Source organism: Stenotrophomonas sp. C9D9, from assembly GCF_056491205.1.
Genome location: NZ_JBSZIF010000006.1, coordinates 1 through 57,671, shown reverse-complemented (window position 1 = coordinate 57,671; position 57,671 = coordinate 1). Strand labels below are relative to the sequence as shown.

The window sequence follows — 57,671 nt, the reverse complement described above, 5'->3', positions numbered from 1 at the left end:
GCCCCTACATGACCGTCAATGGCCTGTCCAAGGCCATCGAGCAGCGCGACACCGCTCGCCTGGAGCGCTACGTCGATTTCCCGCGCGTGCGCAGCAGCCTGCGTGCGCAACTCAATGACTACCTGGTGCGCCAGGCCGGCCCCGACGTGGCAGCCAGCCCGTTCGGCGCCCTGCTCTATGGGCTGGGCGACCAGCTTGGCGGTGCCGCGGTGGAGACCATGGTGACCCCGACCGGGATCGGCGCGATTTTGCAGGGCCACGTGCTGTGGAAGCGTGGCCGCAATGAGCTGCAGGGCGGCGATGCCTTCGGTGCGACCGAACCGGCGCGGCCGCTGAAGCATGCCGAGCACCATTTCGAGGCAATGGACCGCTTCGTGATCGATGTCGATCGCGGCCCCGGCCAGCCGCCGCTGAAGGTGGTGCTGGAACCGCAGGGCCTGCGCTGGAAGGTGGTGGACCTGCAGCTGGGGATGTCCGGCAGCCCGTGACGGGAGCGGCGCTCTCGTAGGTGCCCACCTTGGTGGGCACGGATGCATGGCAGTGCCAACCAACGGTTGGCACCCACCCGTCGTAGCCTCAGCTCTCGTTTGCGACACCATGTGGTACGTGGCCGGCAGCCACATGCTCGCGGGCACTGTCGATGTTGTGCTGCGAATCATCGAAGAAGATGTCGGCGCCGAACGCCTGCAGGAACGGTCCCTTGTGGCGGCCGCCGAGGAACAGCGCCTCGTCCAGGCGCACGCCCCACTCGCGCAGGGTGCGGATCACCCGCTCATGCGCCGGTGCCGATCGCGCGGTGACCAGTGCGGTGCGGATCGGCGCACTCTCGCCGGCCGGGAACACTTCCTGCAATGTATGCAGCGCCGACAGGAAACCCCGGAACGGACCGCCGCTGAGCGGCTCGCGGGCGCGTTCGCGCTCGTGGCGACCAAAGGCTTCCACGCCCTGCTCGCGCGAAATGCGCTCGCTCTCGTCACCGAAGATCACGGCGTCACCGTCGAAGGCGATGCGCAGCTGGCCGGCCGGGCGACCGGTATCGATCTGGTCGGCCGCCGCAGCGGCGGTCTCGCCAGGCGGCTTGGGCAGGATGGTCGCCGCCGCAATGCCATGGCGCAGCGCGCTGCGCACCGATTCCGGGTTGGCCGACAGGAACAGGTCGGTGCCGAACGGCTTCACGTACGGCCAGGTCGGCTCGCCGGCGGTGAACGTCGCACGGATGATGCCCAGGCCGTAGTGCTGGATCGAGTTGAAGATGCGCAGGCCGGTATCGGCCGAGTTGCGCGACAGCAGGATCACCTCGACGCGCGGGTTCTCCGGGCTGGCGCCCTGGTTCAGCGCCAGCAGCTTGCGCACCACCGGGAAGGCCACGCCGGGGCCGAGGATGTCGTCCTCGTGCTGGCGCTGGAATTCGGCATAGGCCGCCACGCCATCACTCTCGAACAGCGCATGGCTTTCCTCGAGGTCGAACAGGGCGCGCGAGGTCACCGCGACGGTCAGCAAACGGGGGGAGTTGTCGCCCATCGGTGGGGGTCCTTCAAGCGGTCGGCGGGGCCGGCCGCCCATTGTCCTCAAAAAACGAACTGTTCGCTCAGGATCCGGTCTTCCAGGTTGTGCTCCGGGTCGAACAGCAGGGTCACGCGGCGGTCCTTCGACTCGCGGATGGTCACCTCGACCACGTCGCGGGTCTCGTGCGAATCCGCCGTGACGCTGACCGGCCGCTTGTAGGGATCGAGCACGCGGAAGCGCACCTCGGTGTCGGCCTTGAGGATCGCCCCGCGCCAACGACGCGGCCGGTACGGGGCCAAGGGCGTCAGCGCGATGGTATGCGAACCCAGCGGCAACACCGGACCGTGCGCGGAATAGTTGTAGGCGGTGCTGCCGGCCGGGGTGGCCACCAGCACGCCGTCGCCGATCAGCTCCGCCACGCGTTCCTGGCCGTTGAGGTCGATGCCGATATGCGCGGCCTGCCGGGTCTGGCGCAGCAGCGACACATCGTTGTAGGCCAGCGAACCGGTACTGGTGCCCGACTCGGTCAGCGCCACCATTTCCAGCGGGCGCAGGTTGGCCGGTTCGGCACGGGCAATGCGGGCCTGCACGTCGTCGTCGCCACGGTACTGGTTCATCAGGAAGCCGACCGTGCCCAGTTTCATGCCGAATACCGGCTTGCCCAGGTGCCCATGCCGGTGCAGGGTCTGCAGCATGAAGCCATCGCCGCCCAGTGGGCACAGCACGTCGGCCTGTTCCGGCGCGTGGTCGCCATAGCGCGAGACCATCGCCGCGCGGGCCATCTGCGCGGGCTCGGTGGTGCTGGCCAGGAAAGCGATGCGGGGGGTGTCGCTCATCAGCGCGGCAGATCCGGAAGGGCTGGGCAAAGCATACCTCGCCCCCCGGGCAGCGCAACCGCAGGCTGGATCGGGCACCTCATTCGATTCAATGAGGGTTTCAGCGGTGCGGCAGGATCCAGCCCTCCCCGGCGACAGCAACGACATCTCGATATCGTCCGATAGGCTTCTCATACCACTCTCATGACCATTGATGTGCCGATCAGGTTCGCCTGGCACACCCAGCGTTGGCGCAGGCCCGCAGGGCACGTCGCTGATCGGCCGCCTATCCAAGAGAGAGCCCATGAGAATCCACCACCTCGCAATCGCCCTGGCGGCGTTGCTGCCAGCAGGCAACAGCCTCGCGCAGTCCGGTAGCGCCCACCTGACACCCAGCAGGATCAACCACCAGGAGCAACTACCTGACACATACACCCATGTGGATTTCACAGTAAGCGCCATGGACTGGATGGAGCGGGCACGACTGCCTTCACATCAGTCCCAGCCAGGGGAAATGTCCTTCTTGATCTCCAACTCCGCTGGCAAAGACCAGAACTTCGAACTCATCGGAAAGTTCTCGCATCTGCCGCCGGATGCCAACCGCATGATCATCCCTGCCTCGAAATGGGTGGACCTGGACAAGCGCGAACAGGGATGGGAAGTCATCGGCGACGTACGGGAGTTGATCCCTCACAATACCGAGCGCTGGTGGGTGCCCACCATGGGCCGCAAATTCATCACCAAAGTCTCGCTGTACGACGGCCAGTGGGCCGGCGAGATCGGGTTGCCCAGCCAGCCCAATCTTCCCTATGACACGATTACTGTCACCAACCATGCGACGTGGCCTACCCGGATCATGGGCAACAACACGCTGTTCCCCGATGCGCAGATGAAGCTGGGGACGGGTGATGTGCATCACTTCGTGTTCGATCCGAACCATCGCAAATGGAAGCTTGATTACGCGACCCTTGTTCCGGTCAGCATCGCCAGGCATATGGACAAGCCCGACGCGCCCCGAACGGTAGTTGAGATTACACCGGAAGATTCGTACAGGTCATTGCGTCTCCCTGACGTGGCCAGCGATCGGGATCGTCGCACCGTCTCCGTGCATCCGGCGCTCGATCGCGCCATAGCGCTGGCCGCACCAAACCTCTTCGATCACGCCAACGCCTACTGGGTGATCGAGCCTGGCCAGTCGATGGAACTGATCTATCTCGACGACGGCGGCGTGGGCAGCGGGCAATGGCATCCGCTGCGCTATCCAGTCCAGCACTTCGACGCTGACGCGCTGCCAAATGGTCGCCTCGACAAGGCCCAGACGATGTTTACCTCGATTACCAGCAACGGCAGGAACGTGAGCTTCCCCACGAACTCAGGCCGGATGACGGAGCACGCGCGTATCGAAGTGGTAAACACCCACCCCAATGCAAGCATCACGGTCACCGGCAACAGGGTCGATACTCTCAAGCGCCGCGAGCGGGCATCTTTCCGCTTGACGAGGGTCAACGGCCGGTTCGACTGGGTCCGCGAAACCGCCACCATCGACGTCACTCTGGTGGGCCCTCCAGGCCCAGGCCGGCCGGATGAGGACATCCTCGTATTGATGCGCGAGAGCCTCAGGAAGACCAACGTGGCGCTGCAGCACTCCGGCGCAACGTTTCGCCTGCGTGAAGCAGCCGCAATGAATTACAGGGTCCCCGCAGGAATTTCTACCCATGCCATTCCGGAATGGCTGGCACAACAGCCCGACTTCAACTACGTGACCAGGCCCTCGGACGGCCTTTACTACGGCGGTTTCGCCGAGGGCTGCGGCGGCTCCCATCATTCCGCCGCCAACAAGCGCTTCGTGGTTGCGACCAATGTGCTGTGCTCGACCGACGTCCTGCGCGAAGAAGTCGGCAAGGCCCTGGGCATGAAGATCAACGGCAAGCAGCCGGTACCGGTCATCGGCTCGGGCAACGTACTGCCCATGTATCCAACCAGCACCCGCATCCTGGAAGACGGCAGCCGCGCCATTAATCACGGTCAGCGCGATGAGGTGCTGCACATGAATGGTGTTGCCGCAGATGTGGCCCGATACAACGAAAGCCTCAGGCCGTAACTCCAACACCCGGCATTGATCCAAGCGGCAGTGCCGGCCGGTGGCCGGCACCACCAGACTCAGGCATGCGCCGCAAAACAGAACGGCCCCGCTTTCGCGGGGCCGTTCCGTTTCACTCATGCCAGGCATGGCCTGGCACTACTTCACTTACGCACCATGTGCGGCCAGCTGGCCCAGGCGCTGGACCGCGACCGAGACGGTCGGGTAGTCCAGGGTCTTCTGCTCGGCCAGTTCGGCCAGCATCGCCAGGGTGAAGCGCAGGCTGTTGTCATCGCGGCCCATCCATGCGGCCACCTTGGCTTCGGCACTGCCCCCCTTGGTGCCCAGCACCTGGCCCGCCAGGTTGCGGTGGTTGGCGGCCAGCTCGTCACGCAGCACGCCACGTGCCACGGCGTGCCAACGGCCGTTGACCTCCAGCGCATCGACCTGCTCGAACAGCCACGGCAGCTGCAGGGCATCGCCCAGGCGGAAGTGGACCTTGGACACGTCCACCGGCTTCAGCTTGCGGGTACGGGCCAGTTCGATGATGTCGAACGCCGGCTCCAGGAAGTGCAGTTCGGCCAGCTGCTGCGCCAGCGCGGACGGCAGGCCCTTTTCCTTCCATTCGGCCACCAGGGCTTCATAGGTCGGACGCTGCGAATCCGGCAGCACACCCGAGGCAACGCGGATGTCGTTGAACGGACCCTGGTAGCGGTTGACCGCCTCAGTGATGCCCGGCATCGCGCCCGGGCGCGACAGCAGCCAGCGCACGAACGAGCGCTGCAGCTTCCAGATCACTTCCAGTGCGTCGATCTGCACCGATTCCGGCACCTTGCCGTCGAGGGCATCGATCTGCGCCCACAGCGCGCGTGCATCCAGCGTTTCACGGCTGATGGTGTAGGCCTTGGCGACCTCGGCGATGGAACGGCCGGTGTCTTCCTGCATGCGCATCAGGAAGGTGGCGCCCATGCGGTTGATGGTCTGGTTGGTCACGGCCGTGGCGATGATTTCGCGCTTCAGGCGGTGACGCTCCATTGCGTCGGCGTACTTCTTCTGCAGCGGGGTCGGGAAGTAGCGCTGCAGTTCCTTGGACAGGTACGGATCTTCCGGGATGTCCGAATCCAGCAACTGGGCGAACGCCACCAGCTTGGAGTACGACAGCAGCACCGACAGTTCCGGACGGGTCAGGCCCTGGCCGCGTGCCTTGCGCTGCGACAGCTCCGCATCGGACGGCAGGAACTCGATCTGGCGATCAAGCAGGCCCTGCTGTTCCAGGGTACGGATGAAGTGCTGCTTGGAACCCAGGCGCTTGACCGCCATCCGCTCCATCAGGCTCAGCGCCTGGTTCTGGCGGTAGTTGTCGTTGAGCACCAGCTCGGCGACTTCATCGGTCATCGAGGCCAGCAGCTTGTTGCGCTGCTCGACGGTCAGCTTCTTGGCCCGCACCACATCGTTGAGCAGGATCTTGATGTTGACTTCGTGGTCGGAGGTGTCGACACCGGCCGAGTTGTCGATGAAGTCGGTGTTGAGCAGCACGCCGGCCTGGGCGGCTTCGATGCGGCCCAGCTGGGTCATGCCCAGGTTGCCGCCCTCGCCCACCACCTTGCAGCGCAGCTCGCCACCGTTCACGCGCAGCGCGTTGTTGGCACGGTCGCCGACATCGCTGTGCTGCTCGCTGGCGGCCTTGACGTAGGTACCGATGCCGCCGTTCCACAGCAGGTCGACCGGCGCCTTCAGGATCGCGCTCATCAGGTCGTTCGGCGACAGCGCCTTGACGTTCTCGTCCAGGCCCAGCGCTTCACGCACCTGCGGGGTGATCTCGATCGACTTCAGGCTGCGCGGGTACACGCCGCCGCCCTTGCTGATCAGCTTGGCATCGTAGTCCGCCCAGCTCGAACGCGGCACGGTGAACAGGCGCTCACGTTCAACGAACGTGGTGGCCGCATCCGGGTTCGGGTCCAGGAAGATGTGGCGGTGATCGAACGCAGCGACCAGGCGGATGTGGCGCGACAGCAGCATGCCGTTGCCGAACACGTCGCCGGACATGTCGCCGACGCCGACCGCAGTGAAGTCCTGGCTCTGGCTGTCACGGCCCAGCGCACGGAAGTGGCGCTTGACCGACTCCCACGCACCGCGTGCGGTGATGCCCATGCCCTTGTGGTCGTAACCGACCGAACCACCGGAGGCGAACGCATCGCCCATCCAGAAGCCGTGCGCGATGGCCAGGCCGTTGGCGATGTCGGAGAAGGTCGCGGTGCCCTTGTCGGCGGCCACCACCAGGTACGGATCGTCCATGTCGTGGCGCACGACATCCACCGGCGGCACGATCTTGTTGTTGACGATGTTGTCGGTGATGTCCAGCAGGCCCTGGATGAACAGCTTGTAGCAGGCCACGCCGTTGGCGAAGATCGCATCACGGTCGCCGTTCACCGGCGGGGTCTTGGCGAAGAAGCCGCCCTTCGCGCCGACCGGCACGATGACGGTGTTCTTGACCATCTGTGCCTTGACCAGGCCCAGCACTTCGGTACGGAAGTCTTCACGACGGTCCGACCAGCGCAGGCCGCCACGGGCGACCGCGCCGAAGCGCAGGTGGGTGCCTTCCACGCGCGGGCCGTAGACGAAGATTTCGCGGTACGGGCGCGGCTTCGGCAGGTCCGGCACCAGCGCCGAATCGAACTTGAAGCTGATGACGTGGCCGTGCTGGCCGTTGGCATCGGTCTGGTAGTAGCTGGTGCGCAGGGTCGCGTCGATCACGCCCATGAACGAGCGCAGGATGCGGTCCTCGTCCAGGCTCGACACGCGGTCCATCAGCTTCAGCAGCGCATCGCGCGCGGCCTGCATCTGCGCGTCGCGGTCACCCTTGCGGGCGTCGACCACGGTCTTGAGCACCTTCAGGGTGGCGTCGTCGCCAGCAGCCAGCACGTCGAAGTGGGCCTTCAGCTGGGCCTGGCCAGCCGCGATGTCGTCCTTGCCTTCGTGGCCGGTGGCCGGATCGAAGCGGGCTTCGAACAGCTCGACCAGCAGGCGGGCCAGCAGCGGGTAGCGCGCGAAGGTGCCCTCCACGTAAGCCTGCGAGAACGGCACGCCGGTCTGCAGCAGGTACTTGCAGTAGCCACGCAGCATGGCGACCTGGCGCCAGTGCAGGCCCGCAGCCAGCACCAGGCGGTTGAAGCCGTCGTTCTCGGCATCGCCGTGCCAGACGCGGGCGAAGGTCTCACCGAAGGCTTCATCGACGCTGGCGGCATCGATCGCGCCGGCAGTCGACTCGACCTCGAAGTCCTGCACGTACACCGGGGCGTTGTCGACCGACAGGCGGTATGGACGCTCGGCGATCACGCGCAGGCCCATGTTTTCCATCATCGGCAGCGCGTCCGACAGCGGAATGTCGTCCAGCTGGCGATACAGCTTCAGGCGCAGGCCATCGCCGCTTTCGCGCGGCACGGCCTGCAGGCTCAGGCGCAGGTCGTCCGGGCCGGTCAGGGCGTCGAGCTGGCTGACATCGTTGGCGGCAACCGCGGTGCTGTTGTCTTCGATGTAGCCGGCCGGCAGCGCCTTGCCGATGCGGGCGGCGATGCGCAGGCCTTCGGTCTCGCCGTGGCGGGTCACCAGCGCTTCACGCAGGTCGTCCTGCCAGTTGCGCAGCACCTGGGCCAGCTTCTGCTCCAGTTCGGCGGTATCGACGTCGAGCATTTCGCCCGGCTTCGGGCGCACGATCAGGTGCACCTGGGCCAGCGGCGATTCGCCCAGCACCACCGAGCTGTCGACGTACTCGCCGTGCAGCGCTTCCTTCAGCATCGCTTCGATGCGCAGGCGCACGTCGGTGTTGAAGCGCTCACGCGGCAGGTAGACCAGCGCGGAGATGAAACGGCTGTACTTGTCGCGGCGCAGGAACAGGCGGCTGCGCACGCGCTCCTGCAGGCCCAGCACGCCCATCGCGGTGCGGAACAGCTCGTCCTCGCTGGACTGGAACAGTTCTTCGCGCGGCAGGGTTTCCAGGATGTGGCGCAGGGCCTTGCCACTGTGGCTGGCCGGGGCCAGGCCCGACTGCTTCATCACGTGCTCGTGGCGCTGGCGCACCAGCGGGATTTCCCACGGGCGACGGTTGTAGGCGCTGGAAGTGAACAGGCCGAGGAAGCGCTGCTCGCCGATGATCTTGCCCTTGGCGTCGAATTCCAGCACGCCGATGTAATCCATGTAGCCGGCGCGGTGCACGCGCGAACGGGCATTGGTCTTGGTCAGGATCAGCGCGTCCTTCAGACCGGACGTGGTGTTCAGGCCCTGCGCGGCCAGCGTCTTGACCGGACGGGCGGCGGACTTGTCCTTGCCGCGCATCAGGCCCAGGCCGGTGTCGTTCAGCGGCGCCAGCACTTCTTCCTTGCCCTGCTTCTCGACGCGGTACTCGCGGTAGCCGAAGAAGGTGAAGTGGTTGTCGGCGGCCCAGCGCAGGAACTCCTGTGCTTCCTTGCGCGACGCGTCGTCGACCGGCAGCTGGCGGCTCCCCAGGTCGTCGGCCAGCGCCAGCGCCTTGTCCTTCATCGGCTGCCAGTCGCGCACGATCGCACGCACTTCGTCCAGCGCCTTGTTGATGGCCTGCTCGATGGCAGCCATGGCTTCGGCCGGCTGGCGGTCGATTTCCAGCAGCATCACCGACTCGGTGTCACCTTCGCCGACCTTGACCAGCTTGCCGGCCTTGTCGCGGGTGAAGCGCAGCACCGGGTGGCCCAGCACGTGGACGCCCACGCCCTGCTCGGCCAGCGACATGGTGACGGTATCGACCAGGAACGGCATGTCGTCGTTGACGATCTGCAGCACGGTGTGCGGCGATTCCCAACCGTTGGCCTTCGCGGTCGGATTGAACACGCGGACGTTGGCCTTGCCGGCCTTGCGGGTCCGGGCGAATTCCAGCGTCTCAGCCGCGAGCGCGGCCCACTCTTCAGCGCTGTGGTGCGGGAACTCGTCCGACTCCATGCGCTTGTAGAAGTCAGTGGCGAAGGCCACCGCTTCGGCCTGTGCGGCCGCGGGGTAACGCTTGCGCAATGCCGTGTACACCGGCTCCAGGGAGAAACCAGCGGTCACTGCGACCTCCGACTCTGCTGGTTTGGTCTTGTTTTTCACGGTCTTGGCTGCGGTTTTTTGCGGTTTCATGGCAGAGCGATGCGCTTGCTCAGTTGGGAAAATGAAATTGTAGCCCTACCGCACGAAAAGGCCTTGCTGCAGGACGGAATAACCAGATTCGGGTTTGCTGCGGTTTAGACGCCTATTCAGTTCGCTCCGGTATGGAGCTGGCGCCTGCTTCAGCACTGCCGACAGGATCGGCAAAGCGTGTTACCGGAAGACACACGCGGCGACGCCGATTCGATTCCACAATCCTGAACTGGACGGTATAGTCCACCGCGTGAACCCGGCCTACCTCCCCGTTGCCCTCGACGCGCGCGATGAGCGCGTGTTCGATGCCGTGCGCGAACTGCTGGCCCAGCAGGGCATGCAGATGAGCATGGACGCGGTGGCCCAGCATGCCGGCTGCTCCAAGCAGACCCTGTACTCGCGCTACGGCAGCAAGCAGGAACTGCTGCGCCGGGTGATGCAGCGCCACGTCGGCCACGCCACCGGGGCCATGCTGCGTGCACTCCGCGGTGACGACCTGCGTGCCAGCCTGCTCCAGTTCGCCACCGACTTCCTGGAGCATTTCAACCAACCGCACGTAGGACAGGCCTGCCGGCTGATTGCAGCCGAGGCGGCCCAGTTTCCCGAAGAGGCGCGTACGCTGTACCGGCATGGTGCCGGCGCGCTGACGCTTCATCTTGCTGAATGGATTGAAACCGTTTGCATGCAAGGCCAGCTCCGGCATGACGACCCGCACTTCATGGCCGAACTGCTGCTGAGCATGATCGCCGGTCAGGATTTCGACAAACAGCGCTTCCATACCCCCCATCGTGATGACGCGCTCCTGCGTCGGCGCTGGGCAGAGTTCTCCGTCGACAGCTTCCTGCGCGCGTTCGCGCCACAGCCGTCGCCGGCCCCGTCTACAAACCAACCCCGGAGTTCCTCCTGATGACCGCCCCACTCCGCACCCTTGCCTTGACGTGCGCCGTTGCTGTCGCTCTGGCTGCCTGCAAGAAGCCGGAACAGCAGATGCCCCCGCCGCCGGAGGTGGGCGTGATCGACGCCAAGCCGCAGACCCTGCCGCTGCAGCGCGAGCTGGTCGGCCGCCTGTCGCCGTTCCGCAGCGCCGACGTCCGCGCACGCGTGCCCGGCGTGCTGCTCAAGCGCGTCTACCAGGAAGGCTCGCAGGTCAAGCAGGGCCAGACCCTGTTCCTGATCGACCCGGCGCCGCTGCGTGCCTCGCTCAACGCCTCCGAGGCGCAGCTCGCCTCGGCCCGCGCGACCTACGCCAACGCCAAGGTCGCCGCCGACCGCGCACGTTCGCTGGCCCCGCAGCAGTTCGTCTCCAAGGCCGACCTGGACAATGCCGAATCGGCCGAGCGCACCGCGCTGGCCGCGGTCAAGCAGGCCGAAGCATCGGTGACCTCCTCGCGCATCAGCCTGGGCTACACCGAAGTGACCGCACCGATCAGCGGCGTGGCCAACAAGCAGCAGGTCACCGAGGGCGCGCTGGTTGGCCAGGGCGATGTGACCCTGCTCACTACCGTCGACCAGCTCGACCCGCTGTACGTCAACTTCTCGCTGAGCGTGGATGAGCTGACCCAGCTGCGTGCGCAGCAGGCCAAGGGCGCGCTGGCGCTGTCCGGTGACGGCAAGGCTACGGTCAACGTCAAGCTGGCCGACGGCAGCACCTATGGTGAGCCCGGCACCCTGGACTTCTCCTCGACCACGGTCGACCCGGCCACCGGTGCGGTGTCGCTGCGTGCGCTGCTGCCGAACCCGCAGCAGATCCTGCTGCCGGGTGCCTTCGTCAGCTTCCAGGCCAACCTGGGCGAGCGCAACAACGCCTACCTGGTGCCGCAGCAGGCCCTGCTGCGCGACACCACCGGCGGCTACGTGATGGTGGTCGGTGCCGATGGCAAGGTCGTGCGCAAGAACGTGAAGACCGATGGCGCGCAGAACGGCAACTGGCTGGTCAGCGACGGCCTGGCCGCCGGTGACAAGGTGATCGTGGCCGGCGTGCAGAAGGTCAAGGAAGGTGCACCGGCGGTGGCCAAGCCGTGGACCCCGGGGCAGGACGCCAACGGCAAGCCTGCCGCAGGCGGCGCCGCTCCGGCGGGCGCAGCACCGGCCGCAGGCAAGGCACCGGCCGACGCGGCCAAGCCCGAGCAGGCCGATGCGGCCAAGCCGGCCGCCACCGATTCGAACAAGCAGTAACGGGAACCTTCCGTCATGCCTAAATTTTTCATCGAGCATCCAGTCTTCGCCTGGGTGGTTGCGATCCTGATCTCGCTCAGCGGCGTGATCGCGATCCTCAACCTGGGCGTGGAGTCCTATCCCAACATCGCCCCGCCGCAGGTCACCGTCTCGGCGACCTACCCGGGCGCCAGCGCGGACACCACCGAGAAATCGGTCACCCAGGTGATCGAGCAGCAGCTGACCGGTATCGATCACCTGCTGTACTTCAGTTCCTCGTCGGCCTCCAACGGCCGTGCGCAGATCACCCTGACCTTCGAGACCGGTACCGATCCGGACATCGCTCAGGTGCAGGTGCAGAACAAGGTCTCGCTGGCCACGCCACGCCTGCCTTCGGAAGTGACCCAGCAGGGCGTGGTGGTGGCCAAGGCCAACGCCGGCTTCCTGATGGTGATCGCGCTGCAGTCCGATACGCCGGCCATCAACCGTGATGCCCTGAACGACATCGTCGGTTCGCGCGTGCTCGACCAGGTCTCGCGTATCCCCGGCGTCGGCAGCACCCAGCAGTTCGGTTCCGAGTACGCCATGAACATCTGGCTGAACCCGGAAAAGATGCAGGGCTACGGCCTGTCGGCCAGCCAGGTGCTGGCCGCGGTGCGTGCGCAGAACGTGCAGTTCGCTGCCGGTGCGCTGGGTTCGGATCCGTCGCCGGAAGGCCAGCACTTCACCGCCACGGTCTCGGCCGAAGGCCGCTTCAGCTCGCCGCAGGAGTTCGAGAACATCATCCTGCGCGCCAACGCTGACGGTTCGCGCGTGCTGCTGAAGGACATCGCCCGCGTTGCCTTCGGTGCCAACAACTACGGCTTCGACACCCAGTACAACGGCAAGCCGACCGGCGCCTTCGCCATCCAGCTGCTGCCGGGCGCCAACGCCCTGAACGTGGCCGATGCGGTGCGCGCCAAGATGGACGAGCTGCAGCCCAGCTTCCCGTCCGGCGTGACCTGGTTCTCGCCGTACGACAGCACCACCTTCGTCAAGATCTCCATCCAGGAAGTGGTCAAGACACTGTTTGAAGCAGTGTTCCTGGTGTTCCTGGTGATGCTGATCTTCCTGCAGAACTTCCGCGCGACGCTGATCCCGACCCTGGTCATCCCGGTGGCCCTGCTCGGCACCTTCCTGGGCATGTGGATGATCGGCTTCACGATCAACCAGCTGACCCTGTTCGCGATGGTGCTGGCGATCGGCATCGTGGTCGATGACGCGATCGTGGTGATCGAGAACGTCGAACGCATCATGACCGAGGAAGGCCTGGCGCCGAAGCCGGCCACGCAGAAGGCGATGACCCAGATCACCGGCGCGGTGGTGGCGATCACCGTCGTGCTGGCCGCGGTGTTCATCCCGTCCGCCCTGCAGGGTGGTGCCGCCGGTGAGATCTACAAGCAGTTCGCGCTGACCATCGCCATCTCGATGGCGTTCTCGGCGTTCCTGGCACTGGGCTTCACCCCGGCGCTGTGCGCGACCTTCCTCAAGCCGACGCACAACGACAACCCGAACATCATCTACCGCACCTTCAACAAGTACTACGACAAGATCAGCCACACCTATGTGGGCCACATCACCTCGGCGGTGCGCCATGCGCCGCGCTGGATGATCCTGTTCGTGGTGCTGACCGCGCTGTGCGGCTTCCTGTTCACCCGCATGCCGGGCAGCTTCCTGCCGGAAGAAGACCAGGGCTATGCGCTGGCGATCGTGCAGCTGCCGCCGGGCTCGACCAAGGGCCAGACCAACGAAGTGTTCGCGCAGATGCGTGGCATCCTGGAAAAGCAGGATGGCTATGAAGGCATGCTGCAGGTGGCCGGCTTCAGCTTCGTCGGTTCCGGCGAGAATGTGGGCATGGGCTTCATCCGCCTGAAACCGTGGGAGGAACGCAAGTTCACCGCGCCCGAGTTCATCCAGAACATGAACGGCGCGTTCTACGGCATCAAGGAAGCGCAGATCTTCGTGGTCAACCTGCCCACCGTGCAGGGCCTCGGCCAGTTCGGCGGCTTCGACATGTGGCTGCAGGACCGCAGTGGTGCCGGCTACGAACAGCTGACCCAGGCGCGCAACATCCTGCTGGGCAAGGCTGCGCAGAAGCCCGAAGCACTGGTCGGCGTGCGCCCGAACGGACTGGAAAACGCCCCGCAGCTGCAGCTGCACGTGGACCGCGTGCAGGCGCAGTCGATGGGCATGTCGGTGTCGGACGTGTACAGCACCATCCAGCTGATGCTGGCCCCGGTGTACGTCAACGACTTCTTCTACGAAGGCCGCATCAAGCGCGTGACCATGCAGGCCGATGGCCCGTATCGCACCGGCCAGGAATCGCTGAAGAGCTTCTACAGCCCGTCCAGCCTGACCACGAATGCCGACGGCACCAACGCGATGATCCCGCTCAACACGGTGGTCAAGTCCGAATGGGTGTCGGCACCGCCGTCGCTGAGCCGCTACAACGGCTACTCGGCGATCAACATCGTCGGCTCGCAGGCCCCGGGCACCAGCTCGGGTGAAGCAATGCAGACCATGGAGAGCATCGTCAACGACGACCTGCCGGCCGGCTTCGGCTACGACTGGTCGGGCATGTCCTACCAGGAAATCCTGGCCGGCAATGCCGCGACGCTGCTGCTGGTGCTGTCCATCGTGGTGGTGTTCCTGTGCCTTGCAGCCCTGTATGAAAGCTGGTCGATCCCGGTGGCGGTGCTGCTGGTCGTGCCGCTGGGCGTGCTGGGCGCACTGGGCCTGTCGATGCTGCGAGGCCTGCCCAACGATCTGTTCTTCAAGATCGGCCTGATCACCGTGATCGGCCTGGCGGCGAAGAACGCGATCCTGATCGTGGAGTTCGCGGTGGAGCAGCGCGCAGCCGGCAGGAACCTGCGCGATGCCACCATCGAAGCGGCCCGCCTGCGTTTCCGCCCGATCCTGATGACCTCGTTCGCGTTCATCATGGGCGTGATCCCGATGGCGATCTCCACCGGTGCCGGCGCCAACTCCCGCCACGCCATCGGTACCGGCGTGATCGGCGGCATGCTGTTCGCCACCCTGCTCGGCCTGCTGATGATCCCGGTGTTCTTCGTGGTCGTGCGCCGCATGCTGGGTGACAAGCTGGATGAACCGTCCAAGGAGTTCATGGAACGCCAGCGCGACGCGGATGCTGCACACCGCCCGGATCGTTGATCCGGCAGTGCGCTGAAACGAAAAGGCCCCGGAGTGATCCGGGGCCTTTTTCTTTCCTGTCTGGTAGATGCCAACCTTGGTTGGCGCTCTTCGATTCGTGCCAACCAAGGTTGGCACCTACCAGAGCTGTAGGCGCTACGCCTCAGCGCAGCAGTGCGACCACCACGCACACCGCCACCAGAACCAGCGCGGCCCACTGCATCGGTACGAAGAAGAAATGATGGCGCGCAGCCTCGCCCTTCTGCCGGGGCGCACGGTTGAGCCACAGGCCCAGCAGCACGTTCACGGTTGCGCCGATACCTGCCCCCAGCAGCACCTGCTGCAGCGGAATATTGCCCTTGGGGCCGTCATGCGGGAAGAAGTACGCCAGCAGCAGGATCGCTGCAATCGGCGTCACCAGCGTCATGATTCCCCAACCGCGGTAGATCATCTGCACGTTCTCCGTGAAAGCGGATGGCATTGTAGTGGGAAGGCCAACGCTGTCGTGATCATCCAGTGCCGGCCAGCCACTTCAACGCTGCCAGACAGCGGCTGTCGGCTCGTGCCGGCTCGTCCAGGTCATCTGCGGCGATCGTTGACGCCTGCCAACACAGCCGAAGAAGGTGTGAACTGCCTCGCAACGCTGCTCGCGTGGCGACGCTATCCATGTCGCTCCTTCAATGGACTGTACAAGGAGCTCCCATGCCCGGCTTTCCTCGCAGTCAGCGGCTCGCCGCCTGCCTCCTGCTTGCAGCTGCCATCGCCTCACAATCGCCCGCCCGTGCCGGCGGCGTCGTGCCCTGCAGCCCCTGCGCCGACCCGCGCTCGGCCGCACTCCAGTCCGGAGTGGGCCTGACGGTCGTGGTCGACCCGGACCAGCGTCGGCTCAATGGCTACACCGTGGAATATGACCGCGAGCTACGGCGCTATCGTGCCGTTCCCACAGCGGTCCCAGCGGAAGTGACCGCGACGTTCAAGCGGATCCTTGCACTGCCGCAGGGCCACATTGCATCCGGGACACAGTTCGTCCCGCAAGCCTTCGGCAACGGCGCCGTCGTCCCCATCCACCCCGACGATCCACAGAGCGCGAACGGGATCACCTTCCCGCCAGCAATGAAAGACCTCAACGCCTATGACGTGGTCCATTCGGCAACCTACCGCAGCCAGCTGGAACTCGCCGTTGGCCAGGCCTTCAGCGGCGCCAACAGCGAACACGCGGCGTGGAACTCGCTGGCCACCACCCTCTCTTCGATCGTCCTGAGCTGGGTCAGCAAGCTGTTCGGGGTGCAGACGGTGACCTATGTCATCACCTGGCGCGATGGCTCCCGGACCAGGCTGGTGATCTCACCGGACTCCGTCGACAGAGCCCGATACGTTTCCGGCGAAAGCGTGGATGCCAGCGGCAACCGCATTCCCGATGGCGCGGCATCCAATGCCGAAACCGGCGAAGGCTACTCTGGCGCCTATCACTTCAATGACGAACAGAGCTACCAGAACTGGCTGGATTCAGCGCACCTGTATGGCGTGCAGATCATCATCAATCCGGGCGCAGCGCCGTCCGGCCCCATCTGCCGCTGGGATGGCAGGCAACTCCAGTGCGATGTGCCGCGCTGACGCGCTGCCGGTGGGATGTCGTCATCCCTGCATGGCAGGGGGCCGCGCCGCCCTTGCGGCGGCGCGGCCATGCAACTCAGCGCAGCCCGGTCTCGTTGCGGGCGATCACCAGGCGCTGGATCTCCGAGGTGCCCTCGTAGATCTCGGTGATCTTCGCATCACGGAAGTAGCGCTCCAGCGGCATTTCCTTGGAATAGCCCATACCGCCGTGGATCTGCACGGCCTGGTGGGTGATCCACATCGCCGCTTCCGAAGCGGTCAGCTTGGCCACCGCTGCTTCGGTGCTGAAGCGCTTGCCCTGGCCCTTCACCCATGCCGCGCGCAGGGTCAGCAGCAGCGCTGCGTCCAGCTTGCACTTCATGTCGGCGATCTTGGCCTGGGTCATCTGGAAGGTACCGATGGCCGCGCCGAACGCCTTGCGCTCCTTCACGTACGCCAGGGTCGCTTCATAGGCAGCACGGGCGATGCCGATGGCCTGCGAGGCGATACCGATGCGGCCGGCATCGAGCACGCTCATCGCGATCTTGAAGCCCTCGCCTTCCTGGCCCAGCACGTCTTCGGCCTGTGCCACGTAATCGTTGAACTCGATCTCGCAGGTGGCCGAGGCACGGATACCGAGCTTGGGCTCGGTCTTGCCACGACCGAAACCGGCCTTGTCAGTATCGATGATGAAGGCGGTGATGCCGCGCGCGCCCTTGTCCGGCTCGCTCATCGCGAACAGCACGATGTACTTGGCCACCGGGCCGGAGGTGATCCAGCTCTTCTTGCCATTGATGACGAAGGTGCCGTCGGCCTGCTTCACCGCGCGGCAGCGCATGGCGGTGGCATCGGAGCCGGACTGCGGCTCGGTCAGCGCAAACGCGCCGATGGCCGTGCCTTCGGCGATGGCACGCACGTAGGTCTGCTTCTGCTGCTCGGTACCATGGGTGAGGATGCCGTTGCAGAACAGCGAGTTGTTGACCGACATGATGGTCGAGTGGGCTGCGTCGGCGGCGGCGACCTCCACCATCGCCAGCACGTACGCAACCGGGTCCATGCCCGCACCGCCGTATTCGGTCGGCACTTCGATGCCCATCAGGCCGTTCTCGCCCAGCAGGCGGATGTTGTCCAGCGGGAACTCGCCGGTGCGGTCATGGTGCTCCGCGCTGGGGGCGATCTTTTCCTGCGCGATGCGCCGCGCCACGTCCTGCAGCATCAACTGCTCTTCGGTAAAGCTGAAATCCACAACACCCTCCCGGGTACATGAAGTTATGGGCCGCATACGGCGCGCCCAGGTGCCCCGATTGTACCGGGGCCCGGATGCTTCCGTACGCTGGCGACTTGACCGCGGCAGGCCTTCTCGGCGAATATATCTCTATATCGCGATAGGTAGATATTTATGGATCTGGAAGACTGGTCGACCCGCCTGAAGGTGTTCGCCGATGCCACCCGCGTGCGCCTGCTGGCGCTGCTGGAGCAGGAGGAACTGACCGTGGCCGAACTGTCGGCGATCACCCGGCTGGCGCAGCCGCGCGTGTCCACCCACTTGGCGCGCCTGAAGGAAGCCGGCCTGGTCCGCGACCGCCGTGCCGGCGTGTCGGCCTACTACCGCTTCGACGAGGCCCAGCTGGACCCGGCGCAGCGTGCATTGTGGCATGCCTTGAGCAACGGAAGCGACGACCCGTTGCTGCGGCAGGACGCCGAGCGCGTGGCTGCAGTACTGGCCCACCGCGCCTCGGACCAGAACTGGGCCGACAGCGTGGCCGGCGACATGGAACGCCACTACTCTCCGGGCCGTACCTGGGAGGCGCTGGCGCGCACCGCCTTGCCGTTGCTGGAAACCGGCGACGTGCTGGACATCGCCTCCGGTGACGGCGTGCTGGCCGAACTGGTCGCCCCCCACGCCAAGCGCTACATCTGCATCGATACCAGCGCGCGCGTGGTCGCGGCCGCCAGCGAGCGCCTGCGCCGGCTGCCCAATGTGGAGGTGCGCGAGGGCGACATGCATGCCCTGCCGTTCAAGGACGGCAGCTTCGACCTGGTGGTGCTGATGCACGCGCTGACCTACGCCAGCAAACCGGCGCAGGCGGTGACAGAAGCCGCGCGCGTGCTGCGCCCGGGCGGCCGCCTGCTGCTGTGCAGCCTGGCCCGCCACGAGCACAAGGCGGCGGTGGAGGCCTACGGCCACGTCAACCTCGGCTTCAGCGACAAGGAGCTGCGCAAGTTCGTCGACAAGGCCGGCCTGCAGGTGTCCAGCCTGGAGACGGTCACCCGCGAGAAGCGTCCGCCGCACTTCGAAGTGATTTCGCTGATCGCCAACAAGCCCTGAGCCCGAGACCGCCATGCCCGCCCTGCCCTGGTTGCATCCTGATCGTGCCAATGCCCTGCTCGACGCCCTGCGCGAGCGGATCCTGATCATCGACGGTGCGATGGGCACCATGATCCAGCGCCATGGCCTGCAGGAAGACGACTACCGCGGCGAGCGTTTCGCCGGTGGCTATGACCATGCGCACGGCCCCGGCTGCGACCACGGCGCGCCGGAAGGCCATGACCTGAAGGGCAACAACGATCTGCTGCTGTTGACCCGGCCGCAGGTCATCGCCGACATCCATACCGCCTACCTGGATGCCGGCGCGGATCTGGTCGAGACCAACACCTTCAACGCCACGTCGGTCAGCCAGGCCGACTACCACCTCGAACACCTGGTATACGAACTGAACAAAGCCGGGGCCGCGGTCGCACGCACCTGCTGCGATGCCGTGGCCGCGACCACGCCGGGCAAACCGCGCTTCGTGATCGGGGTGATCGGCCCTACCAGCCGCACCGCCTCGATCAGCCCCGACGTCAATGATCCCGGCTTCCGCAACACCAGCTTCGACGAGCTTCGCGACACCTATCGCGAAGCCATCGAGGGCCTGATCGACGGCGGCGCCGACACCCTCATGGTCGAAACCATCTTCGATACCCTCAACGCGAAAGCCGCGCTGTATGCACTGGAGGAGGCCTTCGACGCCCGTGGCGCACGCCTGCCGGTGATGATCTCCGGCACCATCACCGATGCCTCCGGGCGCACGCTGTCCGGACAGACCGCCGAGGCCTTCCATGCGTCACTGGCGCATGCGCGCCCGCTGTCGATCGGCTTGAACTGCGCGTTGGGCGCCGATGCGATGCGCCCGCACGTGGAAACCCTCTCACAGGTCGCCGACTGCTACGTCAGTGCGCATCCCAACGCAGGCCTGCCCAATGCCTTCGGCGAGTACGACGAGACGCCCGAGGACATGGCCGGCACCCTGCGTGGTTTCGCCGAGGATGGCCTGTTGAACCTGGTCGGCGGCTGCTGCGGCTCCACACCCGACCACATCCGTGCGATCGCCCAGGCCGTGGCCGGGCTGCCGCCGCGCGCCCTGCCCGGTGTCCAGGAGCAGGCCGCATGAATGTCGCCGCCACCGTTCCGCACTTCCCGCCCTATTGCTGTTGAGCCGACGCCTGCCATGACGCCTGTCCGCCCTACCCGCCTGTCCGGCCTGGAACCCCTGGTCATCACTCCGGACCTGCTGTTCATCAACGTCGGCGAACGCACCAACGTCACTGGCAGCGCGCAGTTCCGCAAGCTCATCAAGGAAGGCCGCTACGAAGAAGCGGTGGACGTGGCCCGCCAGCAGGTCGCCAGCGGCGCGCAGATCCTCGACGTCAACATGGACGAGGGCCTGATCGATTCGGAAGCGGCGATGACCCGCTACCTCAACCTGATCATGTCCGAGCCGGATATCGCCCGCATCCCGGTCATGGTCGACTCCTCCAAGTGGAGCGTGATCGAAGCCGGCCTGAAGTGCCTGCAGGGCAAGAGCGTGGTCAATTCGATCTCGCTGAAGGAAGGCGAGGCGCTGTTCCGCGAGCACGCGCGCAAGGTGCTGCGCTACGGTGCCGCCGCGGTGGTGATGGCGTTCGACGAAAGCGGGCAGGCCGATACCTGTGCGCGCAAGGTCGAGATCTGCACCCGCGCCTACCGCATCCTGGTCGACGAGATCGGCTTCCCGCCGCAGGACATCATCTTCGACCCGAACATCTTCGCCGTCGCCACCGGCATCGAAGAGCACGACAACTATGCGGTGGACTTCATCGAAGCCACCCGCATCATCAAGCAGACGCTGCCGCACTGCCACGTCTCCGGCGGCGTCTCCAACGTCTCGTTCTCGTTCCGCGGCAACGAAACGGTGCGCCAGGCCATCCACTCGGTGTTCCTGTACCACGCCATCGCCGCCGGCATGGACATGGGCATCGTCAACGCCGGCGCCATGCCGATCTACGACGAGCTGGAGCCGGAGCTGCGCGAGCGCGTCGAGGACGTGATCCTCAACCGCCGCAGCGATGCCACCGAGCGACTGCTGGAAATCGCCGAGCGCTACAAGGGCAGGAAGGGCGCGGCGAAGACCGAAGACCTCGCCTGGCGCGAGAAGCCGGTCGCGCAGCGCCTGGCACATGCGCTGGTGCACGGCCTGGATGCCTATGTCGAGGAAGACACCGAGCTGGCCCGGCAGGCCTCCAGCCGCCCGCTGGACGTGATCGAGGGCCCGTTGATGGACGGCATGAACATCGTGGGCGACCTGTTCGGTGCCGGCAAGATGTTCCTGCCGCAGGTGGTGAAATCCGCACGCGTGATGAAGAAGGCCGTGGCCTACCTCCTGCCGTACATCGAGGCGGAGAAAGCCCGCAGCGGTGACACCGCCAAGAGCAACGGCAAGATCATCATGGCCACGGTGAAGGGCGATGTGCATGACATCGGCAAGAACATCGTCGGCGTGGTCCTGGCCTGCAACAACTTCGAAGTGGTCGACCTCGGCGTGATGGTGCCGGCACAGAAGATCCTCGATGCCGCTCGCGAGCACAACGCCGACCTGATCGGCCTGTCCGGACTGATCACCCCGTCGCTGGAGGAGATGAGCCACGTCGCCCGCGAGATGGAGCGCCAGGGCTTCGACCTGCCGCTGCTGATCGGCGGCGCCACCACCTCGCGCGCGCACACTGCGCTGAAGATCGACCCCCACTACAAGGCACCCACGGTGTGGGTGAAGGATGCCTCGCGCGCGGTGGGCGTGGCCCAGTCGCTGATCTCGCGCGACCTGCGCGAGGCCTTCGTCGCCGCCAACGAAGCCGACTATGCCGAAATCCGCGCACGCCACCGCAACCGCGGCGACGCCAAGCGCCTGGTCACGCTGGAACATGCGCGCGGGCAGAAATTCCAGGGCGGCTGGGACAGCTACACGCCACCGGCACCGGACCAGCCCGGCCTGCACGTATTCGACGACTACCCGCTGGCCGAACTGGTCGACTACATCGACTGGACGCCGTTCTTCCAGGCCTGGGAACTGGCCGGCAAGTTCCCGGCCATCCTCACCGACGAGATCGTCGGCACCCAGGCCAGCGAGCTGTACCGCGATGCCCGCGAGATGCTCGAGCGCATCGTCGGCGAGAAGTGGCTGACGGCCAAGGCCGTGTTCGGCCTGTGGCCGGCCAACAGCATCGGCGACGACGTCCGCGTGCAGCACCCGCAGGGCGAAACCACCCTGCACTTCCTGCGCCAGCAGGTGGACAAGCCGGCCGAGCGCCCGGATTTCTGCCTGGCCGACTTCATCGCGCCCGCCGACAGTGGCAAGCAGGACTGGATCGGCGCGTTCGCGGTCACTGCCGGCATCGGCATCGACGCGCACGTCGCGCGCTTCGAGGCCGAGCATGACGACTACAACGCGATCCTGCTGAAGGCCCTCGCCGACCGCTTCGCCGAGGCACTGGCCGAGCGCCTGCATCAGCGCGTGCGTACCGAGTTCTGGGGCCATGAGCGCGCCGAGACGCTGGACAACGACGCCCTGATCGACGAGCAGTACCGTGGCATCCGCCCCGCGCCGGGCTATCCCGCCTGCCCGGAGCACAGCGAAAAACGCCGCCTGTTCGACCTGCTGCAGGCCGAAGCGAACGCCGGCATGGAACTGACCGAGAGCTTCGCGATGCTGCCTACGGCGGCCGTTTCGGGCTACTACTTCAGCCATCCGCAGAGCCAGTACTTCGTGGTCGGCCGCCTCAGCCGCGAACAGGTCAGCGACTACGCCCGCCGCAAGGGCGTGGACCGTGCCCAGGCCGAACGCTGGCTGGCCTCCAACCTCGACTACGACCCCGAATGACACAAAAAGGGGACGGAGGGGATCAAGTCGTTTGTGCATAAGCGACTTAATCCCCTCCGTCCCCTTTTGCTCATCATTCCGCGATGACCGTTCCCGTTGCCCGCCTTTCCAGCTTCTACCTGTTCTACTACGCGGCGCTGGGCGCGTTCACTCCGTACTGGAGCCTGTTCCTGACCGCGCGCGGCATGAGCGTGACCGCCATCAGCGTAATGATGGGCCTGTGGTACGCCACCCGGGTGATCGCGCCCAGCACCTGGACTTCGCTGGCGGCCGCATCAGCGCGACCGATCCGCCTGCTGCGCGTCGGCTGTGTGCTGACCCTGCTCAGCTTCGCCGCATTCCTGCTGCCACTGCCACAGCCGTGGATGTACCCGGCGATGGTGGTGTTCTGCTTCTTCTACAACGCTGTGATGCCGCAGTTCGAGTCGATCACACTCACCCACCTCGGCAGTGACAGCCATCGCTACGGGTTGATCCGGGTCTGGGGCTCGCTCGGCTTCATCGCCGTCGTGACCCTGTTCGGCTGGCTGATCGAAGGTGACGGCACGGCCAGCCGCGCCGGGCTGCTGCCGTGGATGATGCTGCCCCTGTTCGCGCTGCTGGTCGCCTCGGCCTTCAGCAACCACTACGCGCGCGGTATCGGCAAGACTGACGGCGACGCCAGCGGCTTCTGGCAGATCGTGCGCCGACCGCCGGTGCTGGCGTTCTTCCTGGCGGCCTTCATGGAGCAGCTGTCTTTCGGCCCGTACTACACGTTCTTCTCGGTCTACATGGACCATCATGGCTACCGCACCTCCACCCTGGGCCTGTTGTGGACCATCGGCGTGGTCTTCGAAGTAGGCGTGTTCTTCACCATCGGCCGCTTCTTCCGCCGCTATGACGCCAGCTGGATGCTGCTGATCGCGCTGGTCAGTTCCTGCCTGCGTTGGGCCGTGACCGCACTGTTCCCGGAAAACCTGCCGGTGATGCTGCTGGCGCAGACCGCGCACGCGCTGGGCTTTGCGGCGTTCTTCGCTGCAGCGATGCAGATGCTGGCGACCTACTTCCCCGGTCGCCTCAATGGGCATGGCCAGGGGCTGCTGTACGGATTCTCGTCCGGCGTCGGCGGCGTGCTGGGTGCGCTCATCGCCGGCCAGCTTTGGAAAATAGACGACGGTCGCACCGCATTCCTGGCCGGCAGTGGCTTCGCTCTGGTCGGTGCACTGCTGTGCTTCTTCGCGCTGAGCCTGCCGCTGATCCGCGCGCGCCGCAGCGCCGCGCACACCCCATAACGAAAACGCCGGGAAATGCCCGGCGTTTCGATCATCCTGCAGGCCCGTTTACCAGACCAGGTCGTCCGGCACCTGGTATTGCGGGTCTGCGTACGGATCTTCCTCGGCCGGCGCATTCGGATCGACCTTCAGTGCCACCGACGCGGCGAACACCGCTTCGGACTGCGCCAGCACCTCGGCGGTCACCAGCAGGTAGCGGCCATTGAGCTGGACCACACCCAGCTCGCCGGCGTTGAGCGCGGTCAGTTGTTCGGCGGTCACGTAGATGCGCTTGATCTTGCCGCCGTACGGGAAGTGGCGGGCAATGTCCGCCGCTTCGGCATTCAGGCCCTTGTCCTTCAGCAGCTCTTCCAGCTTGGCCTTGGCCTCGCGGCGCACCCGCGCCTCTTCCTGCTTCAGGCGCTCGGTCTCGATGCGCTCTTCCTTTTCCTTCTGCGCGCGGATGGCGTAGGCCTTGGCCAGGTCCATCTCTTCGGCGCTGCGCGGCTTGCGCGGGCCCTGCTGGCCCGGGCCACGCGACTGGCCGGACTTGCCCGGGCCGCCGTGGCCATGCCCACGACGCTCGCCGGGCTTGTGCTCGCCCTTGCCAGCGCCCTGCGGCTTTCCATTGCCGTTGCCACCCTTGCCCTGCGGGCGGCCATCACGGCGGGGTCCATCATTCTTGCGCTCGGGCTTGGGCGCAGGCTTGAAGCCCAGGCCCATCAGCTGGTCGCGGAGGGTATCGCTCATAGGATTCGGATCAAGATGCGCGGCGGCGGCGGTTCGCTCGCCGGATCGGAAGAATTCAGCGCGTTGCGGACCTTGCCCAGGTCTTCCAGCAGCACGCGCAGCACGTCGGCGTTGCGCATGCCCTGCATGCGGGCATCGGCCAGCGCATCGCTCAGTTCGGCCAGCGCCTGTTCCTGGAAGGACACGCGCATTTCCAGTTCGACCAGGCGCGCTTCCAGCGCCTGCTCGCGTTCGGTTGGCAGCAGATCAGACATGCAGCGAGCGCCCCCGGCCAATGCCGTAATACGCCAGGCCCGCTGCTTCCACATCCGCCGGCTCGTACAGGTTGCGGCCTGTCTAACACCACCGCGTCCTTCAGCTGCTCGCGCAGCTTCTGGAAATCGGGACTGCGCAACTGCTTCCACTCGGTCACCACGACCAGTGCATCGGCGCCCTGCAGCGCCTCGTTGGCATTGCTGCAGAACACCAGGTCATCGCGTTCGCCGAAGATGCGCTGCGACTCGTGCATCGCCTCCGGATCGTAGGCACGCACCGTCGCACCACCTTCCCACAGCTGCGCCAGCGCAGGCGACGGCTGGAGGCTTCGCGCATGTCGTCGGTGTTTGGCTTGAACGCCAGGCCCCACACGGCAAAGGTCTTGCCACGCACGCCTTCGTCTTCACCCTTGTCGTAATGACGCTGGATCAGAGCGAACAGATGGCCCTTCTGCGCATCGTTGACCGCTTCCACCGCGTTCAGCAGTTTCGGCTCCAGGCCGGCCTGCTGGGCGGTGCGGGCCAGCGCCTGCACATCCTTGGGGAAGCACGAGCCGCCGTAGCCGGCACCCGGGTAGATGAAATGCCAGCCGATGCGCGGTATCCAGCCGATGCCCTGGTGACCTGCCGACATCGGCGCCGACACGCTCGGCGATGTTGGCGATTTCGTTCATGAACGAAATCTTGGTCGCCAGCATCGCGTTGGCGGCGTACTTGGTCAGTCGCGCCGAACGCACGTCCATTTCCACCACACGATCGTGGTTGCGGTTGAACGGTGCATACAGGCGCCGCATCACCGCCACCGACTCGGCACTGGTCGCACCGATGATGATTCGATCCGGGCGCATGCAGTCGGCAACGGCGTCGCCTTCCTTCAGGAATTCCGGGTTGGACACCACGTCGAAGGCGATGTCGGCGCCACGTGCCGCCAGCTCTGCGGCAATGGCGGCACGTACCTTGTCGGCGGTGCCCACCGGCACCGTCGATTTGTTGACCACCACATACGGTCGGCACGCTCATGTGCCGGCCGATGGTGCGGGCCACGGCCAGCACGTACTGCAGATCGGCGCTGCCATCCTCGTCCGGCGGCGTGCCGACGGCGATGAACACGACCTGGCCGTGGCCGATCGCGGCCGCGGCATCGGTGGTGAACGCCAGCCGCGACGCGGCGTGGTTGGCCTTCACCATCGGCTCCAGGCCCGGCTCTATAGTATCGGGAATGCCCTGGTTGAGGCCATCGACCTTGGCCTGGTCGATATCGACGCAGACCACCTGGTGGCCGACGTCGGCCAGGCAGGTACCGGTCACCAGCCCTACATAACCGGTACCGAAAATCGCAACGCGCATGTCCGTGCAGGCTCCGTGGTTGCTTACGGCAGGACGCCCAGCAGCTCGACGTCGAACGTCAGAGTCGCGTTCGGGCCGATCGGGCCACCCGGGGTACCGTTACCGTAGGCGAGCTCGCCCGGGATCCAGAAGCGGTACTTCGAACGCACCGGCATCAGCGCGACGCCTTCGGTCCAGCCCTTGATCACCTGGTCGCAGGCCCAACTCAGCCGGCTGGCGACCGTAGGAGCTGTCGAACACGGTGCCGTTGAGCAGCTTGCCTTCGTAGTTCACGCGCACCTTGCTGCTCGGCAGCGGACGCTCGCCGCTACCCGGGCGGATGATCTGGTACTGCAGGCCCGACGGGGTGGTCACCACGCCCGGCTGGGTCTTGTTCTTGGCCAGGAACGCGTTGCCTTCCTCGCGGTTGGTCTGCGCGGCGGCGGCGGCCTTGGCCTGCATTTCGGCCTGCTTGCTGCCCATGAAGGCCTGGATGGTGGCGGTCGCGTCAGCTTCCCATCTTCGGCTGACCCTTGCTCAGGCCGGTGCTGATCGCGTCAAACAGCGAGGCGACATCGATGTCGTCCTTCAGCTGTGCCAGCGACGGGCCGACCGAGTACGAACCGATCATCTGCGACACTTTGACGCGATCGACCTTCGGCGGCTGCGAACCCGGCGCCATGCCCGGCACCTGCTGGCCACTGCGGGCCATAACGACCTGGCGCAGCGCGGCATCGGTGGCCTTGGCCTGTTCCTGGGTGATCTGCGGCTGCAGGCCTTCGAACGAACGCTCCACGGCGGTGCGCAGCGCGGCCACATCGATCTCATCGGCGATCGGGGTGAACGACTTGGCGACATCCAGGCCGATGGCGTAGCCGAGCTTCTGCTTGGGGGAATTCAAGGTTGCGGTCTCCTTGGCGGCCGCGGGGGCAGCCGGTTGTTGCGACAGAGCGACACCCGAAGTGCCCATCGCCAGAATCAGAACCGACGCCGCGGCGCCGCGCATTCCCATCTTCATTCGCTGCATTCCTGGAAGTGTCTGGGCGCCGACGTCGGCGCGAAAGTAAACATTGTCGCACGCATGCCCGAGATGTCGAGGCATCCGTGCCGGATATCAATGCGTAGCGGCGGCGGCCAGCGCCTTGTCGATCGCCGCGGTCAGCTGTGGATCGTCCGGCGTCACCTTGCTGGCGAACTGGGCGATGACCTTGCCATCACGGCCGACCAGGTACTTGTGGAAGTTCCAGCCCGGCGCCACGCCGGTGGCTGCGGTCAGCCGCTGGTACAGCGGCGTGGCCTGCGCACCGACGACGTGCACCTTCTCGAACATCGGGAACTTGACGCCGTAGGTAAGCGTGCAGAAATCCTGGATCTGCTTCTCGTCACCCGGCTCCTGGCCCTTGAAATCGTTGGACGGGAAACCGAGCACGGCAAAGCCGCGGCCGGCATAGCGCTTCTGCAGCGCCTCCAGGCCTTCGTACTGAGGGGTATAGCCGCACTTGCTTGCGGTATTGACCACCAGCAGTACCTGCCCGTGGTAGCGCTGCTGCAGGTTGACCTGCTGCTTGCTGGCCAGCGGGCGGTACTCCAGGTCCAGCAGATCGGCCGCCAGCACATGGGCGGAACCGGCCAGGCCGGCCACCAGCAGGGTCAGCAGGGACAGGCCGCGCAGGCGGCGCGGGATAACGGTCGGCAGAGGCATCGAGAACAGTCCGCGGTAGCCATTCACAGGGCCGGCCGGTAGCGGCCGGGAATCGGCCGAACTATAGCACCGGGCTCCGTTCCCCCTTGTTGCGGCGAGCGCCACTGGCTTTGCGTGGCGTGGCCTTTCCCGGCAGGACCCACCAGCAACGGCGCAGGGATGACATAGCATGGACAACACTGAATGGAAGGCAGGGCTTGATCGGCCCGCACGACAATTTTATTTCCCTTTTCAATCAAAGAGATAAGGGGATATTTCAGCAACTTGACCACCCGTGCCATCAGTTGGGGACGGCAAGGGGTTGCACGTAGGCGTGCCGGTGTTATAGTTGCATACAACACCAGTCACCTGAGACAGGGGGAAGCCATGAACGCCCGGATCCGTCGCAACCTCACCGCACCCGCGGCCGCTGCAGTTTCGACCCTGATCGTGCTGGCCTGGCTGGCCATGCCAACCACCCCCGCCTCCGCCGACAGTGCGCAGGACGCGTCCGTTTCACCGGCCGGGAACGCCGATCCCTCCCCCCCTCCCCCGCGTCGGCTGCACAGCTCCCTGTCCATGCCGTATTTCTCGTTCGCACAGCCGCTGACCCCACGGAGCTGAATATGAGCGACATCCAGTGGAGCGACGGCGCTCCCATCTACCGTCAGTTGAAGGAGCGCGTGATCGCCATGATGCTCGACGGAATCCTCAAGCCGGGCGATGCCCTGCCTTCGGTGCGCCAGGTGGCCGCCGACTACCAGCTCAACCCCATCACCGTTTCGCGCGCTTACCAGGAACTGGCCGATGAAGGCCTGGTCGAGAAGCGCCGCGGCCTGGGCATGTTCATGACCGAGCAGGCGGCCACGCAGCTTCGCAGCAGCGAGCGCGAGCGCTTTCTCAACGAAGAATGGCCGGCGGTGCTGGAGCGTATCCAGCGCCTGGGCCTGAGCCTCGACGAATTGCTGCCCCAGGGGAAAGTCTGATGAATAGCACTGCAAGTGAACCGGTCATCACCGCCCGAGGCCTGCGCAAGGCCTACAAGACCACCGTTGCCCTCGACAATGCCAGCTTCAGCATTCCGAGCGGGCGCATCGTCGGCCTGATCGGGCCCAACGGCGCCGGCAAGACCACCGCGCTGAAGGCCATCCTCGGCCTGACTTCGGTGGAAGGTGAGCTGAGCGTGCTCGGCCGCGACCCGCGGCTGCACCGCGACGAGCTGATGAACGACATCTGCTTCATTGCCGACGTCGCCGTGCTGCCGCGCTGGTTGAAGGTCCGCGAGGCGATCGATTTCGTGGCCGGCGTGCACCCGCGCTTCGACCGTGCCCGCTGCGAGCGCTTCCTGGCCAACACCAAGCTGCAGCCGAAGCAGCGCGTGCGCGAACTGTCCAAGGGCATGATCGTGCAGCTGCACCTGGCGCTGGTGATGGCCATCGATGCCCGCATCCTGGTGCTGGACGAAACCACCCTGGGCCTGGACATCCTGTACCGCAAGGAGTTCTACCAGCGCCTGCTGGAAGACTATTTCGACGAACAGAAGACCATCATCGTCACCACCCACCAGGTGGAGGAGATCGAGCACATCCTCAGCGACGTCATGTTCATCCGTGATGGCCGCATCGTGCTCGATGCAGAAATGGACGATGTCGGCCAGCGCTACACCGAACTGCTGGTCAACGCCGACCAGCTGGAGACCGCGCGGGCGCTGAAGCCGATCGACGAGCGCAGCCTGACGTTCGGCAAGACCGTGATGCTGTTCGATGGCGTGCCGCGCACCCAGCTCTCCACCCTTGGCGAGACCCGCAGCCCGGGCCTGGCCGACCTGTTCGTCGCCATCATGAAGGGGACCTACGCATGAATGCCGTCAACCACCCCGTCAGCCCGATGGGCACCCTGCGCTGGCTGCTCAAGCGCGAGTACTGGGAGAACCGTGGCGGCTTCCTGTATGCGCCGCTGATCGCCGGTCTGATCTCGCTGGTGATGAGCACCGTCGGCATCGCCTTCGGTCTGTTTGCGCTGAACCGTGCAGCCCGCAACGGTGCACTGCATGTCGACGGCGAGAGCGTGAACATCAACGGCCTGGACCTGGCCCTGCTGACCCGCGACATCAGCGCCAAGGACCTGACCGACCTCGGCAACGGCCTCGACCTGACCCTGGTGCTCAGCTCGGCCTGGCCGTTCCTGGTGTTGGCCTTCGTGGTGTTCTTCTACTGCCTGGGCGCCTTGTACGACGACCGTCGCGACCGCAGCATCCTGTTCTGGAAGTCGCTGCCGCTGTCGGACACCCAGACCGTGCTGTCCAAGGTGATCAGCGCACTGGTCGTGGCCCCGCTGATCGCGGTGATCGCCGGCATCATCACCATGTTCGGCTTCATGCTGGTGATCAGCATCGTCGCGCTGATGCACGGTGGCAGCCCGATGACCCTGATCTGGGGCCCGGCCAGCCCGCTGACCCTGGCCGCCGGTCACCTGGCCTGGATCCCGGTCTACGCCCTGTGGGCCCTGCCCACCGCCGGCTGGCTGCTGCTGTGCTCGGCCTGGGCCCGTACCAAGCCGTTCCTGTGGGCAGTGATGCTGCCGCTGTTCGCCGGCGTCATTGTCAGCACCACCAAGGTGATGCCGCTGATCGGCCTGACCACCGGCTGGTTCTGGCAGAACATCGTCGGCCGCCTGTTGCTGGGCGGCGTACCGGGCACCGACCTGGTGTATCGCCTCAGCGCCGAGGAAGGCACGCGTCGCGATCTTGAATCGGTGGTCAGCCTGATGTCGCCGGCCTCGCAGCTGAAATCGCTGGCGATGCCGGAGCTGTGGATCGGCGCCGCCGTCGGTGTCGTGTTCATCGTCCTTGCCATCCGCCTGCGCAAGCGCGCCGGCGAGATCTGATTCCATCCACCCGGAGGCACCACCCATGCGTTCCCTGCTCGCCTGTTCTGCGTTGTTGCTGTTGCCGCTGTCGGCGCTGGCCGCCGATGCTCCGAACTGCAAGTTCACCGCCGCCCGCACGCTGAAGCTGGATGTGGCCGGCGCCAAGGCGGTGGTGCTGGAGGTGAACCAGCATGACCTGAAGGTCGTCGCCAGCAAGGGCGGTGGCCAGCTCGATGGCCGCGCCTGTGCCTCCAGCCAGGAATGGCTGGACCAGCTGGTACTGGACCAGCGCAGGGAAGGCGACAAGCTGGTCGTCAGCCTGCGCCGCGACGGCCGCCACAGCGGCATCAGCCTGGGCAACAGCTATGCCTGGCTGGACATCCGCGGCAGCGTGCCGGACAACCTGCCACTGCAGCTCAAGGTCGGCTCCGGCGATGCCAGCGTGGACAACGCCCAGTCGCTGAGCGTGGACGTCGGCTCGGGCGACGCGATCGTTCGCGGCACCCGCGGCAGCATCCACGCAGCGGTGGGTTCGGGTGACCTGGACATCGACGGCGGCGGCTCGCTGAACCTGCTGTCGCTGGGTTCCGGCGACGTCAAGGCGCGCAACATCGGTGGCGATGCGGTCACCGGCACCGTCGGTTCGGGCGACCTGAAGATCAGCGATGTCCGCGGCAACGCGCGGCTGGACACCGTCGGTTCCGGCGATATCGGGTTCAAGCGCGTGCAGGGCAACGTCGAGGTCGGCGTGGTCGGCTCCGGTGATGTCGATCTGTCCGAGATCGGCGGCAACGTGCATGTGCGCAGCCATGGTTCGGGGGACATCCAGGTCGATGGCGTGCGCGGCAGCCTGACTGTCGACCACAGCGGCAGCGGCGATGTCGGCCACCGCAACGTCAGCGGCACGGTCACCCTGCCCCGCAACAAGTAACCGCCACCCGACCGATTCGAGGGAATTGCCATGAACCTGCTGCGCGTGCTGCCTGCCACCCTGCTGTGCCTGCCGCTGATCGCCTGCGGCGGCACTTCCTCCACGCCCGACAAGACCATCGGCAAGAGCGTCGCCGAGGCCACCAGCGGCGTCGGCCAGACCGTCAAGGAGGCCATGGACGATGCCCGCAAGGAAATCACCGAGGGCAACATCAAGATTTCCGCCTCCAACCAGCCACAGGCCGAGATCACCCCCGACGGCCGTCTGCTGATCGACGGCAAGGATGTACCGGCCGATGCCAACCAGCGCCGCCAGCTGCAGGCATACCGCAGCCAGGTGGTGGCCGTGGCGAATGAAGGCATGGAGATCGGCCTGGCCGGCGCCAAACTCGGCACCGATGCTGCCAGCGAAGCGCTGAAGGGCATCTTCAGTGGCGACAGCGATGGCATCGAGAAGCGGATCAACGCCAAGGCGGCGAAGATCGAGGCCCAGGCAAAGCGCATCTGCGAGCGCCTGCCGGCGATGCTGGCCAGCCAGCAGGCGCTGGCCGCATCGCTGCCCGCGTTCAAGCCCTACGCAACGATGGACCAGAGTGACGTCGACGACTGCGGCAAGGACACCGTGGTCCAGCGCTAGGCCTGTGACAGATCAGCGCACCCGGCCGGCAGTGGCGCCCTGCTGCCGGCCGCAGTGCGCCGACCGGCTTACAATGGCGGCCCCGGACGCCCCCGAACCGAATGCCATGAAGAAGTTGTTCCTGCTGCTGGCCGCCCTGCTCTGCCTGGGCCTGGTCGGCTGTGACAAGGATTACCGCAACCACCGCGCCGAGCGCGGCAAGCCCAAGATTTCCGTCAGCGAAGGCATGGTCACCGTGCGTCGCCCGCCGGCACCGAACATCATCATCCTCGGCGATGGCTCGATGAAGGTGGACGAGATCCAGATCCCGCTGGACGAGGCACAGAAGCAGATGCTGCAGACCATGTTCGGCAAGCTGCAGGTGCTGCGCCAGAACACCCTGGTCGCCGCCCCGGCCGATCCCAACATGCAGCCGGTGAAGATCCAGCCGCCGGAGGGCATGGAGGTGATCCCGGCCGACCTGATCCAGCGCATCCCGGAATTCAAGGATTACACCGACACCTTCGGCAACATCGTCGCCGACCGTCGCTGAAGAAAAACGCCGCCCAAGGGCGGCGTTCCTGCGTGTGGTGGGTGCGGACCTTGGTCCGCACGCCGTTCGATCAACCGCCGCCGCCACCGCCCCCCGCCTGGATGCCACCGGCAGTCAGCGCGGCCGGGTCCAGCAGGCGGCGCAGCTCGGCTTCGTCCAGGCCGCTGTCCTCCAGCGCGACGTCCAGCACCGGGCGCTGTTCCTTGTAGGCACGCTTGGCGATGGCCGCCGCCTTCTCGTAGCCGATGATCGGGTTCAGTGCAGTGACCAGGATCGGGTTGCGCGCCAGCGCCTCGGCTACACGGTCTTCGCGCACCTTCAGCCCGGCAATCGCGCTGTCGGCCAGCAGGCGGGACACATTGGCCAGCAGGCCGATGCCATCCAGCAGGTTCACCGCGATCAGCGGCAGGGTGACATTGAGCTGGAAGTTGCCGGTCTGCCCGGCCACGGTGATCGCGGTGTGGTGGCCGATCACCTGCGCGCAGGCCATCACCGTCGCCTCCGGAATCACCGGATTGACCTTGCCCGGCATGATCGAGCTGCCCGGCTGCAGCGCCGGCAATTCGATCTCGCCCAGCCCGGCCAGCGGACCGGCGTTCATCCAGCGAAGGTCATTGGCGATCTTGATCAGCGCCACGGCCAGTGCATTGAGCTGGCCCGACAGTTCCACGGCATCATCCTGCGCGGCCAGGCCTTCGAACTTGTTCTCGGCGCTGTCGAACTTGAAACCGGTCTGCTGCTTCAGCGCCTTGGCCACCTGCGCGCCGAAGCGCGGATCGGCATTGATGCCGGTACCGATGGCGGTGCCGCCGAGCGGCAGGCGACGCACGCGCTTGAGGCTGTCTTCGATGCGCTCCTGCGCCGAGGCCAGCTGTGCGGACCATGCGCCGAACTCCTGCTCGAAGGTCAGCGGCATCGCATCCATCAGGTGCGTGCGGCCGGTCTTGACCACCTTGCGCAGGCTGCGGCCCTTCTTGTCGAGGGTCTTGCGCAGGTGCACCAGCGCCGGCAGCAGCTGCTCATGCGCCGCCAGTACCGCCGATACGCGCAACGCGGTCGGGATCACGTCATTGGAGCTCTGCCCCTGGTTGACGTGGTCATTGGGGTGCACCGCGGTCTTGCCGGCCTTGCCGGCACGATTGGCCAGGGTGGCGATGACCTCGTTGGCATTCATGTTCGAGGAAGTGCCCGAACCAGTCTGGTAGACATCGATCGGGAACTGCGCGTCCCAGTTGCCGGCGGCCACTTCGGCGGCAGCGGTCTGGATGGCCTTGGCCACGGTCTTCGGCAGATGGCCCAGCTCGGCGTTGACGCCGGCAGCAGCGCCCTTGACCAGGCCCAGTGCACGGATGAAACCGCGCGGCATGCGCTGGCCCGACACCGGGAAATTCTGCACGGCACGCTGGGTCTGCGCGCCCCACAGGGCGTCGGCAGGCACCTGCAGTTCGCCCATGCTGTCATGTTCGATTCTGAAACCCTTGCTTGCAGCTTTGCTCATTGCATCAACTCCGCACTACTTCAGTTGGGGAAAGGGAAGCGGCGGCTGGCAGGGTGTCGCTTCCCGGGCTGGCGGCTGCGCCAACGATACTCCCTTGCCCGTAGCGTGGGATGACGAGGACGGGCCAGATCGTTCCGTCTGCACGGCCGTTCCGCACGCGCAAGGGGTAGTGCCGGCTGCTGGCCGGCACTCCATGGAATCGTGGGCCGGGCGTGGTAGCCGGCCAGCGGCCGGCACTACCTCACCGGCACGTCGTAGAATATCGGCCCCGCCGCTCGTCCCAGCCCTGCCGACATGTCCGATTCCGCCCTGCTCGCCCTGTCCCCGCTCGATGGCCGCTATGCCGGCAAGGTCGACGCCCTGCGCCCGATCTTCTCCGAGTACGGCCTGATCAAGGCCCGCATCACGGTCGAGGTGGAATGGCTGCTGGCCCTGGCCGCCGAGCCGGGCATCGTCGAACTGGCGCCGTTCTCCGACGCCGCCATCGCCCGCCTGCGCGCGCTGGCCGCCGGCTTCAGCCCGGCCCAGGCCGCGCGCGTGAAGGAGATCGAGCGCACCACCAACCATGACGTCAAGGCGGTGGAGTACTTCATCAAGGAACAGCTGAAGGACGACGCCGAGCTGGCCCCGGCGCTGGAATTCGTGCATTTCGCCTGCACCAGCGAAGACATCAACAACCTCAGCTACGGGCTGATGCTGGAACAGGCGCGCCGCGAGGTGCTGCTGCCGACCCTGGACGGCATCGCCAGCACCCTGCGCACCCTGGCCCACGCCCATGCCGGCCAGCCGATGCTGTCGCGCACCCACGGCCAGACCGCCTCGCCGACCACCCTGGGCAAGGAACTGGCCAACGTGGTCGCCCGCCTGGAGCGCCAGCGCAGGCAGATCGCCGCCGTCGAACTGACCGGCAAGATCAACGGCGCGGTCGGCAACTACAACGCCCACATCGCCAGCTACCCGGACGTGGACTGGCCGGCCTTCGCCGAGCGCTTCGTGACCGGCCTGGGCCTGGTGTTCAACCCGTACACCACCCAGATCGAGCCGCACGACAACATCGCCGAGATCGGCGATGCCGCACGCCGCGCCAACATCATCCTGATCGACCTGGCCCGTGACATCTGGGGCTACGTTTCGCTGGGCTACTTCAAGCAGCGCCTGAAGGAAGGCGAAGTCGGTTCGTCGACGATGCCGCACAAGGTCAACCCGATCGATTTCGAGAATGCGGAAGGCAACTTCGGCATCGCCAACGCGCTGTTCGAACACTTCAGCGCGAAGCTGCCGATCAGCCGCTGGCAGCGTGACCTGACCGACTCCACCGTGCTGCGTGCGCTGGGTACCGCGTTCGGCCACAGCCAGGTGGCACTGGATTCGCTGGCCAAGGGCCTGGGCAAGCTGGAAGTGAACCCGCAGCGCCTGGACGCCGATCTGGACGCGGCCTGGGAAGTGCTGGCCGAGGCCGTGCAGACGGTGATGCGCCGCCACGGCCTGCCGAATCCGTACGAGCAGCTGAAGGCGCTGACCCGCGGCCAGGGCATCACGGCCGAGTCGATGCGTGCGTTCGTGCAGGGGCTGGAGCTGCCGGCGGATGCGAAGCAGCGTCTGCTGGAGATGACCCCGGGCAGCTACACCGGCCTGGCCGAGTCGCTGGCGAAGAAGATTTAAGGGTTTCCTTTGCGGCGGCGGCCGCGGGCGCTGCCTGCGGGAGGCTTTACTGCAACGGCAACAGCAACTGCAACGTCAAAGGCGGCTCTGGGTTATGCCGTGCTTGGCGGGGCGGGTTGGGTTCGCGGGGGACGCCGTGAACCCGTCCCTGGGGGCTTGGCCGCGGCATCCATGCCGCGGACACCCCCGCGAACCCATCCCGCCCCACCTCTGACAGATTTCCGGTGACGGATCGAAGAGCATTGGGTTATCGAGATGGAATTTGAAAGAGGGACGCGGCTTCGCCGCGTCCCTCTTTTGTTTGTCCGATGGGGTCAGGAGCATGAGCAAGCGCAGCGCGCGACCCGCTGTTGCCTTTGATCTTCTTCCATTCCGTGGCGGGCCGCGCAGGAAACTGTCAGGGGACGGGCGGGTGGGCCATGCAGGGGCGTTGGCGCCATGGATGGCGCCATCGAGCTTACAGGGGTGAAGGCGCTTTGCTTGCGAAGCACTGCTTCGCAAGCGCCTGAACGCACAGCCGCCAGCGACTGGGCCGGGCCCCGGAGGGGGACTTGCAGCGTCCCCTGCATGGCCCACCCGCCCGGCCCAGCTCATGAAGACGGTCGACTAACAGTCGACCCTACCAAGATGTCGCCACAAGGGGCTCCGCCGTTGGCCGGACACCCCGCGACAAACCCGCGCACGTGCGCAATCCCCACGAACGGCGGACAATGGACATCTCAGGCGGTCCGCCACACCGCCCCTCCCGCTTTCCGCTGCAAGGATCCCCCCATGGCCGCCCGTAAATCCACCGCCCCCGTCATCGAAGTCACCGCCCGCCCCGGACAGCCGCTGGGCATGTCCCCGGCCGTGTTCCTGCGCGACTTCTGGCAGAAGCGCCCGCTGCTGATCCGCAATGCCTTCCCGGACTTCCAGACCCCGGTGCAGCCGGAAGACCTGGCCGGCCTGGCCTGCGAGGAAGGCGTGCTGGCGCGCCTGATCGAGCACGACAAGACGCAGGACAGCTGGCGCGTTCGCAGCGGCCCGTTCCAGGAAGACATCTTCCCCGCCCTGCCCGACCACGACTGGACCCTGCTGGTGCAGGATGTCGACAAGTGGGACAAGGACGTGCGCGCCCTGATCGAGCACTTCAGCTTCCTGCCGCGCTGGCGCATGGATGACGTGATGATCAGCTTTGCCGCCACCGGCGGCTCGGTCGGCGCCCACGTCGACCAGTACGACGTGTTCCTGCTGCAGGCCCATGGCCATCGCCGCTGGCAGATCGACGCCAGCGAATCGATCAAGGGCAAGCAGCCGCCGCTGGGCTTCCGCCCGGACGTCGAACTGAAGCTGCTGAAGGTGTTCAAGCCGACCCACGACTGGGTGCTGGCGCCGGGCGACATGCTGTACCTGCCGCCGAACGTGCCGCACCACGGTGTCGCCGAAGATCCCTGCCTGACCTTCTCGTTCGGCATGCGCGCACCGGCGTCGGCCGAGCTGATCAGCGACTACCTGGACACCCTGATCGCCGATGCCGACGAGAACATCCGCTACCAGGATGCCGACCTGAAGGTGCCGGCCGACCCGAACGAAATCGATACGGTGGCGATGGCACGGGTGATCACCGCCCTCAACGCCATCCGCATGAACGACTCGGACAAGCTGGGCGACTGGTTCGGCCGCTTCATCACCACCTACCGCGCCGCCGGCGAAGTGATGGCCCACCAGGCCGCACCGGCCGCGGAGGAAGTGGTCGAAGCGCTGGCCTCGGGCCTGCTGCTGCAGCGCCACCCGTGGGCCCGCCTGGCCTGGCGCCGGGCCAAGCGTGGCGCCAGCCTGTACGTCAGCGGCCAGGACTTCGCGCTGCCAGTGAAGGACGCGCAGCGCCTGGCTGGCGCCGAACAGCTCGATGCCGCCGCTTATCGCGGCCTGTCCGACAAGGGCCGGGCCGTGGTCCAGCAGCTGCTGGTCGGTGGTGTGTTCCAGCTGATCGACCCGAATGAGGTATACGAGGCCGAAGACGAGGAAGACGGCGAGGATGCCGTGGTGCTCGGCGAGGTCGTCGAAGGCCGCGACCGCGTGGATGCGATCGACGCCGATGCGGTGTCCGACGATGTCCACTCCGTGACCGTGCACGACGACGGTATCGAGGTCATCGTCAACTTCGAGGACGACGAAGAAGACGACAGCGCCGGCCGGGCCTGAGCCATCGCCATGATCCGGGTCCAGCAGGTCAGCCACGCCGATGCCCACGTCGCCATCCACGAGGTGCGCCAACGCGTGTTCGTGCAGGAACAGGGCATCGCCGCCGAGCTGGAACGCGATGCGCTGGACCCGGTCAGCGCCCATGTGCTGGCGCTGGACAGTGACGGCCAGCCGGTCGGCACCGGCCGGCTGGCCCCGGACGGTCGCATCGGCCGCATGGCCGTGCTGGCCAGCCATCGCAGCAACGGTGTCGGCGAGGCCCTGTTGGAGGCACTGGTCGAGGCTGGGCGCAGGCTCGGCCTGGCCGAACTGCACCTGCACGCCCAGCTGCCGGCCCGCGATTTCTATGCCCGCCAGGGCTTCCTGCCCGAGGGCGAGGTGTTCGAGGAGGCCGGCATCGGCCACCAGCAGATGCGCCGCCGGCTGGGCGCGGCCAGCGCCATCGACAGCCGCGCCGAGGCGGTGGCCATCACCACCGCCATCATCCACCGCGCCCGCCGCCAGCTGTGGCTGCACAGCCGCCAGCTGGACCCCGGACTGCTTGACGCACCGCCGGTGCAGGCCGCCCTGCGCCGCTTCGTCACCGCCCGTCACGACAAGCAGCTGCGGGTGATCGTGCACGACGCGGCCGCGATCGCCGCTGCCGGCGCGCCGCTGCTGGCGCTGGCCCAGCGCCTGCCCAGCGTGATCCAGTTCCGCGAGGTCAGCGACCCGATCGACCGCGCGCTGGCCTCGGCGTGCCTGCTCAACGATGCGGGCGACTTCTACTTTCGTCTGATCGGCCATCGCCTCGACGGCGAGGCCGGCATCGCGCTGCCTGCACGTTCGCAGCCGTTCGAGCAGCAATTGCAGCGCGTCTGGGACCGTTCGCGCGATTGCAGCGAACTGCGTGCGCTCGGCATCTGAGCGCGCGCCACCGCGCCAACCTGTCTGGGAGCGGCACCGGGGGACGCACGATGCCTCGGGTGGTGCCCCTTCGTGTCCGGTTGGGGGTACAATTTGGCTGTTTGAACGCGCCCGTGCATGGCTATTCATCTTCGTGCCGGGTCCTTCTGAAGCCATACCCCACAAAGCGAATCAACACCCTCCATCGTGGACAATCAACTGAAGCAGTTTGCGCAATCTTCGCAACTCGCCGGCGGCAACGCCTCCTATGTCGAGGACCTGTACGAGCAGTACCTGGTCTCCCCGGATAGTGTCGATCCCAAATGGAAAACCTACTTCGACGGCTTCAAGGGCCGCGAAGCAGGTGACATTCCGCACTCGGCCGTCATCTCCCACATCGCGGACGCGGCCAAGGATGCGCTGAAAGCCGGCACCGGCAATGGTGCGGGCGACGAGCGCGAGCGCAATGTCGGTCGTCTGATCACCGCCTACCGTTCGCGCGGCCACCTGGACGCCCGCCTCGATCCGCTGGGCCTGGCCGCGCCGGTCAACACCCCGGACCTGGGCCTGCCGTTCCACAGCCTGTCCGATGGCGACCTCAACAGCGAGTTCAGCACCGGCGGCGTCGGCGGCCAGCCGCGCATGAAGCTGCGCGACCTGCTGGCACGCCTGAAGGCGACCTACACCGGCTCGATCGGTGCGGAGTTCATGCACATCTCGGAGGTCGAGCAGCGCCAGTGGATCTACAAGAAGCTGGAAGCGGCCGGTGGCAACTACCAGCTGGACGCTGACACCCAGCGCCGCACCCTGGAGCGCCTGACCGCGGCCGAAGGCCTGGAGCGCTACCTGCACACCAAGTACGTCGGCCAGAAGCGCTTCTCGCTGGAAGGCGGCGACTCGCTGATCCCGATGATGGACACCATCATCCGCAGCGCCGGCAAGGATGGCGTCAAGGACGTGGTGATCGGCATGGCCCACCGCGGCCGCCTGAACGTGCTGGTCAACACCCTGGGCAAGAACCCGCGCAAGCTGTTCGACGAATTCGAAGGCAAGTTCGAACACGACGAGCACGCGTCGGCCGGTGACGTGAAGTACCACATGGGCTTCTCCGCCGACGTCGCCACCGACGGCGGCCCGGTGCACCTGGCGCTGGCGTTCAACCCGTCGCACCTGGAAATCGCCGACCCGGTCGTGGCCGGTTCCGTGCGTTCGCGCCAGGAGCGCCGCAAGGACACCGCACGCAAGCAGGTCATGCCGATCCTGATCCACGGCGACGCGGCCTTCTCCGGCCAGGGCGTGGTCATGGAACTGTTCCAGATGTCGCAGGCCCGCGGCTTCGCCGTCGGCGGCACCGTGCACATCGTGGTCAACAACCAGGTCGGCTTCACCACCTCCAACCCGCTGGATACGCGCTCCACGCGCTATGCCACCGACGTGGCGAAGATGATCGCCGCACCGGTGCTGCACGTGAATGGCGATGATCCGGAAGCCGTGGTGTTCGCCGCACAGCTGGCCTTCGAGTTCCGCCAGACGTTCGCCAAGGACGTGGTCATCGACCTGATGTGCTACCGCCGTTGGGGCCACAACGAGGCCGACGAACCGGCGATCACCCAGCCGCTGATGTACCAGGTGATCCGCAAGCACGCCACCACCCGCGAGATGTACGCCGAGCAGCTGGAAAAGGCGGGCGTGATCGCCGCCGGTGCCGGCAAGGCGATGGTCGATGCCTACCGTGAGAAGCTGGACGCCGGTGAAGTGACCACCGAGCTGGCCAAGGTCGAGAAGACTCCGCCGACCAGCCCGCTGTTCGTCGACTGGCCGAAGCTGCTGGAAGGCAAACTGTCCGATCCGGTCTCGACCAAGGTCGAGAAGAACAAGCTGGTCGAGCTGGCCAAGCTGATCAACACCATTCCGGACGAAGTGCAGCTGCATTCGCGCGTGGCCAAGGTCTACGACGACCGCCGCAAGATGGCCGCCGGCGAGATCCCGGGCGACTGGGGCTTTGCCGAGAACCTGGCGTACGCCACCCTGCTCGACGAAGGCAGTGCCCTGCGTCTGGTCGGCCAGGACGTCGGCCGCGGCACGTTCACGCACCGCCACGCGATCCTGCACGACCAGAAGACCGACAACTACTACATGCCGCTGCGGCAGCTGGTGGATTCGCCGGAGAAGGCCACCGTCATCGATTCGCTGCTGAGCGAAGAAGCGGTGATGGCCTATGAGTACGGCTTCTCCACCACCGATCCGAACACGCTGTGCATCTGGGAAGGCCAGTTCGGCGACTTCGCCAACGGTGCCCAGGTCGTCATCGACCAGTTCATCGCCGCCGGTGAAGCCAAGTGGGGCCGCATCTCCGGCCTGACCCTGCTGCTGCCGCATGGCTATGAAGGTCAGGGCCCGGAACACAGCTCGGCGCGCCTGGAGCGCTTCCTGCAGCTGTGCGCGCTGGAGAACATGCTGGTGGTCGTGCCGTCGACCCGGCACAGGCCTTCCACATGCTGCGCCGCCAGCTGCACCTGACCACCCGCAAGCCGCTGGTGGTGATGTCGCCGAAGTCGCTGCTGCGCCACAAGCTGGCCGTGTCGACCCTGGACGAACTGGCCAACGGCGAGTTCCAGCACCTGATCGGCGACGCCAACGCGGACGCCAAGAAGGTCAAGCGCGTGGTGCTGTGCTCGGGCAAGGTCTACTACGACCTGCTGGAAGACCAGACCAAGCGTGGCCAAGACGACGTGGCGATCATCCGCGTGGAGCAGCTGTACCCGTTCCCGCGTGCGCTGCTGGCTGCCGAACTGAAGAAGTACGGCAAGGCCACCGACGTGGTGTGGACGCAGGAAGAACCGCAGAACCAGGGTGCGCGGTACCAGATCCGCCACCACCTGCAGTTCTGCCTGGCCGATGGCCAGAACCTGCACTACGCCGGTCGCGCACGTTCGGCTTCGCCGGCTGCCGGTCACATGGCTGACCACGTCCGCGAACAGCAGCAGCTGGTCGCCGATGCACTGGTCAACCCGTTCAACGACACGTTCGCTGAATAATCCTCCCCCTATTTAGAAGACAAACCAGGAAGCTCCCGCAATGGCCACCGAAGTCAAAGCCCCGGTACTGCCCGAATCCGTCGCCGACGGCACCATCGCCACCTGGCACAAGAAGGTGGGCGACGCCGTCAAGCGCGACGAAAACCTGCTTGACCTGGAAACCGACAAGGTCGTCCTGGAAGTGCCGTCGCCGGTCGACGGCGTGCTCAAGGAAATCAAGTTCGCCGAAGGCTCGACCGTGACCTCCAGCCAGGTCGTGGCGATCATCGAGGAAGGCGCCGTCGCTGCTGCCCCGGCTCCGGCCGCTGAAGCCGCTCCGGCTGCCGCTGCTGCCCCGGCCGCCGCGGCTCCGGCCGCTGCCGCCGCTCCGGCCCCGGCTGCCAAGTCGGCCGCCGACGCGCTGCCGCCGGGCGCCCGCTTCACCGCTATCACGGAAGGCGTGAACCCGGCCGACGTCGACGGCACCGGCCGTCGCGGCGCGGTGACCAAGGAAGACATCGTCAACTTCGCCCGCAACGGCGGCGCCGGCAAGGCCGGTGGCGCACGTCCGGAAGAACGCGTGCCGATGACCCGCATCCGCAAGCGCATCGCCGAGCGCCTGATGGAGTCGAAGAACTCCACCGCCATGCTGACCACCTTCAACGAAGTCGACCTGTCCAAGGTGTCGGCCGCGCGCAAGGAACTGCAGGACGAGTTCGTCAAGGCACACGACATCAAGCTGGGCTTCATGAGCTTCTTCGTGAAGGCCGCTGCCAACGCGCTGCAGCGCTTCCCGCTGGTCAACGCCTCGATCGACGGCGACGACATCATCTACCACGGCTACTCGGACATCTCGATCGCCGTGTCGACCGAGAAGGGCCTGGTCACGCCGGTGCTGCGCAACGTCGAACGCATGTCGTTCGCCGACATCGAGAAGACCATCGCCGACTACGCCAAGAAGGCGCGTGACGGCAAGCTGAGCCTGGAAGAACTGCAGGGCGGCACCTTCACCGTGACCAACGGCGGCACCTTCGGTTCGCTGCTGTCGACCCCGATCATCAACCCGCCGCAGAGCGCCATCCTGGGCATGCACGCCATCAAGGAGCGTCCGATCGCCCAGAACGGCCAGGTCGTGATCGCGCCGATGATGTACCTGGCGCTGTCGTACGACCACCGCATCATCGACGGCAAGGACTCGGTGCAGTTCCTGGTGGACATCAAGAACCAGCTGGAAAACCCGGGCCGCATGCTGTTCGGCCTGTAAGAAACCTCCCGCCCCTCCGCGCCTGCGCGGAGGGGTTCTGGTAATGCATCAAGGAATAATTCAATGGCTGAACAATTCGACGTCGTCGTCATCGGTGCCGGCCCGGCCGGTTACCACGCTGCCATCCGCGCGGCCCAGCTGGGCCTGAAGACCGCCTGCATCGACGCAGCGCTGGGCAAGGACGGCAAGCCGGCGCTGGGCGGCACCTGCCTGCGCGTGGGCTGCATCCCGTCCAAGGCGCTGCTGGATTCCTCGCGCCAGTTCTGGAACATGGGCCACATCTTTGGCGACCACGGCATCAGCTTCAAGGATGCCAAGATCGACGTCGAGGCGATGGTTGGCCGCAAGGACAAGATCGTCAAGCAGTTCACCGGCGGCATCGGCATGCTGTTCAAGGCCAACAAGGTCGCCGCCTACTACGGTTTTGGCGAACTGAAGCCGGGCAACGTGGTCAAGGTCACCCAGCATGACGGTTCCATCGTCGAGCTGAAGGGCACCAACGTCATCATCGCCGCCGGTTCGGATTCGATCGAACTGCCGTTCGCCAAGTTCGACGGCGAGACCATCGTCGACAACGTCGGCGGCCTGGACTTCACCGAAGTGCCGAACCGCCTGGCCGTGATCGGCGCCGGCGTGATCGGCCTGGAACTGGGCAGCGTGTGGAAGCGCCTGGGCGCTGAAGTCACCATCCTGGAAGCACTGCCGGAGTTCCTGGCCGTGGCCGACGCCGAAGTGGCCAAGACCGCTGCCAAGGAATTCAAGAAGCAGGGCCTGGACATCCGCCTCGGCGCCAAGGTCTCCAAGACCGAGATCACCGGCAAGGGCAAGAAGAAGGAAGTCGTTGTCACCTACACCGACAGCGAAGGCGAAAAGACCCTGACCGTGGACAAGCTGCTGGTGGCCGTTGGCCGTCGCGCCGCCACCAAGGGCCTGCTGGCCGAAGGCACCGGCGTCAAGATCAACGAGCGCGGCCAGATCGAAGTCGACGCGCACTGCCACACCGGCGTCAACGGCGTGTGGGCGGTCGGCGACTGCGTGCGCGGCCCGATGCTGGCGCACAAGGGCTTCGAGGAAGGCATCGCGGTGGCCGAGCTGATCGCCGGCCTGCCGGGCCACGTCAACTTCGACACCATCCCGTGGGTCATCTACACCGAGCCGGAACTGGCGTGGGTCGGCAAGACCGAAGCCCAGCTGAAGGCCGAAGGCATTCCGTACAAGGCCGGCAGCTTCCCGTTCGCCGCCAACGGCCGTGCCGTGGCGATGATCGAGCCGGCTGGCTTCGTGAAGATCCTGGCCCATGCCGAAACCGATCGCATCCTCGGCATGCACCTGGTCGGCGCCAACGTCTCCGAACTGGTGCACGAAGGCGTGCTGACCATGGAGTTCAGCGGCTCGGCCGATGACCTGGCCCGCATCTGCCACGCCCACCCGTCGCTGTCGGAAGTGATCCACGACGCGGCGATGGCGGTCAGCAAGCGCGCCATCCACAAGGCGAACTGATCTGCATCCGGGTAGGCGCCGACCGTTGGTCGGCACGCGCCTGCAAACAAAGAACCCCGCCTCGGCGGGGTTTTTTGTTGCCCGCACCCCTGCCGGGCAGCTGACGCCCCCGCGCTCGGGCTCCCCGCCGGTAGCGGGCTCACGCTGATCCAGACGCACTGCCCGCAACGGCCGTGGCCAGCTCCTGCATGAAGACCTGCGTTGCACGCGATGCGCGACCCGCCGGCGAACAGACCAGGCCAAACAATCGACGGATGGCCGGCTTCACCGGCAGCACGCGCAGGCCGTGGAGATCGTCCGGCAACGTCGATTCCGGCACCAGCGAGACGCCCAGTCCCTCGCGCGCCAGCACGCACGCGCTGGCCCAGTCGCGCACGGTCACCCGTACGTCGCTCAGCTGTAGACCAGCGTCCGCCATCAAGCGCTGACCGTTCACCGCACAGCCCCCTGTTGCGAGGATGAAGGGTTCGCCCGCCAGCTCGCTCAAGGCCACCCCGCTTTCCGTGGCGCGACGCCCCAGCGGATGCGCCTGCGGCAGCACCGCCATCCACCCATCGCTGCCCAGCATCAACGGGACGCGATCGGCAGCGGGGTTCATCACCACGCCGGCATCGACCGTGCCCGATTCGAGCCAGCGCTCGACCTCCTCGTCCGTACCCTCCACGATCACCACCTCGATGCCCGGGTGGCGGCGCTGGAAATCCCGCAGCAGCGCTGGCAGCACGCTGGAAACGAGTGACGGGAAGGTCGCCAGACGGATGCGTGCGCCACTGAACCCCTGGCTGTCATCGGCCAGCGCACGGATCGCCTGCAGGCCGCCCAGCATGATGCGTGCGTGTTCGATCACCCGCTGCCCGAGCGCAGTGATCTCCACCTGGCGCCGCTCGCGCACGAACACCGCAAACCCCAATGAGGATTCCAGCTGGGCCAGGGCCTGGCTGGCACCGGACTGGCTGATGCCGACCCGGTCAGCGCCGCGCGAGATGGTTCCCTCGTCAGCCACCGCAACCAGCAGGCGCCAATGGGCAAGATTCATCATGACTGGCAGTAGCCCAGCTTATGGCAAGAAAATCGAAGATTGATTTTACCGGATACCGCTCGCACAGCAGACTGCCTCGCATCGGCTGGCCCAGCCGTCCTTTCCCCCTCGAGACCGTCCATGAAGCTGTACTACGCGCCCTACACCTGCTCGCTGTCGCCCCATATCGTGCTGCGTGAGCTCGGCCTGCCCTTCGAGCTGATCAAGGTCGACAACGCCAGCAAGCAGACCGCCGATGGCCGCGATTTCCGCACCATCAACCGCAAAGGCTATGTCGCGGCGCTGGAACTGGATGACGGACAGGTGCTGACCGAAGGCCCGGCCATCGTCCAGTACCTGGCCGACCTGAAACCCGGATGCGCGCTGGCGCCGCCCGCCGGCAGCTGGGAGCGGGTGCGACTGCAGGAGTGGTTGAACTTCGTGACCAGCGAGATCCACGCCGGCTCGGCGCCGCTGTTCAACGCCGATCTGCCGGAAGCGGCCAAAGCCTTCTTCCGGCAGAAGCTGTTCAAGCGTTTCGACCTGCTGCAGGAGACGTTGGCAACGCAGGACTTCCTGATGGGGCCCGACTTCAGCGTGGTCGATGCCTACCTGTTTACGGTGCTGGGTTGGTGCCGCTTCTTCTCCATCGATCTGGCGCCGTGGCCGGCCCTGCCTGCCTATGTCCGCAGGATCAACGCACGACCGGCCGTGCAGGCGGCGCTGCGTGCCGAGGCAGCATGAGGTGGAGCCGAGCATGGGCTCGGCTCTACACCTTCCCAGTGGGCTTCTTCGGCGGATCCTCACAGACCCTGTGCTGCACAACCGTATCGCCGACCTTCCATTCCTTCGCGACCCTGCAGCGCTCCTTGGCCTTCTGCACAGAGACCGCTGCAGCGTTCGCCTCATCGGCAGCGGCGGTCTGCTGGCGTTCCAGCCACACCGAGGGCGGCGCTGGAGGTGCGGCCAGTACCGGGGCCGCCAACAGGGCCAGACCGACCAGCAGCACCCTCCTCATGCGGGAACCACCCGACCACCGAGCAACCGCGCCGGCAGCATGAACAGCGCGCGCAGGAAGGCGAACAGCGCCGAGAAGGTGATGCCGACCAGGCGGAACGGCAGGCTCAGCAGCCACACGAACGGCCAGGCGATCAGGGCGAGGATCGCCAGCGGCCAGCACAGCACGAACAGCAGGCACCACACACCGAGCGCGAACAGGGTCTTCATCACGGTCTCCTTGGGGCGGCACCCTGCCGCCTGCGGACACCTTGGCGCCCCGCCCAGGCCGCCCGCAAACGGTTTGCGACGAAACCCGGGCTGGGAGCGATGAAACCAGTGGTTAATGCGGTTGCCGGCCAGCGGCCGGCACTACCCGCCATCGATCAGGATCGGATTCACACCGGGACTGCGCCCGGGCGGCCGTGGGTCACCTGGAAACGCGCCGCTGTACGCACCGCCGCATCCGGGCGCAGCACGCTGTCGGCGAAGCGCAGCTCGGCGTCCATGGTCTGCCGGTTCAGCTGCAGCTTCCACCAGCCACGGCGGTCGCCGTCGAAATAGCGGATATGCGGATTCTGCGGTATCGACGGCCCGTAGTACGGGCCATAGGGCGTATCGTCGCCGCCACTGCTGATTGCCGGGGCGATGAATTCGGTGGCCACGACCGGCGCACTGGCCGCGTCGAAATCCAGCTTCAGATCGTTGACGAAAGAGGAATGCCAGTCACCGCCCAGCACGATGGCATTGCCCTGCCCGCCGCCTGCATCGCCTGCAGCAACCGGTTGCGTGCGGCGGGATAGCCATCCCAGGCGTCGTTCCAGAAGCGCTCGCGTGGCGTGCCGCCGTCCAGCCGCAGCTGCGCCATCAACAGCTGCTGCACCACCACGTTCCAGCGCGTGCCTTGCGCGGCGGCCATCGACTGCGCGAACCACGCTTCCTGGCCCACGCCGAGCATGCTCATGCGCGGGTCCAGTGCGGCATCACAGCGTGGCGACTCGCCGACGCCACAGGGATTGGCCGGGCGGAACTGGCGGCAATCGAGCAGCGTCAGCTGTGCCAGGTCGCCATAGCGCAGGCGCCGGTGCACGCGCAGGCCGCCATTGCCCGCCGGCGAGCTGCGCATCGGCAGGTGTTCGTAGAACGCGCGATAGGCTGCCGCACGACGCACGATGAAATCTTCGGTCGATACGCCGGGCTTTTCCGGGTGGATGCCGGAGTAATCGTTCTGCACTTCATGGTCGTCCCAGATCACCGCGAACGCGTGTGCGGCGTGCGCGGCCTGTAGATCCGGATCGAGTTTGTACAGCGCGTACTGGTCACGGTAGCGCTCCAGGCTGACGGTCTCGCCGCTGAAGCGCTCGGCATCCAACGCGCGACCACGCGCGTTCTGCAGCGGGCTGTACTCGTACAGGTAGTCACCGGCATGCAGCACCAGGTCAACATCACTCTTCGCGATATCACGCAGGACCGGGTAGTAGCCACTGTTCCAGGCCTGGCAGGTGCACAGGGCCAGCCGCAGCTGCTGCAGTTGCGTGTCCAGCAGCGGCGCGGTGCGGAAGTGGCCGACCGCGCTTTCCTCATCGCCGTCGCAGGCAAAACGGTAGTAGTAGTCGCGGCCTGGGCGCAGTCCGTTGACCTCCACGTGCACCGAGTGGGCCAGCTCGGGCACCGCGGCCGCAGTCCCCCGCTGCACCAGCCGGCGCATGCCGGGGTCTTCGGCCACGAACCAGCGCACCGGCACCGCCCGCGACGGCATGCCGCCGCCATTGAGCGGGTCCGGTACCAGCCGCGTCCACAACACGGCCCCCTGTGGATCCGGATCACCGGCGGCGACACCGAGGGTGAACGGATCGCGCCCCAGCCGCGGCCGTGGGCCGGCCGTGGCCAGCCCCGGCATCGCCGCCAGCGCGATCGCCGCCCCCGTGCCCTGCCACGCCATGCGCAGCAGACGACGACGGCGTTCCGGATCGACAGGCCCGCGCATCAGAAGCGCACGGTGGCGGTAGCCATCACCTGGCGCGGCGCACCGACCTGCATGGTCGCCAGGCTGCGGGTCGGGTCGGCGGCGTAGGTGCCGTTGGTGTTGATCGAAGACAGGTAGCGCTTGTCGGTCAGGTTGGTCAGGTTCAACGCCACGGTCAGGTTCTGCGCCGGGCCGAGCTTGCCGAAGTCATAGGCCACCGAAGCGTTGACCAGCCAGTAGCTCGGCACCGATACATCATTGGTGTAGGTCACGTAGCGCTTGCCCACGTGGTTGGCCGACAGGCGCATGTCCCACGGGCCCGGGGTCCAGGCCAGGGTGCTGGCGAACATCCATTCCGGGGTGTCGACGGTCTTCTTGCCGCGGGTCGGCACCACGCCGTTGTTCACGTAGTCGTTGTCATAGGTGCTGTAATTCCAGGACAGCGCGTTGGACCACGACAGGTCCTGCATCGGCTTCAGCTGCAGCGTCGCCTCGGCGCCACGGCTGGTCACCGAACCCACGTTGGAGAACAGCGCCGGGCAACCGAGGATGCCCACGCACTGTGCGATCGCCAGCAGGCGGTTGTCGAACTTGACGTCGTACACCGCAACCGAGGCTTCATAGCCACGGCCGTAGCCACGCCAACCCAGCTCGATCGTGCGCGACTGTTCCGGCTTCAGGTTCTGCGCGCTGGCATCGAAGGCGGCCTGCGGCACGTTGAACGGACTGCCCACGCCCAGTGCATAGGCCGCGATGTTCTTGGCGAACGAACCAAAGATCTCGTTGCCTTCGTTGAGCTTGAAGTTGAAGCCGGCCTGCGGCAGGAAGCCCTTCTTCGAGGTCAGGCTGCTGTTGTTGGCATAGCTGCCCAGCGGCGTGCGCACGCTGGTGCGGGTGTGCGGCGACTTCGCACCGATGTCGATGGTCAGCCGGTCATCGAACAGGCGGAAGCGGTCCTGCACGTAGAACTGGCGGGTGATGGTGGTGTAGCGCTGGTGCCACACGCGCTGGTCCGGGTTGCGCAGGAAGAAGTCGTCGGTGATCGGGCCGTCGATGTAGTAGAAGTTGCGCTGCACGCTGTGGCCGTTGTCCTCGTACCAGAGACCGGCTTCCAGTTCGTGGCCGCCAACGTTCCAGGTGAACGCCGAGGTCACGCCGGTACGGTCGATCGCGTACTCGGTGGTGCGGATCGAGATCGGAATCTCGCGGCTGGTGCCCGGGTTGGACGGATTGGACGGGCTGAACCAGTGGCCCTGGCCACGGTTGCTGTGGTTGTAGACATTGACCTTCAACCGCATCGACTCGTTCAGGCCGAAATCGCCGGCGATGCTGGACAGGTCATCGTTGCGCAGGCCGTGGCCGGAGTAGTACGCATCCCACGGGCTGTTGACGCCGCCGCTGAATTTCCCGCGTGCCGCGGCGACGGCGCGATCCCAGTCCGGCGCGTAGTTGTCCCAGTCCCAGCCGAGGCGATCGATCATCTCCAGCGACAGGTCCTGGTAATCGGCCTCGACGCGGCGCGAAGCGTTGAACAACGCGGTGATCCTGCTGTCTGTTCCGAAGTTGTAGGTGGCCTTGCCGTTGAACTGCTTCAGCTCCTGCGAGCCCTTGCCCTTCCACTTGTCGCCTTCCGAATACACGCCGGACAGGTAGGCGGCGAAGCCCTGGTGCTCACCGGTCTCCAGGCGCGCATAGCTGCGGCGCGCACTGTCACTGCCGAAGCCCTGCGCCAGCACCACGCCGTACTCGGTGGACGGATCGATCGAATAGAACTGGAACACGCCACCGAGGTTGCTGGTGGACGGCGTGCCCAGCGCGCCGATGCCGGTGGACACTTCGGCACCGCCCAGATTCTCGCTGATCACCGCACGGCTGATGTGCAGGCCGTTGCTGTTGCCATAGGCCATGTTGCCCAGCGGGATGCCATCGAGGGTGTAGCCCAGGCGGTTCTGGTTGAAGCCACGCAGGCTGATGGTGGTGGACCATTCGTAGGCGCCGGTGGCATCGGCCGACTCGAAGTGCACGCCCGGCTTGCTGGCCAGCAACTTCAGCGGGTTGGCACCGGGCGGCAGGATCTTCATGTCCTCGGCGGTCACGCGCTGCACCTGGCGGGCTTCGCCGCGGCCGATCACCGAGATCGAATCGAGGGTGGTGGCCGACGGTGCGTCGGTGGCGGGGGCGGTTTCAGCGGCAGCCAGCGACGGCAGCGAAGCACAGACCAGCAGGGCCAGCAGATTGCGGCGAAGCGGAGCGTGGGACGGCATGGAGGCGGATTCCTTGGGCACGCTGGACGCCGAAGGGCGGCGTCGAAGGGCAGCAGCGGCGGAATCGTAGAAGCGTCGCGTTACATGTCATTTACACGCCACATACGGAATTTTGGCGTTTCGGATGGTTTACCGGCCGTGGGGTGGTTGCCGGCCAGCGGCCGGCACTACGGTTACTCGAACGAGCCGACCGAATCGTGGGCCAGGTTGTCGAAGCGGGTGTACTCGCCGAAGAACTTCAGCTTGCACGAACCGGTCGGGCCACCACGGTGCTTGCCGATGATGATGTCGGCAGGCCCTTGTCCGGCGAGTTTTCCTTGTTGTAGTAGTCATCGCGGTAGATGAACACGATCATGTCCGCATCCTGCTCGATTGCGCCCGACTCACGAAGGTCAGCCATCACCGGGCGCTTGTCGGTACGCGTTTCCAGCGAGCGGTTGAGCTGTGACAGCGCGATCACCGGCACATTCAGTTCCTTGGCCAGGCCCTTCAGCGAACGCGAGATCTCCGAGATTTCGGTCGCGCGGTTCTCGCTGTTGCCCGGCACGCTCATCAGCTGCAGGTAGTCGATCACGATCAGGCCGAGATCATGCTCGCGCTTGAGGCGGCGGCACTTGGAGCGCAGCACTTCCGGCGACACGCCCGGCGTATCATCGATGAAGATCTTGGTTTCCTTCAGCATCTTGATCGCGCTGGTGACGCGGCTCCAGTCCTCGTCTTCCAGCTGGCCGGTGCGCAGGCGCTGCGCGTTGATGCGGCCATTGGAGGAAATCAGGCGCATCGCCAGCTGCGATGCCGACATTTCCATCGAGAACACCGCCACGCCCTTCTTCGACTTGATCGCCGCGTACTCGGCGATGTTCAGCGCGAAGGTGGTCTTGCCCATGGCCGGGCGCGCCGCGAGGATGATCAGGTCGGTCGGCTGCAGGCCGGCGGTCATCGCATCGAAATCGTTGTAACCGGTCGGCAGGCCGGTGATGTTGCCGCCGTTCTCGAAGCGGTTGCGCAGCTCCTCGAAGGCATCCTTCAGTGCACCCGGCATGGCCACGAAATCGGTACGGCCACGCGCGCCCTGTTCGGCGATGGCGAACACGCTCTTTTCCGCCGAGGCCAGCAGCTCGCTGCTGTCACGCCCTTCGGGCTGGAAACCGTCGTTGACGATGTCGGTGCCGACCTGGATCAGCTGCCGCAGCACCGCCTTGTCGCGCACGATCTCGGCGTAGGCCACGATATTGGCGGCCGACGGCGTGGTACTGGCCAGTTCGATCAGGTAGGCGCCGTCGCCAACGAGTTCCATCTTGCCCTGCGATTCAAACCACTCGCCCAGGGTCACCGCATCGAACGGCCGTTCGCGCTCGGACAGCTCGCGGATCGCCCGGTAGATCATCTGGTGATCGCGACGATAGAAGTCGCCTTCGGTCAGCTGGTCGTTGACCCGGTCATACGCCTCGGGCGCCAGCATCAGGCCACCCAGCACCGCCTGCTCGGCCTCCACCGAATGCGGCGGTACCCGCAACTGGTCGATGCGCGACTCGTCGCGATCGCGATCGAAGCCATCACCGCGCTCTCTGCGGTTGGAACGGAAGCCGGGACGAGCGGACATGCTGCGGTGTTTCCTGCAAAAGTGGGCCAGACGAGTGTAGGCATGCGCCGCCCCCGGCGGCCATGGACAAGCCTGTGGATAAGCCGTGGAGAAACGGGGGATATCCGCCGGCGCCTGGCCAGACTGGCGTGGGGGCGTCGCACTGCCTGCGACAGGCGCCATTGCGGCACCCGAGCGGAGCATTATCGCAGATCAGGCGACCCGGGTCGGAACCCGTGCAACATACGGGCTCTGGCCCGCCCTGCTGGGCGTGGGGTCAGAACCCGCCACTGCGCGACGGGATCCGACCCCGGGCATGGCTGGGGTCGGATCCCTCTGCGAAGCAGAGGGCTCTGACCCCATCGGTCTCAATCGCCCTTCACGTGTACCGCGATCAGCGCCAGGAACCGGTCCACGTAGCCCTGCAGGAACTTCTGCGTGCCCTCGTTGTGGATCGTGCCGTCGGCATCGATCAGTCCATCCTTGAAGTGGATGAACGCCTCGGGCTGGCCCAGCACGTGCATGTCCAGGAAGGCCAGGCTGTTGCGCAGGTGCTGCTGGGCCACGGCGGTACCGATCTGGCCGATGGAGGCGCCGATCACCGCCGCCGGCTTGCCGGCAAACGCACTGTCACCGTAGGGGCGCGAGCCGATATCGATGGCGTTCGAGTACGCCCGGCACCGACCGGTTGTACTCGGGGGTCACGAACAGCACCGCGTCGGCGGCGCGCACCTGGTTCTTCAGCCGGGTACCCTGCGGCGGATAGTGCGCGTCGAAGTCCTGGTCGTACAGCGGCAGGTCGCCGATCTGCACGTACTGGAAGCGCGCGCGATCGCCGGCGATCTTCTCCAGCGCATGGGCCAGCTTGCGGTTGCAGGAGTCCTTGCGCAGGCTGCCGACGAACACGGCGATGGTGGGGACGGACATCGGGACATACTCCTCACGGTGCGGGAGGCCCAGCCTAGTCGCCGGGCCCGTGCAGGCCGGTGAAGATCAACCGCCCGTGACGGTCGCGCGCACCTGCCGCCAATGCGCCTGCCAGGCCTGGAACATCAGCACGTTCCACAGATGGGTATGCCACTTGCGCTGCCCTCCCAGGAACTGCTGCCACAACGGCTGCACCGCCGCCGCCGACAGCACGCCCTCACGCTCCAGCCGCGCCGGCTGCAGCAGGTCCTCGGCCCAGGGCCGCAGGTCACCCTTCAGCCAATCGCTGACCGGTGCGCCGAAACCGCGCTTGGGACGGTGCACCATCGAATGCGGCACGTAACGACCCAGCACGCGCTTGAGCAACACCTTGCTGGTCGTCTCACTGCGCTTGAAGCCCAGCGGCAGCGACCAGGCGAACTCGGCCACGCGCCAGTCCAACAGCGGTGCGCGCGCCTCCAGGCTGACTGCCATCGAGGTGCGGTCGACCTTGCACAACAGGTCATCCGGCAGGTAGGTCACGAAATCGGCCAGCATCATCGCGTCGGCCGGCGTCCCCGCGCCGTGCAGCGGATCGGCCAGGTCGTAGAAGCTGCCGGCGGCCTGCGCGCCGGGCACCGCCGCGGCCGGGTCGCGCCAGCGCGAGATGCGGTTGCGGTAGACGTCGCCGATGCCACGTGCGCCGGTCTCGGCCAGCAGCGCGGCCAGGCCACCGGTCCGCGAGGACTCGCCCTGCTGCGCGCGTGCGCCCATCCAGCGCCGCAACGGCCCCGGCACGCGGCCGAGCATCTGCCAGTTGCGCAGCGCGCGTACATACCGGGTGTAGCCGAAGAACAGCTCATCGCCACCGTCGCCGGACAGCGCCACGGTCACCCCCTGCCGTGCCAGCCGGGCGACCAGCGCGGTCGGCACCTGCGACGCATCGGCAAAAGGCTCGTCGAACATCGCCGGCAACTGCGGCACCACCGCCAACGCGTCGGCACCGCTGACGTACAGCTCGGTGTGATCACAGCCCAGGTGGGCCGCCAGCTCCCTGGCCAGCGGCGCTTCGTCATGCCCCGAGTCGGTGAAGCCGATGCTGAAACTGTGCACCGGCTGCCCGCTCTGCGCCTGCATCAGCGCCGCCACCAGCGATGAATCGGTGCCACCGGACAGGAACACGCCAACCGGCACGTCGGCCACCATGCGCAGCGCCACCGCGTCGCGCAGCAGCGTGTCCAGCTGCTCCTCGGCGTCCTCGATGCGGCCCTGGAACGGAGCGGCCAACGCCGCCTGCATGCGCGCGCGCGCATCCCAGTACGGGCGCTGTGCCTGTTCCGGGCGATGTGCTGCGGCACCTGCAGCCACAGCCGCCGCGTCCAGGCGCAGCACGCGGCCCGGCATCAGCTTGTAGCAGCGCTGGTGGATGCTGTGCGGCGCGGGAATGTAGTCGAGCCGCAGCAGCAATGTGAGCGCATCGCGGTCGATGTCGTTGTCGAACGCCGGGTGCTGCCAGAGCGCCTTCAGTTCCGAACCGAACACCAGCGTGTCGCCGGCCCAGCCGTAGTACAGCGGCTTCTTGCCGACGCGGTCGCGGGCCAGCCACAGGCAACGCTCCTGGCGGTCCCACAGCGCGATGGCGAACATGCCGTTGCAGCGCTGCAGGGTGTCTTCCACGCCCCATTGCAGGATCGCCGCCAGCAGTACTTCGGTGTCGGAATGGCCGCGGAAGGCATGCCCCAGCGGCTCCAGTTCCTCACGCAGGGCGGCGAAGTTGTAGACCTCGCCGTTGTAGGCCATCACGTAGCGGCCGTCGGCCGAGGCCATCGGCTGGTGGCCCAGCGGGGACAGGTCGAGGATGCTCAGGCGCCGATGCGCCAGCGCGATGCCCGCCTCGGCATCGACCCAGCTGCCGCCATCATCCGGCCCGCGGTGGTGCAGCGCCTGGCCCATGGCCAGGGCCTGCGCCTGCAGCGCCTCGGCCGACGCCAGCGGCGCCGGCAACAACATTCCCGCCAATCCACACATGCATCAGGGTTCCTGCGCCAGGTCGAGGGCGGCGCCAATCACCGCATTGTCGCTTGGAAGCCCGAACATTGCTGCCCCCGCCAGTGGCGTGTAGGTGTCGGCACCACAGACCCGGCGCAACGGCAGATGGCCGAACCCCGCCTCGACCAGCGCGGTGACCACGCCCTCCCCCACCCCGCCACTGTGGCGACCTTCGTCCAGCACCAGCACCCGCCGAGCGCTGGCAGCCTGGGCGGCGATGAAGCCGGCGTCCAGCGGCACCAGCCAGCGCAGGTCGACCACCCGTACCTGCCAGCCCAGCTGCTGCTCGAGCGCCCGCGATGCGCGCAATGCCATCGGCACGCCGTTGCCATAGGTATAGATCACCAGGTCGCCGGCCTCCGGCGCATAGACCCGGCCCTCGCCCGGCACCAGTGCCTGGCCCTGTGCCGGATAGTCAAACAGCCACTGGCCATCACCCGCTTCGTGCAGGTCCTTGCTCATGTACAGCGCGATCGGCTCCAGGAACACCGCCACGCGTCCATCCACCCGCGCCAGTGCGGCCAGCGTGCGCAGCATCATCACCGCATCGTCGCCACGCGACGGGCAGCCCACCACCAGCCCGGGGATGTCGCGCAGCGCGGTGATCGAGTTGTCGTTGTGGAAGTGGCCACCGAAGCCCTTCTGGTAGCCCAGCCCGGCCACCCGCACCAGCATCGGGTTGCGGTACTGATCGTTGGAGAAGAACTGCAGCGAACACGCTTCGCCGCGCACCTGGTCGATGGCGTTGTGCAGGTAGGCCAGGTACTGGATCTCCGGAATCGGCAGCATGCCCAGGTTGGCCAGACCCTGCGCCATGCCCAGGATCATGGTCTCGTCCAGCAGGGTGTTGAACACCCGGCGTGGGCCGAAGCGGCGCAGCAGGTCCTTGGTGACGGTGTAGACACCGCCCTTCTGTGCGACGTCCTCACCGAACAGCAGGCTCTGCGGATACTTCGCCAGCAGTTCCTGCAGGGCATGGTTGATCTGGATCGCCAAGCGGCGTGGCGCCTGCCGTTCGGGCAAGGCCTCCGCACCGCCATACAGCGCTTCGCGTGTCCCGGCGGGCACCTCGCGCCGTGCTTCGGCCTGCACCGCAGCCGGCGTATAGGGCGCAAGCGGCTCCATCACTTCGCGCAGCGATTGCAGCTTCGGGCGTCCTTCGGCATCGGCGGCGGCGGCCATGCAGCGCGCACGCATCGTCTCGTAGGCCACCTCGATGGCGGCCGCATCCATCCAGCCCGATTCCATCGCAATCTGTGCCGAGCGCAGCAGCGGGTCCTGCGCCTCGGCCGCACACAGCTCCGGCAACGCGCGCCATTCCCCCACCTCGAAGTCGGTACCGGCGTGCCCCATCAGGCGCGTGGTGCGCAGATGCAGGAACGTCGGCCGCCGCGTACGCCGGCAGTGCTCCACCGCCGCCTGCACCTGGGCGTGTCCGGTGGCCAGGTCCAGACCATCGGCGAAGAAATAGTCCAGCCCCGGCTGGCGGCTGAAGCGTTCGGCAATCCAGCCTTCCGGCGTCTTCACCGAAATGCCCAGCCCGTTGTCCTCGCAGACGAACAGGATCGGCGCCGGCAGCTTCTGGTAGGCCGACCACATCGCGGTATTGAACGCGGTCTGCGCGGTGGCATGGTTGGCCAGGCGTCGCCGAACGAGCACAGCACGATGCTGTCGGCCGGAATCGGCAGTTCCTGGCCCAGCCGCTTGCCGCTTTCGATGGCGAGCGCGGTGCCCAGCGCTTTCGGCAGATGCGAGGCGATGGTCGAGGTCTGCGGCAGCACCCACAACGGTTTGCTGCCCCACACCTTGTGGCGCCCCCCGCTGGCCGGGTCATCGGCGCTGGCAGCAAAGGACAGCGCGGCATCGCGCAGTGGGTCGATCCCCGGCACCTGGCGCGAACGCTCGGCCATGAAGGCTCCGGAGCGATAATGCAGGAATGCCGGGTCGGTATGCCGGCAGGCCCGCGCCAACAGCGCATTGCCTTCGTGGCCGGA

Annotated in this window: 36 protein-coding genes and 8 pseudogenes (1 of these 44 running past the window's edge); 24 read left to right on the top strand and 20 right to left on the bottom strand. The window is 66.4% G+C overall.

All coding sequences use genetic code 11. The annotated features are described in order from the left end of the window. A protein-coding gene (locus ACXI0D_RS15680; RefSeq protein ID WP_119006496.1) for a DUF2939 domain-containing protein crosses the window boundary here: on the top strand, positions 1–488 show its 3' portion. 64 nt of this gene lie to the left of the window's left edge; only the last 488 of its 552 coding nucleotides appear in the window; the start codon falls outside the window, past its left edge; the stop codon is at positions 486–488. A gap of 88 nt (positions 489–576) precedes the next feature. Here ACXI0D_RS15680 and ACXI0D_RS15675 read toward each other — a convergent pair whose 3' ends face one another. Further along, the gene (locus tag ACXI0D_RS15675; RefSeq protein WP_119006497.1) at positions 577–1,521 is read right to left on the bottom strand and encodes a 5'-nucleotidase; all 945 of its coding nucleotides are present in this window, start codon (positions 1,519–1,521) and stop codon (positions 577–579) included. Between the two features lie 47 nt (positions 1,522–1,568). Next, the gene (locus tag ACXI0D_RS15670; RefSeq protein WP_006376667.1) at positions 1,569–2,342 is read right to left on the bottom strand and encodes an NAD kinase; all 774 of its coding nucleotides are present in this window, start codon (positions 2,340–2,342) and stop codon (positions 1,569–1,571) included. A 283-nt stretch (positions 2,343–2,625) separates the two neighbouring features. Between ACXI0D_RS15670 and ACXI0D_RS15665 the strand changes: the two genes are divergently transcribed. Then, positions 2,626–4,422, top strand: a complete 1,797-nt coding sequence (locus tag ACXI0D_RS15665) for a hypothetical protein (RefSeq protein WP_119006498.1) — start codon at positions 2,626–2,628, stop codon at positions 4,420–4,422. A 147-nt stretch (positions 4,423–4,569) separates the two neighbouring features. On the opposite strand, the gene ACXI0D_RS15660 is transcribed toward ACXI0D_RS15665, so the two are convergent. Continuing rightward, positions 4,570–9,546, bottom strand: a complete 4,977-nt coding sequence (locus tag ACXI0D_RS15660) for an NAD-glutamate dehydrogenase (RefSeq protein ID WP_479642778.1) — start codon at positions 9,544–9,546, stop codon at positions 4,570–4,572. 250 nt (positions 9,547–9,796) lie between these two features. On the opposite strand from ACXI0D_RS15660, the gene ACXI0D_RS15655 reads away from it, so the two are divergent. The 3 genes from ACXI0D_RS15655 to ACXI0D_RS15645 are packed head-to-tail and all read left to right on the top strand — an operon-like array spanning position 9,797 to position 14,910. Beyond that, positions 9,797–10,453: a TetR/AcrR family transcriptional regulator gene (locus tag ACXI0D_RS15655; protein ID WP_014037749.1), complete on the top strand. Its 657-nt coding sequence runs from the start codon at positions 9,797–9,799 to the stop codon at positions 10,451–10,453. Further along, entirely contained in the window at positions 10,453–11,721 is a 1,269-nt protein-coding gene (locus ACXI0D_RS15650; protein ID WP_014037750.1) for an efflux RND transporter periplasmic adaptor subunit, read from the top strand. Before ACXI0D_RS15655 ends, ACXI0D_RS15650 begins: the two co-directional genes overlap by 1 nt. A 15-nt stretch (positions 11,722–11,736) precedes the next feature. Continuing rightward, entirely contained in the window at positions 11,737–14,910 is a 3,174-nt protein-coding gene (locus tag ACXI0D_RS15645) for a multidrug efflux RND transporter permease subunit (RefSeq protein WP_135966674.1), read from the top strand. 142 nt (positions 14,911–15,052) lie between these two features. Here the strand turns inward: ACXI0D_RS15645 and ACXI0D_RS15640 are convergent, their stop codons facing one another. Further along, the gene (locus ACXI0D_RS15640; RefSeq protein ID WP_075678314.1) at positions 15,053–15,340 is read right to left on the bottom strand and encodes a hypothetical protein; all 288 of its coding nucleotides are present in this window, start codon (positions 15,338–15,340) and stop codon (positions 15,053–15,055) included. A 251-nt stretch (positions 15,341–15,591) separates the two neighbouring features. On the opposite strand from ACXI0D_RS15640, the gene ACXI0D_RS15635 reads away from it, so the two are divergent. Next, the gene (locus ACXI0D_RS15635; protein WP_458219937.1) at positions 15,592–16,503 is read left to right on the top strand and encodes a hypothetical protein; all 912 of its coding nucleotides are present in this window, start codon (positions 15,592–15,594) and stop codon (positions 16,501–16,503) included. Positions 16,504–16,579: 76 nt separating this feature from the next. Here the strand turns inward: ACXI0D_RS15635 and ACXI0D_RS15630 are convergent, their stop codons facing one another. Further along, positions 16,580–17,728: an acyl-CoA dehydrogenase family protein gene (locus ACXI0D_RS15630; protein WP_014037754.1), complete on the bottom strand. Its 1,149-nt coding sequence runs from the start codon at positions 17,726–17,728 to the stop codon at positions 16,580–16,582. 153 nt (positions 17,729–17,881) lie between these two features. On the opposite strand from ACXI0D_RS15630, the pseudogene ACXI0D_RS15625 reads away from it, so the two are divergent. The 4 genes and pseudogenes from ACXI0D_RS15625 to ACXI0D_RS15610 form a co-directional block, all read left to right on the top strand. After that, positions 17,882–18,679 (top strand): annotated as a pseudogene (locus tag ACXI0D_RS15625) (ArsR/SmtB family transcription factor); the annotation flags it as partial. A 145-nt stretch (positions 18,680–18,824) separates the two neighbouring features. Then, the gene (locus ACXI0D_RS15620) at positions 18,825–19,916 is read left to right on the top strand and encodes a homocysteine S-methyltransferase family protein (RefSeq protein WP_049443192.1); all 1,092 of its coding nucleotides are present in this window, start codon (positions 18,825–18,827) and stop codon (positions 19,914–19,916) included. A 57-nt stretch (positions 19,917–19,973) separates the two neighbouring features. Further along, on the top strand, positions 19,974–22,658 hold the full coding sequence (gene metH / locus ACXI0D_RS15615) for a methionine synthase (RefSeq protein ID WP_101765768.1): 2,685 nt from the start codon (positions 19,974–19,976) through the stop codon (positions 22,656–22,658). Between the two features lie 83 nt (positions 22,659–22,741). Then, positions 22,742–23,929 carry an MFS transporter gene (locus ACXI0D_RS15610; RefSeq protein WP_049443190.1) on the top strand — a complete coding sequence of 396 codons (1,188 nt, stop codon included), beginning with the start codon at positions 22,742–22,744 and terminating at the stop codon, positions 23,927–23,929. 48 nt (positions 23,930–23,977) lie between these two features. On the opposite strand, the gene ACXI0D_RS15605 is transcribed toward ACXI0D_RS15610, so the two are convergent. The 5 genes and pseudogenes from ACXI0D_RS15605 to ACXI0D_RS15585 all read right to left on the bottom strand — a co-directional run bounded on the left by ACXI0D_RS15605 (position 23,978) and on the right by ACXI0D_RS15585 (position 27,940). Then, positions 23,978–24,658, bottom strand: coding sequence for a DUF2058 domain-containing protein (locus ACXI0D_RS15605; protein ID WP_479642777.1), 681 nt, complete (start codon positions 24,656–24,658; stop codon positions 23,978–23,980). After that, the gene (locus ACXI0D_RS15600; RefSeq protein ID WP_479642776.1) at positions 24,655–24,912 is read right to left on the bottom strand and encodes a SlyX family protein; all 258 of its coding nucleotides are present in this window, start codon (positions 24,910–24,912) and stop codon (positions 24,655–24,657) included. The genes ACXI0D_RS15605 and ACXI0D_RS15600 overlap by 4 nt, the downstream gene beginning before the upstream one ends. Beyond that, positions 24,905–26,259, bottom strand: a pseudogene (locus tag ACXI0D_RS15595) (UDP-glucose dehydrogenase family protein). Before ACXI0D_RS15595 ends, ACXI0D_RS15600 begins: the two are co-directional and overlap by 8 nt. Positions 26,260–26,282: 23 nt before the next feature. Next, positions 26,283–27,256 (bottom strand): annotated as a pseudogene (locus ACXI0D_RS15590) (FKBP-type peptidyl-prolyl cis-trans isomerase N-terminal domain-containing protein). A 96-nt stretch (positions 27,257–27,352) separates the two neighbouring features. Beyond that, on the bottom strand, positions 27,353–27,940 hold the full coding sequence (locus ACXI0D_RS15585; protein WP_049443313.1) for a glutathione peroxidase: 588 nt from the start codon (positions 27,938–27,940) through the stop codon (positions 27,353–27,355). Positions 27,941–28,306: 366 nt separating this feature from the next. On the opposite strand from ACXI0D_RS15585, the gene ACXI0D_RS15580 reads away from it, so the two are divergent. The 7 genes from ACXI0D_RS15580 to ACXI0D_RS15550 all read left to right on the top strand — a co-directional run bounded on the left by ACXI0D_RS15580 (position 28,307) and on the right by ACXI0D_RS15550 (position 32,886). Next, positions 28,307–28,543 carry a hypothetical protein gene (locus ACXI0D_RS15580; protein ID WP_080347456.1) on the top strand — a complete coding sequence of 79 codons (237 nt, stop codon included), beginning with the start codon at positions 28,307–28,309 and terminating at the stop codon, positions 28,541–28,543. Positions 28,544–28,545: 2 nt separating this feature from the next. Further along, entirely contained in the window at positions 28,546–28,905 is a 360-nt protein-coding gene (locus tag ACXI0D_RS15575; RefSeq protein ID WP_005410261.1) for a GntR family transcriptional regulator, read from the top strand. Beyond that, positions 28,905–29,780, top strand: coding sequence for an ABC transporter ATP-binding protein (locus ACXI0D_RS15570; protein ID WP_479642775.1), 876 nt, complete (start codon positions 28,905–28,907; stop codon positions 29,778–29,780). Before ACXI0D_RS15575 ends, ACXI0D_RS15570 begins: the two co-directional genes overlap by 1 nt. Then, positions 29,777–30,805 (top strand): ABC-2 transporter permease, encoded by a 1,029-nt coding sequence (locus ACXI0D_RS15565; protein WP_014037765.1) that lies wholly within the window; start codon positions 29,777–29,779, stop codon positions 30,803–30,805. The genes ACXI0D_RS15570 and ACXI0D_RS15565 overlap by 4 nt, the downstream gene beginning before the upstream one ends. A gap of 25 nt (positions 30,806–30,830) precedes the next feature. Continuing rightward, positions 30,831–31,718, top strand: a complete 888-nt coding sequence (locus tag ACXI0D_RS15560) for a DUF4097 family beta strand repeat-containing protein (protein ID WP_049443187.1) — start codon at positions 30,831–30,833, stop codon at positions 31,716–31,718. 30 nt (positions 31,719–31,748) lie between these two features. Further along, positions 31,749–32,354: a DUF2884 family protein gene (locus tag ACXI0D_RS15555; RefSeq protein ID WP_119006505.1), complete on the top strand. Its 606-nt coding sequence runs from the start codon at positions 31,749–31,751 to the stop codon at positions 32,352–32,354. A gap of 106 nt (positions 32,355–32,460) precedes the next feature. Continuing rightward, a complete protein-coding gene (locus tag ACXI0D_RS15550) occupies positions 32,461–32,886 on the top strand; it encodes a hypothetical protein (protein ID WP_042358832.1) in 426 nt (141 codons plus the stop codon). Positions 32,887–32,956: 70 nt separating this feature from the next. Here the strand turns inward: ACXI0D_RS15550 and ACXI0D_RS15545 are convergent, their stop codons facing one another. Beyond that, the gene (locus tag ACXI0D_RS15545; protein WP_119006506.1) at positions 32,957–34,384 is read right to left on the bottom strand and encodes a class II fumarate hydratase; all 1,428 of its coding nucleotides are present in this window, start codon (positions 34,382–34,384) and stop codon (positions 32,957–32,959) included. Between the two features lie 294 nt (positions 34,385–34,678). On the opposite strand from ACXI0D_RS15545, the gene purB reads away from it, so the two are divergent. The 6 genes and pseudogenes from purB to lpdA all read left to right on the top strand — a co-directional run bounded on the left by purB (position 34,679) and on the right by lpdA (position 44,896). Next, positions 34,679–36,046: an adenylosuccinate lyase gene (gene purB / locus ACXI0D_RS15540; RefSeq protein ID WP_119006507.1), complete on the top strand. Its 1,368-nt coding sequence runs from the start codon at positions 34,679–34,681 to the stop codon at positions 36,044–36,046. A 771-nt stretch (positions 36,047–36,817) separates the two neighbouring features. Further along, the gene (locus ACXI0D_RS15535) at positions 36,818–38,230 is read left to right on the top strand and encodes a ribosomal protein uL16 3-hydroxylase (protein WP_479642774.1); all 1,413 of its coding nucleotides are present in this window, start codon (positions 36,818–36,820) and stop codon (positions 38,228–38,230) included. Between the two features lie 9 nt (positions 38,231–38,239). Next, positions 38,240–39,136 carry a GNAT family N-acetyltransferase gene (locus tag ACXI0D_RS15530; protein WP_458219943.1) on the top strand — a complete coding sequence of 299 codons (897 nt, stop codon included), beginning with the start codon at positions 38,240–38,242 and terminating at the stop codon, positions 39,134–39,136. A 186-nt stretch (positions 39,137–39,322) separates the two neighbouring features. After that, positions 39,323–42,153: pseudogene (locus tag ACXI0D_RS15525) on the top strand (2-oxoglutarate dehydrogenase E1 component). Between the two features lie 40 nt (positions 42,154–42,193). Beyond that, positions 42,194–43,396, top strand: a complete 1,203-nt coding sequence (sucB, locus tag ACXI0D_RS15520) for a dihydrolipoyllysine-residue succinyltransferase (protein ID WP_119006510.1) — start codon at positions 42,194–42,196, stop codon at positions 43,394–43,396. Positions 43,397–43,459: 63 nt separating this feature from the next. Beyond that, positions 43,460–44,896 carry a dihydrolipoyl dehydrogenase gene (lpdA, locus tag ACXI0D_RS15515; protein ID WP_479642773.1) on the top strand — a complete coding sequence of 479 codons (1,437 nt, stop codon included), beginning with the start codon at positions 43,460–43,462 and terminating at the stop codon, positions 44,894–44,896. A gap of 139 nt (positions 44,897–45,035) precedes the next feature. On the opposite strand, the gene ACXI0D_RS15510 is transcribed toward lpdA, so the two are convergent. Next, a complete protein-coding gene (locus tag ACXI0D_RS15510; protein WP_233490792.1) occupies positions 45,036–45,932 on the bottom strand; it encodes a LysR family transcriptional regulator in 897 nt (298 codons plus the stop codon). Between the two features lie 123 nt (positions 45,933–46,055). Here ACXI0D_RS15510 and gstA point away from each other — a divergent pair, with 123 nt between their 5' ends. After that, on the top strand, positions 46,056–46,658 hold the full coding sequence (gene gstA, locus ACXI0D_RS15505; protein WP_101765776.1) for a glutathione transferase GstA: 603 nt from the start codon (positions 46,056–46,058) through the stop codon (positions 46,656–46,658). Between the two features lie 25 nt (positions 46,659–46,683). Here the strand turns inward: gstA and ACXI0D_RS15500 are convergent, their stop codons facing one another. The 8 genes and pseudogenes from ACXI0D_RS15500 to ACXI0D_RS15465 form a co-directional block, all read right to left on the bottom strand. Then, positions 46,684–46,932, bottom strand: coding sequence for a hypothetical protein (locus ACXI0D_RS15500; protein ID WP_101765777.1), 249 nt, complete (start codon positions 46,930–46,932; stop codon positions 46,684–46,686). Continuing rightward, complete coding sequence (locus ACXI0D_RS15495; RefSeq protein ID WP_049438118.1) at positions 46,929–47,141, bottom strand: hypothetical protein; 213 nt, start codon at positions 47,139–47,141, stop codon at positions 46,929–46,931. Before ACXI0D_RS15495 ends, ACXI0D_RS15500 begins: the two co-directional genes overlap by 4 nt. A gap of 167 nt (positions 47,142–47,308) precedes the next feature. Then, positions 47,309–48,810: pseudogene (locus ACXI0D_RS15490) on the bottom strand (alkaline phosphatase D family protein). Between the two features lie 86 nt (positions 48,811–48,896). Further along, the gene (locus tag ACXI0D_RS15485; RefSeq protein WP_479642772.1) at positions 48,897–51,140 is read right to left on the bottom strand and encodes a TonB-dependent receptor family protein; all 2,244 of its coding nucleotides are present in this window, start codon (positions 51,138–51,140) and stop codon (positions 48,897–48,899) included. A 173-nt stretch (positions 51,141–51,313) separates the two neighbouring features. Then, positions 51,314–52,743 (bottom strand): annotated as a pseudogene (locus ACXI0D_RS15480) (replicative DNA helicase). A 347-nt stretch (positions 52,744–53,090) separates the two neighbouring features. After that, a pseudogene (locus ACXI0D_RS15475) lies at positions 53,091–53,649 on the bottom strand (NADPH-dependent FMN reductase). 66 nt (positions 53,650–53,715) lie between these two features. Further along, positions 53,716–55,656, bottom strand: coding sequence for an asparagine synthase (glutamine-hydrolyzing) (gene asnB / locus ACXI0D_RS15470; protein ID WP_119006512.1), 1,941 nt, complete (start codon positions 55,654–55,656; stop codon positions 53,716–53,718). Between the two features lie 3 nt (positions 55,657–55,659). Continuing rightward, positions 55,660–57,671, bottom strand: a pseudogene (locus ACXI0D_RS15465) (transketolase C-terminal domain-containing protein); the annotation flags it as partial.

Excerpts from the sequence above, each read along its gene's own strand:
- ACXI0D_RS15670 (WP_006376667.1), bottom strand. The coding sequence starts at position 2,342 with ATGAGCGACACCCCCCGCATCGCTTTCCTGGCCAGCACCACCGAGCCC.
- ACXI0D_RS15545 (WP_119006506.1), bottom strand. The coding sequence starts at position 34,384 with ATGAGCAAAGCTGCAAGCAAGGGTTTCAGAATCGAACATGACAGCATG.
- ACXI0D_RS15510 (WP_233490792.1), bottom strand. The coding sequence starts at position 45,932 with ATGAATCTTGCCCATTGGCGCCTGCTGGTTGCGGTGGCTGACGAGGGA.
- purB (WP_119006507.1), top strand. The coding sequence starts at position 34,679 with ATGTCCGATTCCGCCCTGCTCGCCCTGTCCCCGCTCGATGGCCGCTAT.
- lpdA (WP_479642773.1), top strand. The coding sequence starts at position 43,460 with ATGGCTGAACAATTCGACGTCGTCGTCATCGGTGCCGGCCCGGCCGGT.
- ACXI0D_RS15550 (WP_042358832.1), top strand. The coding sequence starts at position 32,461 with ATGAAGAAGTTGTTCCTGCTGCTGGCCGCCCTGCTCTGCCTGGGCCTG.
- ACXI0D_RS15555 (WP_119006505.1), top strand. The coding sequence starts at position 31,749 with ATGAACCTGCTGCGCGTGCTGCCTGCCACCCTGCTGTGCCTGCCGCTG.
- sucB (WP_119006510.1), top strand. The coding sequence starts at position 42,194 with ATGGCCACCGAAGTCAAAGCCCCGGTACTGCCCGAATCCGTCGCCGAC.
- ACXI0D_RS15645 (WP_135966674.1), top strand. The coding sequence starts at position 11,737 with ATGCCTAAATTTTTCATCGAGCATCCAGTCTTCGCCTGGGTGGTTGCG.
- ACXI0D_RS15665 (WP_119006498.1), top strand. The coding sequence starts at position 2,626 with ATGAGAATCCACCACCTCGCAATCGCCCTGGCGGCGTTGCTGCCAGCA.
- ACXI0D_RS15620 (WP_049443192.1), top strand. The coding sequence starts at position 18,825 with ATGCCCGCCCTGCCCTGGTTGCATCCTGATCGTGCCAATGCCCTGCTC.
- ACXI0D_RS15580 (WP_080347456.1), top strand. The coding sequence starts at position 28,307 with ATGAACGCCCGGATCCGTCGCAACCTCACCGCACCCGCGGCCGCTGCA.
- metH (WP_101765768.1), top strand. The coding sequence starts at position 19,974 with ATGACGCCTGTCCGCCCTACCCGCCTGTCCGGCCTGGAACCCCTGGTC.
- ACXI0D_RS15660 (WP_479642778.1), bottom strand. The coding sequence starts at position 9,546 with ATGAAACCGCAAAAAACCGCAGCCAAGACCGTGAAAAACAAGACCAAA.
- ACXI0D_RS15495 (WP_049438118.1), bottom strand. The coding sequence starts at position 47,141 with ATGAAGACCCTGTTCGCGCTCGGTGTGTGGTGCCTGCTGTTCGTGCTG.
- ACXI0D_RS15570 (WP_479642775.1), top strand. The coding sequence starts at position 28,905 with ATGAATAGCACTGCAAGTGAACCGGTCATCACCGCCCGAGGCCTGCGC.
- ACXI0D_RS15535 (WP_479642774.1), top strand. The coding sequence starts at position 36,818 with ATGGCCGCCCGTAAATCCACCGCCCCCGTCATCGAAGTCACCGCCCGC.
- ACXI0D_RS15600 (WP_479642776.1), bottom strand. The coding sequence starts at position 24,912 with ATGTCTGATCTGCTGCCAACCGAACGCGAGCAGGCGCTGGAAGCGCGC.
- ACXI0D_RS15640 (WP_075678314.1), bottom strand. The coding sequence starts at position 15,340 with ATGATCTACCGCGGTTGGGGAATCATGACGCTGGTGACGCCGATTGCA.
- ACXI0D_RS15650 (WP_014037750.1), top strand. The coding sequence starts at position 10,453 with ATGACCGCCCCACTCCGCACCCTTGCCTTGACGTGCGCCGTTGCTGTC.
- ACXI0D_RS15605 (WP_479642777.1), bottom strand. The coding sequence starts at position 24,658 with ATGAGCGATACCCTCCGCGACCAGCTGATGGGCCTGGGCTTCAAGCCT.
- ACXI0D_RS15560 (WP_049443187.1), top strand. The coding sequence starts at position 30,831 with ATGCGTTCCCTGCTCGCCTGTTCTGCGTTGTTGCTGTTGCCGCTGTCG.
- ACXI0D_RS15585 (WP_049443313.1), bottom strand. The coding sequence starts at position 27,940 with ATGCCTCTGCCGACCGTTATCCCGCGCCGCCTGCGCGGCCTGTCCCTG.
- asnB (WP_119006512.1), bottom strand. The coding sequence starts at position 55,656 with ATGTGTGGATTGGCGGGAATGTTGTTGCCGGCGCCGCTGGCGTCGGCC.
- ACXI0D_RS15500 (WP_101765777.1), bottom strand. The coding sequence starts at position 46,932 with ATGAGGAGGGTGCTGCTGGTCGGTCTGGCCCTGTTGGCGGCCCCGGTA.
- ACXI0D_RS15575 (WP_005410261.1), top strand. The coding sequence starts at position 28,546 with ATGAGCGACATCCAGTGGAGCGACGGCGCTCCCATCTACCGTCAGTTG.
- ACXI0D_RS15675 (WP_119006497.1), bottom strand. The coding sequence starts at position 1,521 with ATGGGCGACAACTCCCCCCGTTTGCTGACCGTCGCGGTGACCTCGCGC.
- ACXI0D_RS15635 (WP_458219937.1), top strand. The coding sequence starts at position 15,592 with ATGCCCGGCTTTCCTCGCAGTCAGCGGCTCGCCGCCTGCCTCCTGCTT.
- ACXI0D_RS15565 (WP_014037765.1), top strand. The coding sequence starts at position 29,777 with ATGAATGCCGTCAACCACCCCGTCAGCCCGATGGGCACCCTGCGCTGG.
- ACXI0D_RS15610 (WP_049443190.1), top strand. The coding sequence starts at position 22,742 with ATGACCGTTCCCGTTGCCCGCCTTTCCAGCTTCTACCTGTTCTACTAC.
- ACXI0D_RS15530 (WP_458219943.1), top strand. The coding sequence starts at position 38,240 with ATGATCCGGGTCCAGCAGGTCAGCCACGCCGATGCCCACGTCGCCATC.
- gstA (WP_101765776.1), top strand. The coding sequence starts at position 46,056 with ATGAAGCTGTACTACGCGCCCTACACCTGCTCGCTGTCGCCCCATATC.
- ACXI0D_RS15485 (WP_479642772.1), bottom strand. The coding sequence starts at position 51,140 with ATGCCGTCCCACGCTCCGCTTCGCCGCAATCTGCTGGCCCTGCTGGTC.